Raw genomic sequence first — 54739 nt, 5'->3', positions numbered from 1 at the left:
GCCGCCGTGGGGGGCACCGTGGCGACGCCGGGGTATCCACCGGAGGCCGAGGCCGCGACCGTCGCGGCCAAGGCGCTGCGGATCGCGGCGTCGAAGAAGGGCGCGCCGTACAAGTACGGCGCGCAGGGGCCGAAGCGCTTCGACTGCTCCGGGCTGACGCAGTACGCCTACAAGCGGGCCGGGAAGCGGCTGCCGCGCACCGCGGCCGCGCAGTACAACCGGACCCGCCACATCAAGGCCGGTTCCCGCAAGGGCGGGGACCTGGTGTTCTTCCACTCCGGGAGCGGGGTCTACCACGTCGGCGTGTACGCGGGCGGCGGCCGGATCTGGCACGCTCCCAAGACCGGCACGGTGGTGCGGCTGGAGCGGATCTGGACCAAGAAGGTCTGGTACGGACATGTGCGCTGACCCGCCGTAGGTGTCAGTGACCGTGGGTAGGTTGACGGGGCCGGGCCACACCGCTGTGGACCGGCCCTGTCGACCACCGGAGGCATCGCATGGCGTATCTCAACCCGGTCCGGCACATCACCTTCGACGCCCGTGATCCCTACGCCCTCGCGCGGTTCTGGTCCCGGCTGACCGGCTACCCCCTGGAGGACTCCGAGCCGGACGACGCCGAGGTGCTGATCAGCCCGGGGCAGCCCGGGGTGCCGGGGCTGCTCTTCATCCGGGTCCCGGACTCCAAGACCGTCAAGAACCGCGTGCACCTCGACATCCAGCCCCCGTCGGGCACCCGGGACGCCGAGGTGGAGCGGCTGACCGGGCTCGGCGCGTCCGTGGTGGACGACCGGCGCACGGAGGACGGGCTGGGATGGGTGGTGATGTCCGACATCGAGGGCAATGAGTTCTGCGTGGAGCGCAGCGCCGTCGAGCGCGGCCTGGAGCCGGTATGAGCGAGCCCTTCCACAGCGAGCCTTTCCACGGCGAGCCCTTCCAGGCCGACCGGACCTACGACCAGGTGTATCTCCTCTTCGTCGACACCTCCGGGTATTCGACGATCGTCCGCTCGAACCCCAGGGACCGCGCCGCGCACGCCTTCGATCTGCTGCGCGAGCGGATGCGCGCCCGGATCGGGCAGCTCTCGGCGCAGCGGCGCTGTGCCCGCAGCGACTTATGGAGCTGGCGCGGCGACGGGGGCTTCTTCGCGGTCCACGACGACAGCGAGAGCGTGGCCCGCGATGTCGCGCTGGAGGCGGCCCGCACCTTTCTCACCCTGGATCTGCGCCATCTGCGGGACGAGTTCGCCCAGGCGGGGGTGGACGGGGAGCTGCATGTGCGGATGGCGTTGCACAAGGGGGCGATACGGCACACCGGCGAGGGCCGGACCGGCACCATCCACTCCCCCGACATCAATCTGGCCGCGCATCTGGAGAAGGCGACTCCGGCGGACTGCCTGGCGGTCTCGGAGGATGTGTACCGCACCGCGGGGCCGTATGCGGAGCTGTTCGCCCATGTGGGAAGCCATGAGGGCAAGGACGTCTATCTGATGGCGGGCGACGGCGGTCCGGGCGGGGCGGCCAAGGCGTGGCTCGCGGGCCGGGGGCTTTCGGACGGCTCCCCGGTGCACGCGTATCCGGAGCGGCCGAGCCCCCAGGAGAAGGCGCGGCTGCTGGACGCGGCGGGCGAGGAGGTCCTCGACATGGGGACGGCGCTGCGCACCTCCTCCGGCCGGCTGGTCACCACCGAGCGTCCGGCCCGCTTTCGCGACGCGATCCTCGGGCTGTTGCGCCGGGGCGGCACCTACCGCTGCTATCTGCTGGACCCGTCCTCGGACGCGGCGGCCACGCTCTCCCGCCAGTACCAGGAGGACATGGCGCGGAAGATCAAGGATTCGCTGGAGCGGTTCGGCCGTTTCAAGGAGCGCTATGGAGCGGAGGCGGACGGCCTGCACGTCTATCAGACGGACGAGTTCCCCGGCTTCTCGGCGCTCACCGTCGATATGCACCGGCCGAGCGGGCTGATCCTGTACTCCTCGTACCTGATGGGCACGAGCCGGTACGGGGTGATCGAGCGCGGCGACATGCCGCACTATCTGATCGGCCCGGCCGCCGGGCGGGTCTTCACCCGGATCCGTCGGCTGGCCGAGGCGCGGGCCTCGGAGGGGCAGGCCCAGCGCGTGCTGTGAGCGGGTTCAGCGGACCGGCACGGTCCACGGCAGGGCGATCCAGACGGTCTTGCCGCCGTCGGCGGTCGGGGTGACGAACACCTCGCCGCCCGACTCCGCGGCCAGACAGCGCACGATGACCATGCCGCGCCCGCTGTCCTGCTGGGTGGCCAGCGGCAGCCATCGGGGCCATTGGGGGTGGCTGTCGGTGACCCCGATCTCCAGCCGCTGCTCGCGGTCGAGCCGTAGGTCCACGGTGAAGGTGGGCGACTGGCCCACGGTGTGCTCCACGGCGTTGGTGGCGAGCTCGGAGACGATCAGCCGCACGGTGTCGGCGGCCTCTCCTCCCTGCCCGAGCCCCCATTCGGCGAGCACGTCCGTGACATAGGCGCGTGCCGCGGGAACCGACGCCGGTGCGCTCGGCAGGGTGACGGATGCTTCCTGATGGTCTGCCATGACGGCCTGTCCCTTTCCCGCCGGGGCGCGCCTGCGGACGCGTTGGAAGGTGGAGCTGCGAAGCCGGTGTCGTGGGCTGCCCTGACGGCTCTACGCGTCAGAGTGCCACCGATGGCCGCTGCAACGGGGGCGATCCACCGAGTTATGCATATATCTGTCGCCCAAAGCGGTGAACTCTGCTACGGAAAACCGGATTTGGAAGGCACACTGGGCCACTGGTGCGACACGCGCTGTGGGTGACGCGCCGGCAAGGGAAAAGGCGGGAGGGAGAACTCATGCGGTACGGCCCGGCGGTGCGCCGTCGCAAGCTCGGCGCGGAACTCCGCCGCCAGCGCGATCTGGCCGGACTCACCAGTGGTGAGGTCGCCCTCCGGCTGGGCTGGCATCAGTCGAAGGTGAGCCGGATCGAGACCGGCCGGAGCGGGGCCAAGCCCTCGGATGTGGCGCGGCTGCTGGAGGTCTACGAGGTCGCCGACCCGGAGCTGCGCGCCCTGCTGGAGGCGCTGTGCCGCGGGGGCGCCTCGGATCCGGAGGGGTCACGGCGCGGCTGGTGGTACGCGTACCGCGATCTACTGCCGCCCGCCTACCGGGACTTCATCAGCCTGGAGGCGGAGGCGTCGGACGCGTACACCCTGGAGACCACGGTGGTGCCGGGTCTGCTGCAGACCCCGGACTACGCCCGGGCGGTGACCCTCGCGGCGCTCCCGGATCTGCCGCGGCCCCAGGTGGACTCGCTGGTGGAGGTGCGGATCGCGCGGCAGTCGGTGCTGCACGGCGAGCGGCCGCTGCGGCTGCACGCGGTGCTGGACGAGGCGGCGCTGCGACGCGAGGTGGGCGGACCCGGAGTGATGGCGGCGCAATTGAGCCATCTGGCCAATCTTTGCGCATTGCCTCAGGTGCAGCTGCAGGTGCTGCCATTCTCTATCGGAATGCCCATTGGTATGACAGGTCCTTTCATTATTTTCTCTTTTCCGCACATTAGTGACCTGGATGTAGTAGTTCTCGACCACCTGACGAGTAGCCTCTATCTGGAGCGGAAAGAAGACCTCCGGGCGTACAGCGCCGCGTTCGAAGTACTGCGGACCCGCGCCCTGACACCTGAGGAATCGTTGTCCTTCATCAATAAAATCGGGGGCGGCGCCTGAGGGGGCACCATGTCCAGTATGTCCGCCAAGTCCGTCCACTGGCTGCGCAGCAGCTACAGCGTCGGCATGAACAACTGCGTCGAGACGGCCCTGCTGGGGTCTGACCAGCTCGGCGTGCGCGATTCGAAGAACACGGCGGGCCCCGTCCTGCTGTTCACCCCGTCGACCTGGGTCTCCTTCCTCAAGGGGCTCAAGGACGACGGCCTCGGCTCCGGCACCTCCCGCTCGACCGGAACCGGAAGCTGATCCGTCAGTGAAGTATCTGTTCCACCTGTGAACGGCTGATCCGTTCACCCTCCCGTCAGTGAGCCATCAGGCGGTCGGCGCGGTCTTCACGATCACGTCGACCGCCCTTTCGACCTGCTCTTCCGTCAGATCCCCACGCGCCGTCAGCCGCAGCCGCGAGATGCCGTCGGGGACGGACGGCGGGCGGAAGCACCCCACCAGCAGCCCGGCCGCGCGGCAGTCCGCGGCCCAGCGCACCGCCTGCTCCGGCGAGGGGGCCCGCACCGACACCACCGACGCGTCCGGCCGCACCGCGGTCAGCCCGGCGGCGGTCAGCCGTCCGTACAGCCCCATGGCGACCGTACGGACGCGGGCGGCGCGCTCCGGCTCCCGGCGCAGCAGCCGCAGGCTCGCCAGGGCGGCGCCCACGGCCGCCGGGTTGAGCCCGGTGTCGAAGATGAACGTGCGTGCGGTGTTCACCAGGTGCTCGATCACCCGGGCGGGCCCCAGCACCACCCCGCCCTGGCTGCCCAGCGACTTGGAAAGGGTGGCCGTGACCACCACATCCGGCGCGCCCGCGAGCCCGGCCCCGTGCACCGCGCCACGCCCGCCCTCGCCGAGCACCCCCAGGCCGTGCGCCTCGTCCACCACCAGCGCCGCGCCGTACGCACGGCAGGCCCCGGCGAGGGCGGCCAGCGGGGCGGCGTCGCCGTCGACGGAGAAGACCGAGTCGCTGACGGCGAGAGCGCGCCGGGGCGCCGAGACCGCTCCGGTCCCCTCGGCGGCCTCCTCCCGCGCGTCCTCTTCAGCCGCGCCCAGCGCCTTGCGCACAGCGTCCGGGTCGGCGTGCGGGACGACGGCGACCTCGGCGCGGGAGAGCCGGCAGCCGTCGATGAGCGAGGCGTGATTGCCCGCGTCGGAGACGATCAGGGCGTCCCGGCCGCTCAGCGCGGAGACGGCGGCCAGATTGGCGGCGTAGCCGGAGGAGAACACCAGGGCCGCCTCGAAACCGGAGAAGTCGGCGAGTTCCCGCTCCAGTGTGGTGTGCAACTCGGTCGAGCCGGTGACCAGGCGCGATCCGGTGGACCCCGCACCCCAGCGCTGCGCCGCCGCGGCCGCGGCGGCCGTCACCTCCGGGTGGCGGGCCAGCCCCAGATAGTCGTTGCTCGCCAGATCGAGCAGCGGGGAGTCGGCGGGCCGGGGGCTGAGCCGACGCACCAGCCCGGCCCGGTCGCGCCGCTCCCGCTGCGCGTCGATCCATGCGAACGCGTCGTCCGGGCGGTCCTGGGGCATCGGCTGCCTCGCCTTCCGTGGCCTCGTCAAGGGCACCGACTGTCGGGTCCGGATAGAACGTAGCCCCCTGCATGCCCGGTCATGGTGTGGCAATACCCACACCCCGATCCGCGCGTCTTGTACGGTCCCTCCTTGGCCGGGAGCGGTGGGGTAGGAAAGGATCGTCGCCATGGACCTGCTGAACACGCTGGTGGACAAGGGGTTGCGGCGCGAATCGCCGACCCGCGAAGAAGCGCTCGCCGTCCTGGCGACCTCCGATGACGAGGTGCTCGATGTGGTGGCCGCGGCGGGCAAGGTGCGCCGCGCCTGGTTCGGGCGGCGGGTGAAGCTCAACTATCTGGTGAACCTGAAGTCGGGGCTGTGCCCCGAGGACTGCTCCTACTGCTCGCAGCGGCTGGGCTCGAAGTCCGAGATCCTCAAGTACACCTGGCTCAAGCCGGAGCAGGCGGCCGCCGCGGCGGGCGCCGGAGTCGCGGGCGGCGCCAAGCGGGTGTGCCTGGTGGCCAGCGGACGCGGTCCCACCGACCGCGACGTGGACCGGGTCTCCCAGACCATCGCCGCCATCAAGGAGGAGCACCAGGACGTCGAGATCTGCGCCTGTCTGGGGCTGCTGTCCGACGGCCAGGCGGAGCGGCTGAAGGACGCGGGGGCGAACGCGTACAACCACAACCTCAACACCTCCGAGGCGACCTACGGCGACATCACGACCACCCACACCTACGCCGACCGGGTCTCGACCGTGCAGCAGGCCCAGGCGGCGGGGATGTCCGCCTGCTCCGGGCTGATCGCGGGCATGGGCGAGTCGGACGAGGACCTGGTGGACGTGGTCTTCTCGCTGCGCGACCTGGACCCGGACTCGGTGCCGGTCAACTTCCTCATCCCGATCGAGGGCACCCCGCTGGCCGGGGACTGGAACCTCACCCCGCAGCGCTGTCTGCGGATCCTGGCGATGGTGCGGTTCGTCTGCCCGGACGTGGAGGTGCGGCTCGCGGGCGGCCGCGAGATCCATCTGCGGACGCTGCAGCCGCTGGCCCTGAACCTGGCGAACTCGATCTTCCTCGGCGACTATCTGACCACCGAGGGCCAGGCGGGCAAGGACGATCTGGCGATGATCGCCGACGCGGGCTTCGAGGTGGAGGGCACCGATACGACGACGCTGCCCAAGCACCGCGCGGACGCGCTCGCCGCCGCCGGTTCCGGCTGCGGCGGCCACGGCGGCGAGGGCGGTGGCTGCGGCCCGTGCGGTGACACGGCGCCCGCCGACGCCGTACCCGCCCAGGCGGCGGTCGGCGCCACGGTCTCCACCCCGGCGGCCACGGAGGGGTCCCACGCCGATCTGGTCTCGGTGCGCCGCCGCGGCGCGGGCACGGATCTGCCGCCCAATGCCTGAGCCGCTGACCCCGGCCGAGCTGCGGGCGCTGGACCGCGAGCACGTCTGGCATCCGTACGGCCCGATGCCCGGCCGCCAGGACCCGCTGGTCGTGGAGTCCGCGGCCGGGGTCCGGCTGCGGCTGGCCGAGCCGGTGGAGGGCGTCCGCGAGCTGGTGGACGGCATGTCGTCATGGTGGTCCGCCATCCACGGCTACAACCACCCGGCGCTCAACGACGCCGCGCGGGGTCAGCTGGACCGGATGAGCCATGTGATGTTCGGCGGGCTCACCCATGAGCCCGCCGTCCGGCTGGCCACCCGTCTGGTGGAGATCACGCCGGAGCCGCTGCGCCATGTGTTCCTGGCCGACTCCGGTTCGGTGTCGGTCGAGGTCGCGGTGAAGATGTGCCTGCAGTACTGGCGCTCCCTCGGCCGCCCCGCCAAGCGGCGGCTGCTGACCTGGCGCGGCGGCTACCACGGCGACACCTGGCAGCCGATGGCGGTGTGCGACCCGGACGGCGGAATGCACCGGCTGTGGTCCGGTGTGCTGCCCGAGCAGATCTTCGCGGACGCGCCGCCGCCCGGTTTCGACGCGGACCCCGACCCGGCGTACGAGGCACACGTCCGTGAGCTGGTGGCCCGTCACGCCCATGAACTGGCCGCGGTGATCGTGGAGCCGGTGGTCCAGGGCGCGGGCGGGATGCGCTTCCACTCCCCCGCGCTGCTGCGGGTGCTGCGCGAGGCGTGCGACGAGCACGATGTGCTGCTGGTGTTCGACGAGATCGCCACGGGCTTCGGCCGCTCGGGCACGCTCTTCGCGGCCGAGCACGCGGGGGTGTGCCCCGATGTGATGTGTCTGGGCAAGGCGCTGACCGGGGGTTATCTGACCCTCGCCGCCACGCTGTGCACCCCGCGGGTGGCGGACGGCATCTCGCGCGGCGAGGTGCCGGTGCTCGCGCACGGCCCGACGTTCATGGGCAATCCGCTGGCCACGGCCGTCGCCTGCGCCTCGATCGATCTGCTGCTCTCCTACGACTGGCGGCAGGAGGTCAAGCGGATCGAGACCGGGCTGCGGGACGGGCTCGCGGAGGCGGCCGAGCTGCCGGGCGTCCGGGAGGTGCGGGTGCTCGGCGCGATCGGCGTCGTCCAGCTGGACCGTCCGCTGGACGACGCGGGGATGGCGGCGGCGACGCGGGCCGCGGTACGCGAGGGCGTATGGCTGCGCCCGTTCCGCGATCTGCTGTACACCATGCCGCCGTACATCACGGGCGACCACGATCTGGCCCGGATCTGCACGGCGGTACGGACGGCCGCGGCCGCGGCCGTCTGACCCGCCTGCTCCGCTCGCGGTCGGCCTCCCGCCCACAGGAGGGGCCGGCCGCACACCGGGGCAGACCGGGAGCACGAACGAAAGCGAAAGGCAACGGAAACGAAGATGTCAGTACTGGTCGTCACCGGCACGGGCACCGAAATCGGAAAAACCGTCAGCACGGCGGCCGTCGCCGCCGCGGCGCTCGCACGCGGCCGCTCGGTGGCGGTGCTCAAACCCGCCCAGACCGGTGTCACGGAGGGCGAACCGGGCGACGCCGCGGAGGTGGCCCGGCTCGCCGGTGCGGTGACCCTGCTCGAACTCGCCCGCTACCCCGAGCCGCTGGCCCCCGCCACCGCCGCCCGCCGCGCCGGACGGCCACCGGTGCGCCCGCACGAGGTGGCGGAGGCGGCCGAGAAGCTGGCCGCCGAGCACGATCTGGTGCTGGTCGAGGGCGCGGGCGGGCTGCTCGTACGGTTCGACGAGACGGGGGCGACGCTCGCCGACGCGGCCCGGCTGCTCGGCGCGCCCGTCCTCGTCGTCGCCCACGCGGGCCTCGGCACGCTCAACGCAACCACCCTGACCACCGAGGCGCTGCGCGCCCGCGGGCTGGAGTGCCCCGGCGTCGTCATCGGCAGCTGGCCCGCCGTCGCGGATCTCGCTTCCCGCTGCAATGTGGCCGATCTGCCGGATTCGTCCGGTGCCCCGCTGCTGGGCGCCATCCCCCAGGGCGCCCCGGCCCTTCCGCCGGCCGACTTCCGGGCCCAGGCGCCCGGTTGGCTGGCGCCCCGGCTGGACGGGAGCTGGGACGCGGCGCGGCTGGCCGCGTAGCGACGCCCCCCGCGTGGGCAGAATCCCGGTACCGGTCCATCGTCCGTACCCGGGACAAGGGGGAGCTCCCATGCCCGTATGCCGTCGCACACCCCCGCGTGACGCCGTCCACCACCCGCTCTTCGCCCGCTGCTACGCCAGAATGAGCCCGCTGGCCGACGAGCGGGCGGGGGTCGGTGAGCTGCGCGGCGAGCTGCTGGCCGGGCTGTCCGGCCGGGTCATCGAGATCGGCGCGGGCAACGGGCTGAACTTCCCCCACTACCCCGAAGCCGTCTCCGAGGTGGTCGCCATCGAACCCGAGCGCCATCTGCGGCGGCTGGCCACCCGGGCGGGGCTGCGGGCCGGGGTGCCGGTGGACGTGGTGCCGGGCGTCGCCGAGGCGCTGCCGGTCAAGAGCGAGGCGTTCGACGCGGCGGTGGCCTGTCTGGTGCTGTGCTCGGTGCGCGATGTGCGGCGCGCGCTCGCCGAGCTGCTGCGGGTGCTGCGGCCCGGCGGTGAGCTGCGCTTCCTCGAGCACGGCCGCGCCGAGGGGCGGGTCCTGGCCACGACCCAGCGGGCGCTGGACCGCACGGTGTGGCCGCTGATGTTCGGCGGCTGCCATACGGCGCGTGAGGTGCGATCGGAGATCGCGGCCGCGGGCTTCGAGCCGATGGGCCATCGTCGGCTGCGCATCCCCGAGCGGGGCCCGACGCTGCCGACGTCCCCGTGCGTGCTGGGCGCAGCGCGCCGCCCAATCGCGCCTTCGCGTCCGTAACCGCGGGCGTGCCGGGTACTGCCTTCCCGTCCGTAACCGCGTGCGCGCCCCGCATCGCGTTCGCGCCCCGGCGTCGCCCTCCCGTCCGTCATCGCATTCGTGTACGCCCGCGTCCACGGGCGGGCGCATCGGCGGCCGGGTCCCTACCATCGAGGGCACGACGTTCCGATACGGGGAGGCATCGTGTCCACACCGGCGGCAACGAAGACGGACGGGTTCGCGGAAGGCGGCGCCCATGCGGCGGCCCGCGCCCGGTCCCTGACCAAGGCGTACGGCAGCGGCGAGACGGCCGTGCTCGCGCTGGACGCGGTGGACGTGGAGATCGAACGGGGCAGGTTCACCGCGGTGATGGGCCCGTCCGGATCCGGCAAGTCCACCCTGATGCACTGTCTGGCGGGTCTCGACACGGTCTCGTCGGGCCAGGCATGGCTGGGCGACACCGAGATCACCGGCCTGGGCGACAAGGAGCTGACCCAGCTCCGGCGCGACCGGATCGGCTTCATGTTCCAGTCGTTCAATCTGCTGCCCACGCTCAATGCGGCCGAGAACATCACCCTGCCCATGGACATCGCGGGCCACAAGCCCGATCGGGAGTGGGTGGACCGGGTCATCGACACCCTCGGGCTGCGGGACCGGCTCCGGCACCGGCCCGCCCAGCTGTCCGGCGGACAGCAGCAGCGGGTGGCGTGCGCCCGGGCGCTCGCCTCCCGCCCCGAGCTGATCTTCGCGGACGAGCCCACCGGCAACCTGGACTCACGGTCGGGCCTGGAGGTGCTGCGCTTTCTGCGGGAGGCCGTCGACGAGCTGGGCCAGACGGTCGTCATGGTCACCCACGACCCGAGCGCCGCCGCCCACTCCGATCTGGTGCTCTTCCTCGCCGACGGCCGGATCGTGGACCGGATGGAGCGGCCCACGGCCGAGGCGGTGCTGGAGCGGATGCATATCTTCACCAGGGCCACGTCCGGGGCCGAGCCGGAACCCGACCCGCTGAGCTGAGCCCCGGGCGCCGGCCCCGGCCGGTGCCCGATCAGCCGGACCGGTGAATGAGGGCGAGTGGGGGGGCGAGTGAGGGCGAGTGGGGACGAGCAATCCCGAACGGCGCCGATCTCGGATACGTTCGCCGTATCCGCGCTCAAGGAGGGGTCATGGCAAGGCCGTTCCGCTTCGGAGTCAATCTGCTCACCCTTGAATCGGCCGAGGCATGGCGGGCGAAGTGCCGCCACGCCGAGCAGCTCGGCTATGACGTGCTGCTGACCCCCGACCACCTCGGCAATCCCGCCCCGTTCCCTGCGCTGGCCACCGCCGCCGAGGCGACCGAGCGCCCACGGCTGGGCACCTTCGTGCTCAACGCCGGCTTCTGGAACTCCGCGCTGCTCGCCCGGGAGGTGGCCACCTGCGACGCGCTCACCGACGGCCGGCTGGAGCTCGGCCTGGGCGCCGGCTATGTCAAGGCCGAGCACGACAGCGCCGGGCTGCCCTTCGGTTCACCACGGGAGCGGGTGGACCACCTCGTACATACCGTGGCCGAGCTGGAGCGTCTGCTGACCGATTCCGAGCACCGGCCGCGGCCCGTCCAGTCCCCGCGCCCGCCGCTGCTGCTCGGCGGCAACGGCGACCGGCTCCTGCGGCTGGCCGCGCGCCATGCGGACATCGCGGCCTTCACCGGGGCGGTGCAGGCCCCCGGCAAACCCCAGGGCGCCCTGCAGCTCATCAGCCCCGAGGCACTGGAGGAGCGGGTGGGCGCCTTCCGCCGCTTCGCCGCCGAAGCGGGGCGGGCGGAGGGGGCCGATGAGCCGGGTGAGGCGATCGAACTGAACTACCTCATCCAGATGGCCGGGCCCGGCGCCGACCGGCGCGCCAAGGTGCGTGAGCTGTCCGGGTACGCACCGGACCTCACCGAGGACCAGCTGCTGGAGCACCCGGCGCTGCTGCTGGGCGACGCCAAGGAGATGGCGGAGCAGTTGCGGGCCCACCGCGAGCGGTTCGGCTTCTCGTACTTCACCGTGCTGGAGCACAACATGGAGGCACTCGCTCCGGTGATCGAGGAGCTGCACGGAAGTTGACCGGGCGGAATTCCCGTCGACGCCGCGGCCCGCCCGATGATGGGATGCGGCCATGAACGATCTTCGGATACGGGCCGCGGCCCCCGCCGACCTCGACACCGTGCTCGCCTTCTGGGAGGAGGCGGCGGAGGGCACCAGCATCAGCGACGACCGGGACGGGGTGGCCCGGCTGCTCGCCCGGGACCCGGAGTCGCTGCTGCTGGCCGAGCGGGACGGGGAACTCGCCGGAACCGTGATCGCCGGTTTCGACGGCTGGCGCTGCCATCTGTACCGGCTGGCCGTCCACCCCGGGCACCGCCGCCGGGGTGTGGCGACGGCCCTGCTGGCGGCGGCCGAGGAGCGGTTCACGGCCCTGGGCGGGCGGCGCGGGGACGCGATGGTGCTCAACGAGAACGGGCCGGCCCACCATGCGTGGAGCGCGGCGGGCTATGAGCGCCAGCCGCAGTGGAGCCGCTGGGTCAAGCCGCTGTCCCTCTGACCCGGCGCGGCCGTCCCCGGCACGGCCGCGCGGGGGCTGCGTTCCTCCGGTCCCTGGCGGATCATGGGACGGAGGTGAACCGATGACCGAAGTCCTCCTCCTGGCCGTGGCGCTCCTCCTGGCGGTGACCTGTGGCGCCTTCGTCGCGGCGGAGTTCTCGCTGACCACGGTCGAGCGCAGCGAGCTGGAACGGGCGGCCGAACGCGGGGAGCGCGGTGCGGCCGGTGCGCTGAAGGCCGTGCGCAGCCTCACCTACCAGCTCTCCGGCGCGCAGCTCGGCATCACCGTGACCAATCTGGTCGTCGGCATGCTGGCCGAGCCGTCCGTCGCGGCCCTGCTGGCCGGACCGCTCACCGCGATCGGCGTACCCCAGTCGGCCGTCCGTTCGGCCGCGCTGGTGCTCGGCACCTTTCTGTCGACCGTCGTGCTGATGGTCGTCGGCGAGCTGGTGCCCAAGAACTGGGCCATCTCCCGGCCACTGCCGGTCGCCAAGGCCGTGGCGACCCCGCAGCGCGTCTTCAGCTCCGTCTTCCGCCCGCTGATCAGCCATCTCAACAACACCGCCAACCGCACCGTGCGCCGGATGGGCCTGGAGCCCGCCGAGGAGCTGGCCTCCGCGCGCGGCCCGCAGGAGCTGATCGCCCTCGCCCGCCACTCCGCCAAGGAGGGCGCGCTGGAGAAGGACACCGCCGAACTGTTCGTGCGCACCCTGAACCTCGCCGAGCTCACCGCGCAGAACGTGATGACCCCGAGAGTGCGGGTGGTGGCGCTGGACATACGGGCCACCGCCGAGGACGTCGCCAACGCCACCCGCGCCACCGGGCTGTCCCGCTTCCCCGTCTACCAGAGCAGCCTGGACACGGTGACCGGCCTCGTCCACATCAAGGACGTCCTGGCGGTCCCCGCCGAGGAGCGGCCCCGCCGCCCGGTCTCCGATCTGATGGGCGAGGCGCTGTTCGTCCCGGAGTCGCTGACCGTGGACCGGCTGCTGGACCGGCTCTCGGCGCAGCGCAGCATGGCCGTGGTCATCGACGAGTACGGCGGCACGGCCGGGGTCGTCACGCTGGAGGACATCGTCGAGGAGGTGGTCGGCGAGGTCCGCGACGAGCACGATCCGAAGGAGACCCCCCATCTGATGCCGATGGGCCGGGACGCGGAGGGCCATACGCTGTACGACGCGGACGGCGCGGCCCGCATGGATCAGCTCAAGCGCATCGGGCTGCGGGTGCCGCCGGGCCCGTACGACACCCTGGCCGGGCTGATCGCCACCGAGCTGGGCCGGATCCCCGCCGTCGGCGACACCGTCGAGCTGGAGGGCTGGTCCGTGGAGGTGCGCAAGGTGACGAGCCACCGCGCGGCCCGGGTCCGGCTGCGGGCGCCGCTGCGTGGTGCCGGGAGCGACGGCGACGGCGGCGTGCCCGGTGCCGAGGGGGCGACGGGCCGATGACCGCCCTCCAGCTCCTGATCGGCCTGCTGACGCTGGTCCTCAACGCCTTCTTCGTGGGCGCGGAGTTCGCCCTGATCTCGGTGCGCCGCAGCCAGATCGATCCGCACGCCCAGCAGGGCGACCGGCGGGCGCGGTCCGTGCTGTGGGCCCTGGAGCACCTCTCCGCGCTGCTGGCCGCGGCCCAGCTCGGGATCACGCTGTGCACGCTGGTGCTGGGCGCCGTCGCGGAACCGGCCATCGCGCATCTGCTGGAGCCGTTCTTCCATGTGGTGGGGCTGCCGCTGGGTCTTGTGCACCCGGTCTCGTTCGTGATCGCGCTGAGCGTGGCCACCTATCTGCACATGCTGTTCGGCGAGATGGTGCCGAAGAACGTGGCGCTGGCCGAGCCGGTGCGCACCGTGCTGCTGCTCGGCCCGCCCCTGGTCGCCCTCGCCCGCACCCTGCGCCCGGTGATCTTCGGCGTGAACTCCCTGGCGAACGGGCTGCTGAAGCTGATGCGCGTGGAGCCCAGGGGCGAGGTCGCGGCGACCTTCTCGGACGATGAGCTGGCCCGGATGGTCTCGGACTCCAGCGAGGCCGGGCTGCTGGACGACCGCGCCACCGTGCGGCTGCGGGACGTGCTGGAGCTGGGCCGGCGACGGGTGCGGGATGTCGTGCTGCCCATGGATCAGGTGGTCAAGGCGCAGCTCGGGGTGGCCCCCGAGGAGCTGGAACAACTGGCGGCGCGGACCGGCTTCTCACGGTTCCCGGTGGTCGACGACTCCGGGCGGATCCTGGGCTATCTGCATGTGAAGGACGCGCTGGACGCACGGCCCCGGGATGTGCCGTTCCGCCCCGATCAGCTCCGCCCGATCCCCCGGGTGCGGTCCCATACGCCGCTGGACGACGTGCTCACCGCGATGCGCGACAGCCGCACCCACCTCGCGGCGGTCATCGCCGCGGACGGACGGCTGGAGGGTCTTGTGACCATGGAGGACGTGCTGCGCGAGCTGGTCGCCTGATCACATATGTGGCCGCGCGCCTCATTCCTCGTCGCGTCCGGTCACTCCTCGGTGCGTCTGGACTCATGGGCGATGATGCACTCCTGCCAGTGGGCCAGCGCCTCCTCCCGTCCGCCGCCGCCCTCCTCGGCCACCGCCACCAGCGCATGGGCGGCCATCGCGGCGAGCCGCACCGCGACCCGGCACGCATCGCGCATCTCGAGCGGCTCCAGGAGGGCGGCGGCGCCCTCCCCGTCGTCGGCGAGCGCGGCGGCGACGATGGCCATGGTCGTGCGGTCGCATTCGAAGGCATCCACGTCGACCAGACTGCCCCGCCACGCGGCGCGCGGAACCCCGCGCGGTCCAAGCGGGCCAACCGGAGGGCATCGGCCGGACGGCCGCGCGAGGCTCAGCGGCGGGGGCCGGGGGCGCTGCCTGGGCCGGTACCGGGGCCGGTACCGGGCCGGGTGCCCATCGGGTCGTAGCGGAAGATCACGTACTCGACCCGGCCGATGACCTTGGTACGGTTCGTCCGCCGGTACAGCTCCGGTGGCCGGAAGATGTTGTCGTCGTAGATGTCCGCGCCGGGCTCCACATTCCAGCTGGCGGTCGTCCCGTTCCGCGCTCCGCCCTCGAAGTAGATGTGGGTCATCGCCATGCGGCTCATCATGCTCGCGGTCGGCGGTCAACGCAGCCCGCACACCGGGATAGGATCGCCTGCGCCATGCAGACGAACATCACCTACAGCAGCTTTGTCGCGGTCGGCGACTCCTTCACCGAGGGCATGTCGGACCGGCTCCCCAACGGTACTTACCGAGGCTGGGCGGATCTGCTCGCCGGCCGGCTCGCGGCCCACAGCCCCGGCTTCCAATACGCCAACCTCGCGGTCCGCGGCAAGCTGATCGGGCAGATCGTCGAGGAGCAGACGGGCCCGGCGGCGGCCATGGGCGCCGATCTGGTGACCCTGGTCGGCGGGCTGAACGATGTGCTGCGGCCGAAATGCGATGTGGGCCGGGTGTGCGCCCTGCTGGAGGAGGCCGTCGAGCGGCTGGCGCCCACCTGCAAGCGGCTGGTGCTGATGCGCAGCCCGGGGCGGCGCGGGCCGGTGTTCGCGCGGTTCGAGCCACGGATGGAGCGGCTGTTCTCGGTCATCGACGACCTGGGCGCACGGCATGACGCGACCGTCGTGGACCTCTTCGCCTCCCAGGCCGTCGGGGACCCCCGGATGTGGGACGAGGACCGGCTGCATCTGAACGCCGAGGGGCACCGGCGGGTCGCCGAGGCCATATGGCAGGCGCTGGGCCATGAGCCGGAGGCCGACTGGAACGCGCCGCTGCCGCCCGCGGTGCCCGCCGGCTGGATAGCCCGCCGCACCTCGGACGTGCGGTTCGCCCGCCAGCACCTCGGGCCGTGGATCGGCAGGCGGCTGACCGGCCGCTCCTCGGGCGACGGTCGCGCCCCCAAGCGCGCCGAGCTGCTGCCGTACGAGGACTGATCCTCAGCTCATCCCTAGCTGATCCGTAGCCGATTCGCAGGGCCTGCGCCCGCCCGCGCCCCGGGCCCTTCGGAGGGGTCCCCCGGCCACCGGTCTGGCCTGCGAGGACGGCCAGTAGACTCTGTGCACGTGACTGGTAAGCCGCGCATTCCGAACGTCCTGGCCAACCGCTACGCCTCCGCGGAGCTGGCCGTCCTGTGGTCCCCCGAGTACAAGGTGACGCTGGAGCGGCGGCTGTGGCTCGCCGTGCTGCGCGCCCAGAAGGACCTCGGAATCGAGGTGCCGGACGCCGCCCTCGCCGACTACGAGCGGGTCCTGGAGACCGTCGACCTAGCCTCGATCGCCGAGCGCGAGAAGGTCACCCGCCACGATGTGAAGGCCCGGATCGAGGAGTTCAACGCCCTCGCCGGCCATGAGCACGTCCACAAGGGCATGACCTCCCGCGATCTCACCGAGAACGTGGAGCAGCTCCAGATCCGGCTCTCCCTGGAGCTGGTACGGGACCGTACGGTCGCGGTGCTGGCCCGGCTCGGCAAGCTGGCCGCCGACCACGCCGAGCTGGTGATGGCCGGCCGGTCGCACAATGTGGCGGCGCAGGCCACCACGCTCGGCAAGCGGTTCGCCACCGCGGCGGACGAGCTGCTGGTGGCGTACGGGCGGCTGGAGGACCTGCTGGGCCGCTATCCGCTGCGGGGCGTCAAGGGCCCGGTCGGCACCGCGCAGGACATGCTGGACCTGCTCGGTGGCGACGCGGAGAAGCTGGCCGAGCTGGAGCGGCGGGTCGCCGCCCACCTCGGCTTCGCGCAGGCGTTCACCTCCGTCGGCCAGGTCTATCCGCGCTCGCTGGACTACGACGTCGTCACCGCGCTGGTGCAGCTCGCCGCGGCCCCGTCCTCGCTGGCCAAGACCATCCGGCTGATGGCCGGACACGAGCTGGTGACCGAGGGCTTCAAGCCCGGCCAGGTCGGCTCGTCCGCGATGCCGCACAAGATGAACACCCGCTCCTGCGAGCGCGTCAACGGCCTCGCCGTGATCCTGCGCGGCTACGCCTCGATGACCGGGGAGCTGGCGGGCGACCAGTGGAACGAGGGCGATGTCTCCTGCTCGGTGGTGCGCCGGGTCGCGCTGCCGGACGCGTTCTTCGCCTTCGACGGGCTGCTGGAGACCTTCCTGACCGTGCTCGACGAATTCGGCGCCTTCCCCGCCGTCGTCGCCCGTGAGCTGGACCGCTACCTGCCCTTCCTCGCCACGACCAAGGTGCTGATGGGTGCCGTCCGGGCCGGGGTGGGCCGCGAGGTCGCCCATGAGGCCATCAAGGAGAACGCGGTGGCCGCGGCGCTGGCGATGCGCGAGCAGGGCGCCGAGCGCAATGAGCTGCTCGACTCGCTCGCCGCCGATGAGCGCATCCCGCTGGACCGGGCCGGTCTCGACGCGCTGATGGACGACAAGCTCTCCTTCACGGGCGCGGCCGCGAACCAGGTCGGCGCGGTGGTCGCCCGGATCGAGGAGATCGTCAAGGAGCGCCCGGCGGCCGCCGCCTACACTCCCGGCTCGATCCTCTGACGCCGGCGATGACCCCCGCCGAACTGGAGGCCGCCCGCGACCGCCTCGTCCCCGATGTGGTCGCGGACGGCCTGCGGGTCCTCTTCTGCGGTATCAACCCCGGGCTGATGACGGCCGCCACCGGCCACCATTTCGCCCGCCCCGGCAACCGCTTCTGGCCCACACTGCACGCTTCGGGCTTCACCCCGCGCCGACTCGATCCGTCCGAGCAGGCGGAGCTGGTGCGCTACGGCCTGGGCATCACCAATGTGGTGGCGCGCGCCAGCGCCCGGGCCGATGAGCTGAGCGACGAGGAGTACCGGGAGGGCGGCCGGATCCTGGAGGAGAAGGTGCTCCGGCTGCGGCCACGCTGGCTGGCGGTGGCGGGGGTCACCGCCTACCGCGTCGCGTTCGGCGACAAGAAGGCGAAGATCGGCCCGCAGACGCGCACGATAGGTGACACCCGCATCTGGGCCCTGCCGAACCCCAGCGGGCTCAACGCGCACTGGACACTGACGACGATGGCGGAGGAGTACGGCCGCCTGCGCGCCGCCGCCGAGGCGGACGGCTAGAAGCGGACGGCCAGGCGGAAGCCGGGGCCGAAGGGAGGGGCCGGAGGCAGGGGCGTCATATCGTCCCCTCCTCCCCTATCGCCACCAGGAGCTGGAACGGCAGCTCACGGTCGCCCTGCCCCACGCCCAGCCCGACCCAGCGGCCGTCTACGCGCCAGATGCTCAGCTCTGGCACATAACCGCACAGGGTGTCCAGTGGGGGCGGAACGGGCTCGCCCATCGCCGAGCGCTCCAGGGAGTCGGTGAGATCGAGGACATCGGGAGCGCCCCACCGTAAGGTCAGCACCTGGACCAGCACGCTCAGCTCGGCCTCGAACTCCTCCAGCACTTCCTCGACCCGGGTCAGGTCGGCGTCCCAGAAGTCCTCGCTGACGCGGAGGTCGGCGACATGGAAGCCGGGGCCGCTCTCCACTCGCCCGTCGGCGGCCCGCTGCGCGGGGAAGTCCCGCGCGCGCAGCCGATCGATGGTGGCCACATGGTCCGCCGTACTGGTCATGGTGTCAGTAAACCCTGCGAGTCGGACATCTGGCCGCCCGTCAGATGACCATCTCGGTGGCCGGGCGGTCCGGGTGGGAGGAGGCACTCGCCGCCTCCCCGTCCAGCGGATACGATCCGGCAGATACGCACTGGGAGGGAGGCCGACGTTGGGGCGGCTCACCGGCGGGGATCCGTCTCTGCTGCGACGCATCAACTCCGCCGTGGTACTGCACGCGTTGCGCGCGGCGACCGCGTCCGGCACGGCCACCGAGAGTGGCCCGGACGACGCGGGCGGCTGTGCCGGTAGCGCGAGCCTCACCGATCTCACGCGGGTGACCGGGCTGTCCCGGCCCACCGTCGAGGGCGTGATCGACGGGCTGGCCGACAGCGGTCTGGTGGTCGAGGTGCCCGCCGAGGAGGGCGGCGTCCGCCGCCAGGGCCGCCCCGCGCGCCGCTTCCGCTTCCGGGCCGAGGCCGGGCATCTGCTGGGCATAGAGATAGGGGCACACCGGGTTGCTGCGCTCCTGTCGGACCTCGACGGACACGCGCTCGGCTCGATCGTGCGCGAGGTCTCGGAGAAGGCGTCGGCGGACGAGCGGCTGGAGCGGGTGCGCACCGCCGTGGCGGATCTGCTGCGGCGCGCGGGGGTGGCCCGGTTCTCGCTGCGCGCGGTCGGGGTGGGCAGCCCCGGCATCGTCGAGGCCGACGGCACCGTCCATCTGTGCACCGCGCTCCCCGGCTGGACCGGACTGCCTCTGGGCGAGCGGCTGCGGCGGTCCTTCCGCTGTCCGGTGCTGGTGGAGAACGATGCGAACACGGCGGCGGTGGCCGAGCACTGGAAGGGCGCGGCGGTCGGCTCGGACGATGTGGTCTTCGTGCTGGCCGGGTTGAGCCCGGGGGCCGGGTCGTTGATCGGCGGCCGGCTCCACCGTGGCTTCGGCGGCGCCGCCGGGGAGATCGGGGCGCTGCATCTGCTGGGCCGCGAGGCCGCCCCGGAGGAGGTGCTCTCCACGACCGGGGAACCGCTGAACCCACTGGACGAGGCGCAGGTCGCGCATGTCTTCGCGCTGGCCCGCGACGGCGACGTACGCGCCCGCGCGGCCGTGGACCGCTTCGTCCGCAGGCTGGTGCACGACACGGCGGCCCTGGTGCTGGCGCTGGACCCCGAGGTCGTCGTGGTCGGCGGCTGGGCCGCCGGGCTGGACGGTGTGCTGGCCCCGCTGCGCGATGAGCTGTCCCGGTACTGTCTGCGGGCCCCGGAGGTCACGCTCTCGCTGCTGGGCGAGGCGGCGGTGACCACGGGGGCACTGCGGCTGGCCCTCGACCATGTGGAGCAGGAGCTTTTCGCGGTCGACAGCACGGTGACGACCCGCCGCGCGAGCCGCTGACGCGGGACGCGGGGCGGGCCGGACGTTTCGGGTTTTGGGATGCGTACGCGGCGACGACGCGACGCGGGCCCACGACATGCGCCGAACCCACGACACAGAGCGGGCCCGGATCAGCCCGCCAGAAGCTCCTCGCCCGCCGCGTCACCGAAGGTGAGCCGGCAGGTGTCGGCCCGGTAGGTGGCCACGGCGACGGCCGCGGTGCGGCCCTCGGCCACATAGCGGGTGGTCACGAGGAGGACGGGGGCGCCGGGCAGCCGGTCGAGCTCCTTGGCGTCGTCCGCGCGGGCCGAGCCGAGCTCCACGGTCTGCTCACGGCCCTCCAGCTCCAGCCGGCGCAGCTCGCGCAGCACCGCGCGGGCGCGGGCCAGCCCGCTGGGGGTGTCGATGGCGGCGAGGCCCGGGACGGACACGGCCGGTACGTACAGCAGCTCGGCGGCGAGCGGCTGGCCGTGGGTCATCCGGGTGCGACGCACCCGGTGGACCGGGGTGTCGGGGTCGAGCTCCAGCAGCCGGGCGACCTCGGCGGGCGGCACGACCTCGGTGCTGTCCACGGTCTGCCAGGTGTCCTCACCGGAGGTGTCGGTCCAGCCGTGGGCGTAGTCCCCGACGGCCACGCCGACGCGGGGCGGGGCGACGGTGGTGCCGACGCCGCGGCGACGCTGCAGCCTGCCCTCCAGCTCCAGCTGCTCGAGGGCCTGTCGGAGGGTGGCGCGGGCGACGCCGAAGCGGGCTGCCAGCTCACGCTCGTTGGGCAGGATCTCCCCGACCGCGAACTCCGAGTCGAGTGCGTCGCTGAGCACGGTCTTCAGATGCCAGTACTTGGGCTCAGGCACCGATTCCAGCTGAGTGGTCCCCACGCTGTCCCCCTTGATTCCGACGGCCGACAGTCCTGCGCGCCTTCACAGTTATGCGCGCTTCTTTATTAAAGGTTGTTGCAGTATCAATGCGACCATAAGGCGGCGTGCGAACTTGGTCAAGACCAATCCTTTGACCGGTTATCGTCTGTGACTATCGGAACGAAATGCGTTATGGGGCGGGAGCTGAGCACGCGGATGGGCATGGACCAGGTCACGGTGGTCACCGGGGGCAGTCGCGGTATCGGAGCGGCGGTGGCGGTGCGGCTCGCCCGCGCCGGGCACAGCGTCGCCATCGGCTACGAGAGCGCCCGGGACGCGGCCGAGCGGTGGGCGGCGGCGGTGCGCGCGGAGGGTGTGCGGTCGGTGGTCGTCCAGGCCGACACCAGCGACGCGGAGCAGGTCGAGGCGATGTTCGACCGGGTGCGGGAGGAGCTGGGCCCGATCACCGGTCTGGTCAACAACGCCGGGATCACCGGGCCGTTGGGCCGCTTCACCGAGACCTCACCCGAGGTGATGCGCCGCGTCGTGGACGTCAATGTGACCGGGGCCCTGCTGTGCGCCCGGCGCGCGGCGCGCGAGATGTCCACGCGCCACGGCGGGCAGGGCGGCGCCATCGTCAACATCTCCTCGGGTGCGGCGACGACCGGCAGCCCCGGGGAGTATGTGCACTACGCGGCCAGCAAGGCGGCGGTCGACACGATGACCGTCGGACTGTCGAAGGAGCTGGCGGCGGAGGGGATCCGGGTCAACTCCGTCCAGCCCGGGATGACGCTGACCGACATCCACGCGCGGATGGGCGACCCCGAGCGGCCGTGGCGCAACCCCGGGCGGGTGCCGATGGGGCGGCCGGGCGAGCCGGAGGAGATCGCGGGTGCGGTGGCGTGGCTGCTGTCGCCGGAGGCGTCGTACACGACGGGCGCGGTGCTGCGGGTCGCGGGCGGGCTGTAACCGCGCCGCGGATCGCGCACCGCTCACGGTCGGCGCCGGCGTAGGCACAGGCACCGGTACCGGGACTACCCTCCGGTAACTCTTGCTGACATGCTGTCTCATACGCCGCATGCGTGCCTGCCCGAACGCCGATCGCGAGGAGCCATCCCATGCCCGCGTCCGTCTCCTTTTCCGTCGCCACCCCCGGCGGCCCCCGCACCGCCCGGGTCGTCCACGAACGGCGCGGCGCGGGGCGGCCGTTGGTACTGCTGCACGGCATCGGCCACCACTGGCAGGCGTGGGAGCCGGTGCTGGACATCCTCGCGGTCGACCGCGAGGTGACCGCCGTGGATCTGCCCGGCTTCGGGGCGTCGGACGCGCTGCCGGACGGCATCGCCTATGACCTCGACGGCGTCATACGGGTGCTCGGCGCGCTCTTCGAGACCCTTGGCGTCAAGCGCCCCGACGTGGCCGGGAACTCGCTGGGCGGGCTGTTCGCCCTGGAGCTGGGCCGACTCGGACTCGTACGGTCCGTCACCGCGCTGTCCCCGGCCCAGTTCTGGAACGAGGCCGAGCGCCGCTACGCCTTCGGCGTGCTGTCCGCCATGCGGGCCGGCGCGCGGGCGCTGCCGCCGCCGCTGGTGGCCTGGCTGGCCCGCGGCGCCGCCGGACGGGCCGCGCTGACCGGCGCCATCTACGCCCGGCCCGCGCGGCGTTCACCGGCCGCGGTCGTCGCCGAGACGCGGGCGTTGCGTGAGGCGGTCGGGTTCGACGCCACGCTGGCCGCCGGAAATTCCGAGCTGTTCACGCATGACATCCCCGATGTCCCGGTCACCATCGCCTGGGGCTCGCGCGACCGGGTGCTGCCGCGCCGCCAGGGCGTCCGCGCCAAGCGGGTCATCCCCGGCGCCCGGCTGGTCCGCCTCCCCGGCTGCGGCCACGTGCCCATGAACGACGACCCCGCGCTGGTCGCCCGCGTCATCCTGGACGGCAGCCGCTGACGACCGGCTTTCCGCCCGGCACCCCGGATCTCCCGCTGTTCCCGCGCGCCGCCCGGTGCGCGGCGCCGGTGCGCGGCCCCGTGGGTGTTCCGTACGGGGCCGCGCACCGCGCCGCATACGGCTACTGGCCGACCAGACCCGGCCGCAGGGCCTTGGTGTAGAGCACCTTGCCGCCGTCCTCGCGCAGCCGGACCGTCATCTCGGCGCTGTCGCCGTCGATGTCCACCTCGCCGTAGAACTGGAAGCCCTCGGCGGGCGAGACGTTCGCCACCGTCGGCGCCTTGACGAAGGGCTGCTCGGGGCCGAACGTGCCGTCCAGCTTCACCGAGGGGAAGGCACCCGCGTTCAGCGGACCGGAGACGAACTCCCAGAACGGCGCGAAGTCCTTGAACGCCGCCCGCGAGGGGTCGTAGTGCTGCGCCGAGGTGTAGTGGACGTCCGCCGTCAGCCACACCGTGCCGGTGATCTTCCGGTGCTTGATGTGCCGGAGCAGGTCGGCCATCTGGAGCTCACGGCCGAGCGGGGCGCCCGGGTCGCCCTGCGCGACGGCCTCGAAGTCGGTGTCCCCGTCCGGGACCACCAGGCCCAGCGGCATATCGCAGGCGATGACCTTCCACACCGCGCGCGACCGCGACAGCTCGCGCTTGAGCCACCTGAGCTGCTCGGCGCCGAGGATGCCCTGCGCGTCCTCCGGCTGACGGCCCGGCGAGTTGGGGTCGCGGTACGTGCGGCAGTCCAGCACGAAGACGTCCAGCAGCGGGCCGTGGTGCTGGACCCGGTAGACGCGGCCGCTCGCGTCCGGCCGCAGCGTGCTGATCGGGAAGTACTCGGCGAACGCCTGGCGCGCGCGGGCGGCCAGCACGTCGACGTTCTTCTCGGTGTAGCGGTCGTCGACCAGGATCTCGCCCGGGTACCAGTTGTTGAGCACCTCGTGGTCGTCCCACTGGGTGATGGTCGGCACCTCGGCGTGGAAGCGGCGCAGCGCGGCGTCCAGGAGGTTGTAGCGGAAGTTGCCGCGGTACTCGTCGAGCGTCTCGGCGACCTTGGTCTTCTCCGGGGTGAGGAGATTGCGCCAGGTGGAACCGTCGGGCAGCTTGACGGTCTCGGTCATCGGGCCGTCGGCGTAGATGTTGTCGCCGCTGCACAGGAAGAAGTCCGGCTTGCGGCGGCGCATCTCCTCGAAGATGCGGTAGCCGCCGTGGTCCGGGTTGATGCCCCAGCCCTGCCCCGCCAGATCGCCCGACCAGACGAAACGCACGTCCTTACGGCGCTCGGGAACCGTGCGGAACGTGCCGTGGACCGGCTCACTGGTGCGGCGCGGGTCCTCCGGGTCGGCCAGCAGCACCCGGTAGTGCACCTGGCTCCCGGCGGGCAGGCCGTGCAGTGCGGTGCGGCCGGTGAAGTCGGTGCCGGGGCCGACCAGCGGGCCCCGCCACCGCTTGGCCCGCGTGAAGGACTCGGTCGCGGACGTCTCCACGATCATGCGGGCCGGACGGTCGGAGCGGACCCACACCAGCCCCGAAGACGTTGTCACATCGCCCACCTGAACGCCCCACTGGGCGCTCGGACGCCCCGACAGCGCCTGGGCGGGCGCGCCGGACGCGGCCGACGCCGCCGATGCCACGGCGGGCACCGCGAGCGCCGCCGACGCGGCCGCCGATCCCTGCAGTACCGTGCGCCGTCCGATCCCTCTGCCGGATTCCCGCCCCATGGTGCCCTCCGTTGCTCGTAGAACTGCTGTGCTGTTGTGTTTGTTATCGGTGCAAGATGCCGCTCTTACGAACGCCCAGTGAATAACCGTGCGCCCACACTGGGGAAGTGCCCCGCGCGGTGTCCCGGAGAAGGCACCGTAAGGGCGCCACGTTCCCGCGCTGGGCACCGTAAGGGCACCGCGTTCCGGCGCCGCTCGCCGTAAGGGCACCGCGTTCCGGCGCCGCTCGCCGTAAGGCCGCCGCGTACCGTACGGGCATGGGATCCACCGACGCCCCCGGCCCCGCCTCCCGTCTCACCTATCCGGAGGTGGGCGCCACCCGGCGGTGGCCGCTGCCCGCCGGCTATCGCCATCTGCGGGTGCGGACCCATATCGGCCACGGGCGGGGCACGTTCGAGGCGGCCGGGCGGGCGGTCATGGACTGGCGGATGCACCGGGCGGTGGGGGTGTCGATCCGCGCCACGGATCCGGTCGCCACCCCGGGCCGGCCGGTCGTGGTGGGCCTGGGGGTCGGGCGGCTGCGGCTGCGCGCGCCGTGCGAGGTGGTGTGGACGGTCGCGGAGGAGACGCGGACCGGCTTCGCGTACGGCACGCTGCCCGGCCATCCGGAGCGCGGCGAGGAGTCGTTCCTGGTGGATCTGGAGCCGGATGGCTCGGTGGTGCTGACGGTGACGGCGTTCAGCCGCCCGGACTCGTGGTTCAGCCGGGCCGGCGGGCCGCTGGTGCCGCTCTTCCAGCGGGCGTACGCACGGCGTTGCGGCAGGGTACTGCGCAGGTGGGCGGTAGGGTGACGGAACCTCGGACTTCAACCTTTTGATTTCGGACAAAATAAGCTTCTGTTATCAGATGCGCCCTTAACCCATAGGTCACAGTCCGTTCGTGATCACGCAACACCTTTGCGCGAGGGTGTTTGCATGACATTTCGAGCGACCCCCGAGACCCCTTCCCGGCACCGCCCCCGCTGGCGGCACGAGCTGGTCGCATGGTGGTCACGGCGCCAGGATCACGCGCCGCCGGGCAGCTCACCCTCGCCCGCGGCCGACGCGCACACCGCCCACGCCGCGGGCGCCCCGGAGACCACGGCCCCCGAGGCCACCACGCTGTGGCGGATGCGCACGACCGTAAGAGACGAGCCGGGTACCCTCGCCGCGCTGTGCGCGGCGCTGGCCGGGCACCGGGTCGACATCCTGGCCCTGCAGACCCATCCGCTGACCGACGGCACGGTGGACGAGTTCCTGCTGCGCGCGCCCGAGGCCCTGCCGTCCGCCGAGCTGACCGACGCCGTCGCGGCCGCGGGCGGCAGCGACACCTGGGTCGAGCGGGCCGACGCCCACGACCTGGTGGACGCGCCGACCCGGGCGCTGACCCTGGCCACCCGTACCGCCCTGGACGCCGCCGAACTCCCGCTCGCCCTGCGCCAGTTGTTCGGCCGCTGCACCATCCGCTCGGTTCCCGCCAAGTCCTTCAGCGGCCGCTCCCTGGAGAGCACACCGCCCGCCGAAGGTGTCCTGGAGGAGACCGTGATGCGGCTGCGCGATCCGTCCGGCGGCGCGATCGTCATCGAGCGGCCGTATCTGCCGTTCACCCCGACCGAGTTCGCCCGGGCCCGCGCGCTGGTCGAGCTGGACGCCCGGCTCGGCCCGCGGATCCCGCACGGCGGTGATGTGCTGACGCTGCCCGAGGGCAACGCCATCACCGTGCGCCGCGCCGGCACCGGCGACCTGGCCGCGGCCCGCGAGATGCACGCCCGCTGCTCCCCCGCGACGCTCGGGCTGCGCTACCACGGACCGGTCGGCGACGCCGACCGCTACCTCGCCCATCTGCTGAGCCCGCGCTTCGGCCGCACCCTGGCCGCGTACACCGCCTCCGGGCGGCTGGTCGCCCTCGGCCATCTGCTGTGGGACGGGGACGAGGCCGAGGTCGCGCTGATCGTCGAGGACGAGTGGCAGCGGCGCGGCGTCGGCGGGGAGCTGCTGCGGCGGCTGGTCGCGATGGCCGCCGAGACCGGCTACGAGAGCGTCTACGCCGTCACCCAGTCGGCCAACACCGGCATGGTGACCGCGATGCGCTCCCTCGAACTGCCGCTGGACTACCAGATCGAGCAGGGCACGCTGGTGATCAGCGCCCGCCTGGACCCGGCACCGGCACCGGTCCCCCCGCTGCCGCACTCGCGCTGAGACCGGCCGGGACATCGCTGTAGGCCGCGCGCTCCGCCCGGTGGGCGCCGCGCCCCGCCGGGCCGCCGTCGAGCGCCTGGTCCAGGTCGCGCCACACATCCTCGACGTCCTCGAGCCCGACCGACATCCGCAGCAGCCGGTCGCCGATCCCCGAGGAGTGGCGGTCCCCCTCGGCCACGATCCGGTGGCTGATGGAGGCCGGGTGCTGGATGAGGGTGTCCACGCTGCCCAGGCTGACCGCCGGGGTGATCAGCCGCACCCCGGAGATCACCGCATGCGGATCGCCGCGGGTCTCGAAGGCCACCATCGCCCCGCCGATCCGCGGATAGTGGACGCGGGCCACCCGGGGATCGGCGGCCAGCCGCCGGGCCAGCTCGGCCGCGGTCGCCGAGGCGGCCCGCATCCGTACGGGCAGCGTGGACAGTCCGCGCAGCAGCAGATATCCGGCGAGCGGATGCAGCACCCCGCCGGTGGCGAACCGCACCTGCCGCAGCGCCCGGGCGAACTCCTCGTCGCAGGCCACCACGCCGCCCATCACATCGCCGTGTCCGCCGAGGTACTTGGTGGCGCTGTGCAGGACCGCGCTCGCGCCCCGCTCGGCCGGGCGCTGCAGCACCGGTGTGGCGAAGGTGTTGTCCGCGAGCAGCGGGACCGTGCCGCAGGAGTGGGCGACGGCCCGCAGGTCGACTTCGGCGAGCGTCGGATTGGCCGGGGTCTCCACCATGACGAGGCCGGTGTCGGGGCGTATCGCCTCCGCGATCCCGGCCGGATCCACCCAGGTGACCTCGGTGCCCAGCAGCCCGGCGTCCAGCAGATGGTCGCTGCACCCGTACAGCGGGCGGACCGCGACCACATGCCGCAGCCCCTGGGCCCCGCGCGCCAGCAGACACGCGCTGAGCGCCGCCATGCCGCTGGCGAACGCGACCGCGCTCTCGGTGCCCTCCAGCCGGGCCAGGGCGGTCTCGAAGCGGGCCACGGTGGGATTGTCCAGGCGAGCGTAGACGGGCGGGCCGTCCGGCCGGGCGCCGGTGGCGGCGAACACGTCGATCCTGGCGGCCTCCTGGCGGCTGTCGTACGAGGGGTAGGTCGTCGACAGGTCCAGGGGTACGGCGTGCAGTCCCATGGCCGGAAGGTCCTCGCGCCCGGCGTGGACGGCCTCGGTGGCGAACGCGTGCCGTCCGGCCTCGCCGCGCGGGCCCTGTGTGCCCGGCGCGATCCCCGTGGCCTCCATGGCCCCCGTGGTCCTCATGCTCTCCGTGCTCTCCCTGATGTCCATGGGTGAAGGGTGAACAACCACCGGACTCTCGCGGCTGATGTCCGTGCTACGTTCGGCCGATGGCCGAAACCGTCGCTCTCGATCCGGTGGACCTCCAGATTCTGCGGCTGCTGCAGAACGACGCCCGGACCACCTACCGCGATCTGGCCGCCCAGGTCGGCGTGGCGCCCTCGACCTGTCTGGACCGGGTGGCCCGGCTGCGCCGCTCCGGCGTGATTCTCGGCCATGAACTCCGCCTGGACCCCACCAAGCTGGGGCGCGGGCTCGAAGCCCTGCTCTCGGTCCAGCTACGGCCCCACCGCCGGGAGCTGGTCGGCCCGTTCGTGGAGCGGATCCGGGCGCTGCCCGAGTCCCGGGCGCTGTTCCATCTGGCCGGGCCGGACGACTATCTGGTGCATGTCGCGGTGGCCGACACCGCCGATCTGCAGCGGCTGGTGCTGGACGAGTTCACCTCGCGCCGGGAGGTGGCCCGGGTCGAGACCCGACTGATCTTCCAGCAGTGGAGCTGCGGCCCACTGCTGCCGCCCGCCCGGGACGGCTCAGCAATCTCCTAGCACACCTCTGTTCCCGCTCGTCACACTCCCGTGGTGCTGACGCCGCACCCCGGAACGTACGAGGATGGGCCGCATGTCCGATACCAAGAACGCTCCGCTGCCCCGTCAGGTCGCCGACAGCTATGTCGACGCCCTCATCGAACTCGACCCGATCACCGGCACCTACCTGGGCGTTCCCGAGAGCTCCCGGCGCCTCCCGGACTTCTCCCCCGACGGGGCCGAGGCCGTCGCCGACCTCTCCCGCACCACCCTGGCGCGGCTGGCCGAGGCCGAGGCGCGCCCCGGGGCGGACAGCGACGCCGAGCGCCGCTGCGCCCGGCTGCTGCGGGAGCGGCTGACCGCCGAGCTCGCCGTGCACGACGCCCACGAGGGACTCCGCGCGGTCAGCAACCTGAGCTCCCCGCTGCACTCGGTGCGCGGCATCTTCACCGTGATGCCCAGCGAGACCGAGGAGGACTGGTCGGCCGTCACGGCCCGGCTGCGCGCCGTACCGGCCGCGCTGGAGGGATACCGCGCCTCGCTCGCCGAGGGGCTGCGGCAGAGCCTGCCGGCCGGTCCCCGGCAGGTGGCCACGGTCCTCGATCAGTTGACGGAGTGGATCGGCACGGACGGCGGCTGGTTCGCCGACTTCACCGCCGAGGGCCCCGACGCGCTGCGCGGTGAGCTGGACGAGGCCGCCGCCGAGGCGACGGGCGCGCTGGTCGCGCTGCGTGACTGGCTGCGCGAGACATACGCCCCGGCCATCGAGGGCGCCGCCGATGTGGTGGGGCGCGAGCGCTACCGCCGCTGGGCCCGGATGTGGAACGGCACCGATCTCGACCTGGACGAGGCGTACGCGTACGGCTGGTCGGAATTCCACCGTATCCACGCCGAGATGCGCACCGAGGCCGAGAAGATCCTGCCCGGTGCCAACCCGTGGGAGGCGCTGCGCCACCTCGACACCCACGGTGCGCATATCGAGGGCGTCGAGGAGACGCGGGTGTGGCTGCAGGAGCTGATGGACGAGGCCATCGAGGAGCTGAACGGCACCCACTTCGACCTGGCCGAGCGGGTCAAGCGGGTCGAGTCGATGATCGCCCCGCCGGGCAGCGCGGCGGCGCCGTACTACACCCAGCCGTCGGTGGACTTCTCCCGCCCCGGCCGGACCTGGCTGCCCACGATGGGCGAGACCCGCTTCCCCGTCTACGACCTGGTCTCCACCTGGTACCACGAGGGCGTCCCCGGCCACCATCTGCAGCTCGCCCAGTGGGCGCACGTCTCCGACCGGCTCTCCCGCTACCAGGCCACGGTCGGCATGGTCAGCGCCAACGCCGAGGGCTGGGCGCTGTACGCGGAGCGGCTCATGGACGAGCTGGGCTTCCTGTCGGACCCGGAGCGGCGGCTGGGCTATCTGGACGCGCAGATGATGCGGGCGCTGCGGGTGATCGTCGACATCGGGATGCATCTGGAGCTGGAGATCCCCGCCGATTCGCCCTTCCACCCCGGTGAGCGGTGGACTCCGGAGCTGGCGCGCGAGTTCTTCGGGCTGCACTGTGGCCGTCCGGCGGAGTTCCTCGACAGTGAGCTGGTGCGCTATCTGGGCATGCCGGGCCAGGCCATCGGCTACAAGCTGGGCGAGCGGGCCTGGCTGACGGGGCGGGAGGCGGCCCGTAAGGCGCACGGCGACGCCTTCGACGCCAAGAAGTGGCATATGGCGGCGCTGTCGCAGGGTTCGCTGGGGCTTGACGACCTGGTGGAGGAGCTGTCGGCGCTCTGAGCTTTTGCTGAGCGCCGACGGGCGGGCCCGCAATCCTTACGGGGTGCGGCCCGCCCTCCCGCTGGTGCGCGGACCCGCCCACCCGCTAGAGCGCAGGCCCGCCCACCCGCTAGAGCGCGGCGGCCGTACGGTGGCGTACGGCCGAGCCCTCGCGGCCCTTGACGACCTCCAGCTGGGCGGGGATCCGCCGGCGCAGATCGGCGACATGGCTGACGATGCCGACCGTACGGTCCCGCTCGCGCAGCGAGTCGAGCACGTCCATGACCTCGTCCAGGGTCTGCTCGTCGAGGCTGCCGAACCCCTCGTCGATGAAGAGGGTGTCCAGGCGGACCCCGCCCGCCTCGTCGGTGACCACGTCCGCCAGGCCCAGCGCGAGGGCCAGCGAGGCGGAGAAGGTCTCGCCGCCGGAGAGGGTGGCGGTGTCGCGTTCGCTGCCGGTCCAGGCGTCGATGACATGCAGTCCGAGACCGGATCGGCCGCGTCCGCCGGAGCGGGCGTCGGAGTGCACCAGGGTGTAGCGCCCGGAGGACATGTGGCGCAGCCGGGCGCTCGCCGCCGCCGCGACCTGCTCCAGCCGGGCCGCCAGCACATACGCCTCCAGCCGCATCCTGCGCTCGTTGTCCGTGGAGGTGCCCGCGGCGAGCGAGGCGAGGCGGGCGATCCGGTCGTGCTCCGCGCGCAGCGGGGCGAGCCTGCGGGCGTCGGCGACCGCCTGCGCGGAGAGCGCGTCAAGGTCCTCGCAGCGGGTGCGGGCCGCCGCGTCCACGGCCGAGACCTCGCGCAGCGCGCGGGTGGCCGCGTCGGCCGCCGTCTGCGCCGCCGCCGGGTCGGCGGGCGGCGCCTGCGCGGCGGCGAGCACCCTGGCGTCGGACAGCTCGGCCCCGGCCGCCGCCGACTCCGTCTGCCATGCGTCGAGACGGCGGCGCGCCTCGCGCTGCCGGTCCGGGGGCAGCACGGCCTCGGCGGCCTGCTCCGGGGTCTCGAACCCGGCCCGGTACGCGGCGTCGGCGAGCCGGGCATCCGCCTCCTTCAGCCGGGTCGCGGCCGCGTCGGCAGCCCGCGCCGCCTCGGCGGCGCGGGCCAGCAGCCCCGCCTGCCACTCGAGCCGCGCCGCGCGCTCGGCGACGGTGGCGTCCGCACCGCGCGCCTGCTCCAGCTCCGCCAGCAGCGCGGCCCGCTCCCGGGCCAGGGTTTCGCGGCGCGAGGTGCGGGCGGCCGCCCGCCGCTCGGCCTCCTGCCGCTGCGCCGTACGCCGTGCGTGCTCGCCCTCGGCCCGGTCCAGGGCCTCGCGGGCGGCGTGCCCATCGGCCGCCGCGTCACGGGCCTCGGCGTACGCGGCCCGCAACTCGGCCAGGGCCCGGTCGAGTTCGGCCGCGTCCTCGCCCTCCGCCGTGGCCTCCGCGCCCGCGTGGGCCTCCCGCAGTGCGTTCCGCGTGCGCTCGGCCTCCTCGCGGACCTCCTCGGTGCGCTGGTAGTCCGCCAGCGCGGCCTCCTCCGCCGTACGGTCCACATGCCCGGCTCCGGGCCGCGCCGGGCCCGGGTGCTCGGTCGCCCCGCACACCGCGCAGGGCTCCCCCTCGCGCAGCCTGGCCGCCAGCTCGGCGGCGATGCCACGCAGCCGGGCCTCCTTGAGGTCGAGCCAGTTCTGGCGCGCGGCGGTGGCCCCCTCCCGCGCCCGCAACAGCTCCTCCCGCGCCTGCCGCTCCTGCCCGGCGAGCCGGTCCCGCCGCCGGGCGGCTTCGAGGCGCCGCTCGGCGGGCTCGATCCGTCCGCCGAGCTGCTCGGCCCGGTTGACGGCCTCCTGCGCGGCCTCGACCCGCCGCTGATGCGCCCGGTGGGTCTCCTCCCACCCGGCGAGCCACTCGGCGGCCTCCTCGATCGCCTCGTCGTCGGCACGGGCCTCCCGGTCGAGCGCGGCGATCTCGCCGACCACGGCCCCCGCCCGCGCCTCCCCCCGCCGCGCGGCCCCCAACGCCCCAAGCTCCTCCCGCACCCGCCGCTCAACCCGCCCCAACCACTCGGCATCGGCCTCGCCGAGCACCGCGGACGGACCCGAGCCGTACGGGTCGGCTCGACGGTCCCGCTCGCCATACGGCGCGTCAGACGCACCGGTCGGGTCCGCGGCCGCCCTGCCGCGACCCGCCCAGGGCCCGATCGACCCCGCCGCGCCCGAGTGCGGCGCGCCGTGGCCGCAGGACGTGGGTCCGGATGCCCACGACGACGCACCGCACGCCTCGGTGACGGCGTCTCCGTCGCCGGTAGGCCCCGTCCGTGACACACTGCGCCCCCGCGCACCAGGCCGACCCGAGCCCGCACCCCGCGACGGCACACCCGAAGTGGCCGCCTCGCCAGACGGCGCGGGGACCGTCCCGGGCGTGCCGGTCCGGGAACCGGGCTGCCCATCTCCGGCACGCTCATCTCCCGCCCCATCCTCGGCGGCGGTGACCCGGCCGATGACGCGGGCACCCGACGCGCCCCCACCTGCGGAGGGGATGGCCCCCAGCGCCTGCGGCGGCACGCCCGGCGCTCCCGCCACCACGGGCAGCTCCTGATCCGGCGTGCCCGCGGCGGTGCCGTCGCCTCCTGTGCCGCTCTCCGCGGCGGCCTGCCCTGACCCACCGGGCCCATCGGTCACTGGCCCCGTCCGTGCGAAGGTGCCCTGCGCCAGGCCGGGCGCGTCCAGCCCCGGCTCGCCCGTTCCGGTACGCCCGGCCCTGACCGACTGCGCATCGACGGGACCCGGCGGCTCGGAGGCTCCCGCTTCACCGGACGACATCCGGCCCTGCGCGTCGTATGCCGTGTCCTCGTCGGGAGCCGCCCCGGCCCAGGCACCTTCCGCGCCCCCGTTCGGGGCGGCCTCCTCCGGGGACGCGGCGACCTGCGCGGGCAGGGGCGCCTCGGACGTAGCGGCCGGGCCGGCAGGGGTGCGTTGGTCGGGGATGTCCGGGATCGTCGCGAGGGCCGTCGCCGCCAGGCCGGGTTCGGCGGTAAGGCGGGCGCGGGCCTGGCGTTCGGTGGTTTCAGCGGTGTGGTGGTCGCGGGCAGCGGCGGTGCGCAGGTCGAGCGCGGGGACCACCGCGTCGGCCGCGCGGGCTCGTTCCAGCAGCTCGCGCAGCCGGTCGTGGTCGGGCCGCTGCCGTTCGAGGTCGTCCGCCCGGCGGCGGGCCTCGGCGTGGCGGCGCTGCAGCTCGGCCCGTTCGCGTGTCGCGTCGGCGGCCCGCTGGGCGGCGTCGTGGGCCGCCTCGGCGGCGCGTACGGCAAAGAGCGCGATGTCCCGCCGTTCGCGCGCGCCGGTGCGGGCGACAGCGGCCCATTGCAGGACGGCGTCGGCCAGCCCCGGTTCACCGGGGGTCGGCTCGGGCAGCGGATGCCCGTCGAGCTCCGTGGTGCGGCCCGCCGCCTGCGCCATCCGGTGGGCGAGCGCGAGCAGCCGCTCGTCCCCGGTCGCGACCCGCTTCTCCGCCGACCGCCGCAGCTCCGCCAGCCGTTCCTCGACGGCGGCGAAGCGGCCGGTGTCGAACAGCTTGCCCAGCAGCTTGCCGCGCGCCAGTTCATCCGCGCGCAGAAAGCGGGCGAAGTCGCCCTGCGGCAACAGCACCACCTGGCAGAACTGCTCCCGGCTCATGCCGAGCAGCTGCCCCATCTCCTCGCCGATCTCCTGGTGGGAGCGGCTGAGTGCCTTCCACTGCCCCGGCTCGGATGCCGAAGCGGGCGCCGCTGCCGGGGCGTACTCGCGCAGCAGGGTCTGCGCCTTCTCCCGGGTCATGCCCGTGCCCCGTTTCTTGGGGCGCGGCTGCTCGGGGCGCCGGGTGATCTCCAGGCGCCGCTCCCCGACGGTGAATTCGAGAACGACCTCGGTCGGGGTCAGCGGTTCGGCGTGGTCGCTGCGCAGCGAGAGCCCATTGCCCTGGCGAGCGCCGGGCACCTGGCCGTACAGCGCGTAGCAGACGGCGTCCAGGACGGACGTCTTGCCTGCGCCGGTCGGCCCGTGCAGGAGGAAGAGCCCGGCGGCGGACAGCTCATCGAAGTCGATCTTCTGGGTGGCGCCGAACGGGCCGAAGGCCGTGACGGCGAGCCGGTGCAGCCTCATCGCGCCGCCTCCTCCGCCGTCGCCCCAGCCCCCGCCGTCGCAGTCGCCGCGGCGCCATTCGCCTCGCCGGGCACAACGCCCTCGTGCGCCTCGCTCCGTACGGCCTCCAGCGCGTCGCCGAGCAGCCCGCGCTCCGCCTCGTCCGGGCCCCGGCCGCCCCGCACATGCGCCACGAAGTCCTCGGCGATCTGCCGGTCCGAGCGGCCGCGCAGCCGCTGTGCGTACGAGGCGAGCGGATCCTCGGGGGGCCGCTCGGGGTCGAAGACCAGCGTGAGTACGTGGGGGAAGCGCCGTGCCAGCCGGGCCATCGGCTCATGCGGCCGCACCGCGTCGGTCAGCGTGGCCTCGACCCACGCCTCCTCGTGGCGGTCGAGGTCCGGGTCGGCCAGCAGCTCCTCGATCCGGCCGCGGATCCGGGCCAGCGGGCGCGGCACCGGGCAGTCCACCCGTTCGCACGACGGCGCCTCGCCCGGCGCCCCCAGCTCCACCACCCACATTGACTTGCGGTGCGCCGCCTCGGAGAAGGAGTACGCGAGCGGGGAGCCCGAGTAGCGGATGCGCTCGGTGATGGTCTGGCAGCCGTGGAGATGGCCGAGCGCGGCGTAGTCGACGCCGTCGAAGACCTCGGCGGGTACGGAGGCGACTCCGCCGACCGTGATGTCCCGCTCGCTGTCGCTGACCGCGCCACCGGTGACGAAGGCATGCGCGAGGACAACGGAGCGGGTGCCGGACGGCCGGGTGGCGAGGTCGGCGCGCACCCGGTCCATGGCGGCACCCAGAACCGCCGTATGACCGGCCGCAGAGGCGCCCAACTCCTCGCGCACCAGGCCGGGTTCGAGATACGGCAGACCGTAGAAGGCCACCTCGCCGTGGTCATCGGAGAGGACGACGGGGGTGGCGCATCCGGCGGGGTCGGTGCGCAGGTGGATCCCGGCCCGGTCGATCAGCCCGGCACCGACGCCGAGACGGCGGGCCGAGTCATGGTTGCCGGAGATCATGACCGTGGGCACGCCGAGGTCCGCGAGCCGGTGCAGGGCGTCGTCGAAGAGCTCGACGGCGGCGAGCGGCGGCACGGCCCGGTCGTAGATGTCACCCGCGACGGCCACCGCGTCGATGTGCCGCTCGCGCACGGTGGTGACGAGGTGGTCGATGAACTCCCGCTGCGCGGCAAGGAGGCTGACCCGGTGAAAGGACCGTCCGAGGTGCCAGTCGGAGGTGTGCAGCATTCTCACAAGCGGTCTCCGACCTGCACTTCTGTCCTTCCTCCACCCCAGTGGCCAGCATCACACCCGCGGCGTACGCACGGCGCGGGCACCGACCACGTTAGCCGCGGTCGGTGCCCGGTCTCTCACGGACCTCGTATTTCCCGCCCGTGTCTCGGCCGGCGTCCCGGCCCGTGCCCCGGCGTGTCTAGCCGCGGTAGTCCCTCCACCGCGCTTCCTCGGAGTCCTGGAGTCCCTCAAACGGGCGAGTGTCCAGGTAGTACCACTCCGCGGACGGGCCCGGCTGGGAAGGGCCGTAGAACGCGTCGTACAGCGCACCGGACGACGACCGCTCGTGCGGCTGCGGCGGCGGCCACGACGGGGACACGGGCTGCCGCCGGAGCCCGGACCAGGACTCGGACCGAGACTCGGGCGAGGGCGTGGGCCGCGACTCGGGCGAGGAGTCAGGTGTGGACTCGGGCCGGGGCTTCCGCTTCGGCTTCTGCTTCTGCTTCTGCTTCTGCTTCTGCTTCTGCTTCGCCGCCGGGAGGTCGGGCAGCAGCAGTTCCACGCGTACGGTCTGCGACGCCCGCTTCTGCTCCACGAACTCCTCGATCTGGCTGCGGCACGCATGGTCCAGATGGGTCACCCCCATCAGGTCCAGCCGGATCCGCGGAGTCCCCGCCGACCCCACGGCCTCCAGCGCGTCGATGACCTTGGGCAGCCGCAGGAAGGTGGCGTTGCCGGTCATGACCAGCTTGGCGGTATCGCCCTCCACCCGGTGCTCGACGGAGGTCTGCGACATCCGCAGCGCCGCCAGGACGATCCCGGCCGCGAGCCCGACCAGCACCCCCTCCAGCAGCGCGGTGGCGACGATCACGCCCATGGTGATGGTCATCACGACGAACTCGCCACGGTCCTGGCGCCACATCTTCGGGAACTGTTCGGGTCCGAGCAGCTTCCAGCCGCTGTGCACCAGCACACCCGCCAGCACCGAGATCGGGATCAGGGCGAGGACGCTCGGCAGCAGCAGCGCGAAGCCGAGGAGCCACAGGCCGTGCAGGGTGCGGGAGAGCCTGGTCTTGGCCCCGGCCTGCACATTGGCCGAGCTTCGGGCGACGACGGCGGTCATGGGCAGCGCGCCGAGGATGCCGCAGACGGTGTTGCCCGCGCCCTGGGCGATCAGCTCGCTGTTGTAGCGGGTGCGCGGACCGTCGTGCATCCGGTCCACGGCGGCGGCCGTGAACAGGCTCTCCGCCGAGGCGATGACGGTGAAGGTGAAGACGGCGGTGAGCACTGCGGGATCGGCGAGGCCCGCGAACTGCTCCGGCCCGGGGAACTGGACGGAGGCCAGCAGATCGCCGACCTGAAGGGTCTTCACCTCCACGCCGGGCAGCGCGGCCACCAGAATGCCGATGGCGACGGCGACCAGCGCGGCGGGGATCTTTCTGACCGGCCCCGGCACCTTCTTCCAGACGAAGCTGAGGACGACCGTGGCGATGCCGAGCAGCGCGGCGATCGCCGTCTGTGCGTTGGTGAAGGTGTCGAGGACGTGCGCGGGGAAGCCGAGGATGTTCTCGATGGCCGTGCCGGGGGCCGCGGCATCGGCCAGCGGATAGGACTGGCTGAACATCAGCGGCAGCCCGATTCCGGCGAGCATGCCCTGGACGACGGCGATGGAGATGGCCTGGAACATACGGCCCAGCCGGATCATCCCCAGGCCGATCTGGAGCAGCCCGGACATCAGCACGATCACGCCGAGCATGGCGATGCCATGGGCCTCGACGGTCTCCGCGACGAGTGCGGTGAGCCCCGCGGCGGGGCCGCTGACTTGGAGGGTGCTGCCCCGGGTCATCCCGACCACCAGCCCGCCGACGACACCGGAGATGATGCCGAGTTCGGCCGGGGTGCCGGAGGCGACGGCGACACCGATACACAGGGGCAGGGCCACGAGGAAGACCACCAGCGAGGCGGTGATCTCGGTACCGAGGTCGACGCCCTGACCGGTCCCGCCTGCCTTTCTCTTTCCCCTCCCCTTGAACATGGCCTCGACCCGGGCTGTGCCACCCGCCCCGCCGTCGGCCTCATGGACGCCGGGAGCGTCGGCCTTACGGAAGCCGGGAGCGTCGGCCGTTCCCCTTACAGTTCCACCGGCGGGCCCATATGCGGGCATCGGTTGCGTCGACTGGGCGTCGCGTCCGCCTTCCGGCGGGAACACCTCGTCGATGTCGTAGGACGGCGAGGGATCCGGCTGAATCCGGCCACGGGCATGTCGTCCGCCCGTCATGAGTACGCCCGGAAGTCACCGTCGGTATCGAGTTCCCAGAGCTTGGCGCTGTCCACTTGGTAGAACCAGCCGTGCAGACGCAACCGCCCCGTCTCCAGTCGGCGCCGCGCCGCCGGGTATTCCTCCAGCGCGGCCAGCTGATTCCGGACATTGAGCTGCGCCAATTCCCGCAGGGACGGATCGGCGGAGGCCGTGTCGAGGGCGGACTCCAGCCCCGGCCGGGCGACCGACAGCCAGGCGCCCACACCGGGCAGCCGGGACAGATCCGTCCCCGAGGCCAGCGCGCCCATCGCGCCGCAGTGGGAATGGCCACAGATGACGATGTCGCGAACGCCGAGCACCTCCAGTGCGTACTCGATGGTGGCGGCCTCGCCGGAGACCGGACGCATCCCGTGCGGGGGAACGATGTTGCCCGCGTTGCGCAGCTCGAATATCTCGCCGGGCCGGGCTCCGGTGATCAGTGCGGGGATCACTCGGGAATCCGAGCAGGTAATGAAGAGCGCCTCGGGAAATTGCCCGTCGGCCAGTTTCCGGTATTCGCCGTGGTCGAAATCGGCCCGGCGCCGGAACGAGCGGGCGTGTTCGAGCAGAGCCCTCATCATGCCTCCCTGACGGGTGGTTGGACCAGATGCGAATCACCGTAGGGAGGGCTGTGCCAGGCGAAGGCTAAACGAACACTAGAGCATGACAAGTTCTTCTCCAATATTCGGACCCGCACTCGCAACATTACAAAAACCAGAAATCCATTCCGGCATTGCGGTACACAGGTCCCCATGACCGTACGAGCGCTGCTCATCGAGGATGACGACACGATCGCCGAGCCCCTCGTCGAGGGACTGGGGCGGTATGGACTGATGGTCGGTCATGTCGGCACGGGGGCTGCCGGGCTGGAGGGGCCGTACGGGGACATCGTTCTGCTCGACCTAGGACTGCCGGACATGGACGGCATCGACGTCTGCCGCGGTATCCGGCAGGTGTCGGACGTGCCGATCATCATGCTCACCGCGCGGGGTGAGGAGGCCGACCGTGTCCTGGGGCTGGAGCTGGGCGCGGACGACTACTTGGCGAAACCGTTCAGCATGCGGGAGCTGATCGCCCGGATCCGCGCGGTGACCCGGCGCTCCCAACGGACCGTCACCGCCACCGCGACCTCCACGGCGACCGCCACCGACCAAGCCCTCACCACCACAGCCCCGGCCGCACCCGCACCGGCCGCTCCCACCGCACCGGCCGCCGCACCAGCCCCCACCGCACCGGCCGCCGCCCAACCGTCGCCCTGGGAGCAGGAGCCGCTGGTCGTGGACCGTCGGACCCGTCAGGTGTGGGTGGGCGGCACTCCCGTCACCCTCACCCCCAAGGAGTTCGAGCTGCTGGCCCTGCTCACCGAGGATCCCGGCGCCGTGTACTCGCGTCAGCAGATCCTCGACCGCGTCTGGGACCCCCACTTCCACGGGCCGACCAAGACCCTGGATGTGCATGTAGCCACCCTGCGCCGCAAGCTGGGCGATCCGGCCTGGATCCAGACCCTGCGCGGGGTCGGCTTCCGTCTCGCCGTCCACTCGCGAGCCCCTTCGGGAGCCCCATCGCGAGCCCCGTCGGGGGTGCCGTCGGGGGTTCCGTCGGGGGTTCCGGCGGGGGTTCCGGGAGTACCGGAGGCCGCCCGGCCGTGACCCGACGTCTGCTGCTCGGATATCTGAGCCTCGCCGTTCTGATCCTGCTGAGCCTGGGGATACCGCTCGGCTACGTCTACAGCAGAGCCGAGAGAGAGCAGATCATCTCCTCGGCGGAGGACGAGGCCGAGTCGGTGTCCGCGTTCGCCTCGCTGTCGATCACGGCGGGCCGGGAGCGGCGCGAACTGCCGCACCGGGCACGGCACTGTGCCGAGCGCATTCGCGGCAGGGTGGTCATCGTCGGCGACGACGGCCGGCTCCTGGCGACCTCGCATGCGCTGTCCGCCACGGAGTCGCGAAACCTGACGTCGCGCCCCGAGATCGCCGCCGCGCTGCGCGGCCGGGACGCGATCGACGTCCGGACCTCCACCATCGGCGGCGTTCGCTATCTCTCGGTCGCCGCGCCCGTCGTCCACGGCGACGATCTGCAGGGCGCGGTGCGCCTGACCGTGCCCACCGACGCGGTGGAGTCCCGGGTCCACCGGATCTGGCTGCTGCTGGCCGTGGGCGGACTCGCGGTCCTTACGGCCATCGCCGCCGTGGGGTTGGTGTTCGCCCGCTGGACCAGCCGCCCCATCCTGGAGCTGGAGCGGTTCGCGCACCGTCTGGCCGACGGGCAGTTCACCACGCCGGCCCCCGTGACCTCCGGCCCGCCGGAGGTGCGCAGCCTCGCCGCCACGTTCAACCAGACCGCCGCCCGGCTGGAGCATCTGCTGGTCTCCCAGCGCGCCTTCGCCGCCGAGGCGTCCCACCAGCTCAAGACGCCGCTGGCAGCGCTGCGACTGCGGCTGGACAACCTGGAGGCGGAGATGACCGGACACGCCCGGGACAGTCTCAACGCCGCGATGACCGAGACCGACCGGCTGGCCCGGATGGTCGAGGGGCTGCTGGCGATGGCGCGGATGGAGGAGAGCGCCGTCACTCCCGAACCGGTCGACCTGGACCAGGTGTGCGCCGAGCGCCTGCTCACCTGGACCCCGCTCTTCGAGCAGCACAAGGCCCAGCTCGCGCTGCTCGGCGACCGGGCCGGCCATGCCCTCGCGGTGCCCGGAGCCATGGAGCAGATCCTGGACAATCTGCTCTCCAACGCGCTGCGTGCCACGCCCCTGGGCTCCACCGTCACCATGGTGCTGCGCTGTACGGCCCCCGACCGCCGCCATCTCCCCGCGCGGCCCGCCTGGATCGAGCTGCATGTCATCGACGAGGGTCCCGGCATGACCGCCGATCAGCGCCGCCGCGCCTTCGACCGCTTCTGGCGCGCGCCGGACGCCCCGAAGGGCGGCACCGGTCTGGGACTGTCGCTGGTGCAGCGGCTCGCCCATGTGAGCGGAGGGGAGGCCACCTTGGCCCGGGCGCCCGGTGGCGGCCTCGACGCCGCGATCCGGCTGCGGCCCGCACCCCGCGCGTCCCAGGGCCGCCCGTCCAGAATCGGCCTGCCCCGGAGAGTGCGGAGCGACCGGAGTACACCGGAGGCAGCTCCTTCGTCCGCCCGCTCACCGGTCTAGGGACCAGGCGGCCAACCGGTCCGGGGACCAGGCGACCAACCGGTCCAGGGACCAGGCGGCCAGGCGGTCCAGGCGACCAAGCGGCCCTCAGGTGTCCTGGTACGCCTCGCCGCCGAGCTCCAGTGCGGCGGTACCGGCGGTGGCGTCTGCCAGCCAGTCGCGGAAGGCGTCCACATCGGCCTCGGGCAGGCCCAGTTCGATGGTCACGGCCTCGGCGTAGCGCACCTCCCGGACCGCCCGCCCCGTCGCCCGCAGATCGTTCTCCAGCTTTCCGGCCCGCTGGTGGTCGACGGTGACGGTCACCAGCCGGAACCGCTGCCGGGTGACGGTGCCCAGTGTGTCGAGCGCCTCGCCGACCGCGCCGCCGTAGGCCCGGATCAGACCGCCCGCGCCGAGCTTCACGCCCCCGTAGTAGCGGGTGACGACGGCCACCGCGTACCGGACCTCGCGCCGCAGCAGCATCTGCAGCATCGGCACCCCGGCCGTACCGCCCGGCTCCCCGTCGTCGCTCGCCTTCTGCACGCCGCCCTCCGCGCCGATGACGTAGGCGAAGCAGTTGTGGGTGGCGGTGGGGTGCTCCTTCCTGACGCGCTGGATGACGTCCTGCGCCTCCTGCTCGGTCGCGGCAGGCGCGAGCGTGCAGAGGAAGCGCGATCTGTTGATCTCGATCTCGTGCACGCCCTCGCGCGCGACCGTCCGGTACCGCTCCTGCATCAGGCCAGCTTATGTCCCGGCCCGTGTGCGCTGGTCATGCGTGTGTCCCCCTTGAGCACTCAGGGGTGGACACCGGCGAGGCCGCCCACCCCTACCACCAGGCGGACGCCGCCCGGCCCCGCTGTCTCGCGGGGAGGGCGGCGCACCGCGGGAAGGGGCGGCGGTATCCAGGTCAGCGGCCCAGGGCCTTGGCGAGCTGGTCCTTGGTCATGTTCGAGCGGCCCTCGATGCCGCGCTGCTTGGCCTCGTTGTAGAGCTGGTCGCGCGTCGGGCCCTTGGGACCCGTCCGGCTGCCGGAGCGCTGGCCGCCACGCTGCGGCGCGGACTTCGGGTCCTTGGTCGAGGTCTTACTGGCGGACTTGGACTCGCCCGCGCGGGCGCGCTCCTTGTTCACCGTACGGGCGGCCATTTCCTTCGCCCGGCCGGTGGAGGCACCGCGCTGCTCGGCGCCTTCCTTGATGTGCTCGTACTGCCGTTCACGCTTACGGCTGGATCCTGCGGGCATGGTCTCTTCCTCTCCTTCCGCCCCCTCGGTCGGTCGCGGTCGGCGGTTCATGATTGCCGAGCGCATGAGTCGGGTTCCCCCCACTTCCGCCCCTATAACCAGCATGCGTCTCCTGGGCGTCGGCCGGATGCCGTGCGGTGTGCGCATATGGGGATTGGTCTTTCGGCAGTGTCCGCCGGTCCACGGTTTTCGTAAGGTCACCTCTGCGAGTCGGCTGATCACGCGGGTGGGGGACATGACGACACAGAGAACCGGATTCACCGGCCGCCCGGGGGCCTTCTTGACCTGGCACCTTCCGCTCGCGGCCACCGTCGCCGCCGCCGGGTTGAGCGTGGTCAGTCTGTGGTGGGTGGTGCCCACGGCGCTGTGCGCGTTCATGGCGGGCTGGCGGCCCGGGCGGACGTGGGCCACAGGGGTGGGGCTGATCGGAGTGGTCGCGGGCGCTGTGGTGGCGGTCGCCGCGGTGCCGTCCTGGATCACCTGGGCCGACCGCTTGGTGGCGGTGGTCGCCGGGGCGGTCGTGCTGCCGTGGTTCGTGGGGCGGTTCTGCCGTCAGTACCGGGAGTTGGTCCGGGCGGGGTGGGAGCGGGCCGCGCGGCTGGAGCGCGAGCAGCGGCTGATCGCCGAGCAGGCCCGGCTGCGGGAACGGGCCCGTATCGCCCAGGACATGCACGATGTCCTGGGCCATGAGCTCAGTCTGATCGCCCTCTCGGCCGGGGCCCTCAAGCTGGCGCCCGGGCTGGCGGACGGCCACCGGGAGGCCGCCCGGGACATCAGGGCCAGGGCGGCGGCCGCCGTGGACCGGCTCGGCGAGGTGATCGGCGTCCTGCGCCAGGAGCCGGACGGAGCGCCGCCGGAGCCGGGCGGCGCCGGGCTGACGGAGCTGGTCGAGCGGGCGTCGGCGTCGGGGCTCACGGTCCGGCTGCGGATCGACGGCGAGCCCGGCGAACTGCCGTCGGATGTGGAGCGCGCCGTGCACCGTGTGGTGCAGGAAGCGCTGACCAATGTGGCCAAGCACGCGCCGGGCGCGGAGGCGGCCGTGCGGATCTCGCATACGGCGGAGGAGACCGAGGTCCGGGTGGCGAACGGCCCCGCGCCCACCGTCGTCCCCGTCCGCTCGGGCGGCGAGGGCTTCGGTCTGATCGGCCTGGACGAGCGCGTCGGGCTGGCGGGCGGCACGTTCGGCTACGGCCCCGAGTCGGGCGGTTTCGCGGTCCGCGCCACGTTTCCCCGTACCCTCGCGGCGCGGCGAGCGGCACAGGCCCCGCCCCACGCCCCGGGCGGCGCGGACGTCCCGTACGGCGCGGACGTCCCGCACAGCTCGGGCGGCGCGGACGGCACCGACGCCCCCGACAACGCGGACGGCGCGGTGGCGGATGACCACCGGCGCGCCCGCCGCCGACTCGGCCGCACCCTGGTCGGGGCCCTCATAGTGCCCCTGGTCGCGGGCGCCCTGCTGATCGGGGCGCTGCGGATGTGGGACACGCTGAGGGCCCGGGAGTCGGTGCTGGCCCCGGACGACTACGCCCGGCTGCGCATCGGACAGGACCGCGACCGGATCACGGAGTATCTGCCCGATCGCCAGACCGGCCACCGGCCGACGGCGGCCGAACCGAGGGGAGCGGGCCTTGTCTGCGAGTACTACGCGATGACGGCCGATCCCTTCGACGACCGGTCCGGGGACGTCTACCGGCTGTGCTTCCGGCACGGCACCCTGGTGACCGCCGACGCCTTCACCGGGAAGGGTGTCCGATGATCCGGGTCCTGATCGCCGACGACGAGCCGATGATCCGCGCGGGCATCCGGGCCGTGCTCACCACCGATCCGGACATCACCGTGGTCGCCGAGGCCGGCGACGGCCACCAGGCGGTGGAGCTGGTGCACCGCCACCGGCCCCGGGTGGCGGTGCTGGACATCCGCATGCCCGGCACCGGCGGGATCGAGGCCGCCCGGGAGATCCACCGGACGGCGCCGGCCACCGGCGTCATCATGCTGACCACCTTCGGCGAGGACGACTACATCCTCCAGGCGCTGAGCGGCGGCGCCACGGGCTTCCTCATCAAGTCCGGTGAACCGGAGGAGCTGATCGCGGGGGTGCGCGCGGTGGCCGATGGCGCCGCCTATCTGTCACCGAAGGTCGCGGCCCGCGTCGTGGCGCATCTCGCCTCCGGTGGCGCGGGGGCCCTGGCCGACCGCCGCACCGCCGCCCGCGAGCGGGTCGGCGCCCTGACCGCCCGGGAGCGTGAGGTGCTGGCCCTCCTCGGCGGCGGGCTGTCCAACGGCCAGATCGCCCGTCGGCTCCATGTGGTGGAGGGAACGGTCAAAGCCCATGTGAGCTCGATCCTGTCCCGGCTGGGCGTGGAAAACCGGGCGGCCGCCGCCGTGGTGGCCCATGAGGCCGGAGTCCTTCCCCCACCGGCGTCCGGACAGCGCTGACACCGCCCGAGCAGCCGGAGGGCTCGCCACGATCAGCGTCGCCACCACCACGGCGACGCCCAGGAGCGCACCGGCGGCCACATCGTGCGGATAGTGCACCCCCACCGCCACCCGCAGCAGCGCCGCCGCCCCCGCCAACGGCAGCGCCACGGCGGCGAGACGGGGCCTGAGCACCGTCAGTCCGACGGCGATCCCGGTGGCCAGGGTGGCGTGGTTGCTCGGAAACGACCAGTCCCCCGCCTCGGGACACTCCGCCAACGCCGCGACTCCCCGTACCGCCCGGCACGGCCGCTCCTCGTCCACCACCAGCTTCACCGCCTCGCTGGCCGCGTAGGCGGCCACGGTGCCGATACCGGTGAGGACGACTCCGGCCACGCCGGAGGCGTCCGCGCGCCGGAAGGCCGACCACCCCGTCCACAGCAGCAGCAGCCCCAGCGCCACCAGCGTGCCCGCGGTGGCCACCTCCAGCAGCGACCCCGCCCACGAGGGCGCCCCGGCCACCACATCGGTCACCTCGCGGTACAGCGACACCGAGGCGCCGCCCGTGACCTCCTTCCGATCCGCGTCGCCCAGCCCACCGGGCGACAGCCACATCACCGCTCCCGCCCCGGCGGCGCACAGCGCCACCGCGGCCGGCAACCGACGGCCGAAGCCGTATCGCGTCCTTGATTCCATGGCCAGTGACCGTAGGAACGGCGAAGGCCCGCCACCTCTGGCGAACGGCGAGGACGAGCACCTGACCTTCGTCGGGGTTGACACGTCCGCGGGCCTCGGGGACAGGGCGGTCGCCGAGGCGAGGCCCGTCATGTCACCAGGGCACCACACCCCCGTCGTCGAAGAAGCCGCCGCGCGGCCCGTCGTCCGGCAGAGTGGCGAGCTGGATCGCTATCGCGGCACCCTGCTCGGGCGTCCGCGGCGCGTTGAAGCCGGTGAAGTCGGTCGCGACGTAGCCGGGGCAGGCGGCGTTCACGATGACATTCGTGTCGGCGAGTCGGCGGGCGTACTGCGCCGTGACGCTGTTGAGCATCGACTTCGACGGTGCGTACGCGGCCATGACCGGGCCGGTCTGCAGTGTCAGCGAGCCCATGTTGGTCGACATGTTGACGATGCGCGGCGCGTCCGCGCGACGGAGCAGCGGGAGCATCGCGTTCGTCACCCGGACCACCCCGAATACGTTGGTGTCGAGGACGGTGCGGACGACGTCGAGGTCGAGCGTCGTCGGGTCTTGCGCGCCTCCGTCGGTCCGGCCGGAGATGCCCGCGTTGTTGACGAGCACGTCGAGCCGTCCTGCCGTCTCCTCGATCGTCGCCGCTGCCGCCGCGACGCTGTCATCCGAGGTGACGTCGAGGGCGACCCCCAACGCGTCGATGTCCGCGGCACACAGACGCTCCACGGCCTCCTTGCGCCTGGCATCGTCGCGGGCGCCCACCGCGACCGTGAAGCCGATCGCTCCGAGACCCTGTGCGATGGCGAAGCCAATTCCCTTGTTCGCGCCGGTGACCAGCGCGATCTTCGTGTTGTTCACCCGATCCATGCTCGGCGCATCGCGCACTCGCTGTCCAAGACCGATTGGGCAGGCTGTGATACTCGCCAGGTATCAGGCGGTAGGGTCCGTTCGTGGACGATCTCGAGACCCGTCAGCTCCGCTACTTCGTCGCCGTCGCCGAGGAACTGCACTTCGGACGTGCCGCCGATCGGCTCGGGATCGCGCAACCGCCGCTCTCCCGCGCGATCCGCCAGTTGGAGCAGCGGCTCGGTGTCCGGCTCCTCGACCGGGACCGTCGCGGAGTGGCGCTCACCGACGCCGGCAGGGTGCTGCTCCGCGAGGCCAACGTGGCCCTCGACGCGGTCGCGGCCGCTGCGCGCCGGACGCGGCGTGCCGCGGATCCGAAGCGTCCGCTCGTACTCGTGACGAAGGCCGGGGCCTCCCACGAGCTGCTGCAACGGCTCCTCGACGCGGTGGCGAGCGAACCCGGTGCGGCACCGGTCGACGTCCTCCTGTGTGAGGTCGGTGAGCAGGCAGGGCTCCTGCGCGACGGGCGCGCCGACGTGGCACTGATGCACCGGCCGTTCGACGACCTCGCGGGGTTCGACACCGAGGACCTCTATACCGAAGGCCAAATCGCGCTGCTTCCCGCGGGGCATCCGCTCGCGTCACACGATCAGCTCACGCTGGCGGAGGTCCGCGATGTGCCGGACCTGCCGATCGCTCGATGGCCCCGGCTCGACGGGACCTATCCGGACGGGCCCGGACCGGAGGTGCACACCCAGTCACAGCTCGCTCAGCTCGTGGCGCTCGGCAGGACGCTGCTCGTCATCCCCGCCTCCAGCCGTGCCTGGCAGTGGCCCGATCACGTCGCGGTGCCCGTCGTCGACGCGCCGGACGTCACCACGGTGATCGCCTGGCCACCCAGCAGTCGCTCCCCGGCGGTCGCCTCACTCGTCCGCTCAGCGGCCGGGCTCCGCGGCACCACGCTGCCCGCGTCCGCGGGCTGAGAGCCTCCTACGCCGACCTGCCGCACGCTGCACGATCACCCCGACACCGGGGAATCCCCCGCACGCGGTTTCCGTTGTGCTGCACACAGATCGGTTCTCGCACCCGCAGGAGGCAGGTATGTACGGCGACTCGGCGACGGTCCGCGAGATCCTCACCGAGCTGGGCGACACCTGGGCCGTCGTGGGCCTGTCGACCAACCAGCAGCGTGCCGCCTACGGCGTCGCCGACGTCCTCCAGCGCTTCGGCAAGCGCATCGTGCCCGTGCACCCGAAGGCCGAGACCGTGCACGGCGAGCGGGGGTACGCCTCGCTCGCCGAGATCCCCTTCCCGGTCGACGTGGTCGATGTCTTCGTCAACAGCGAGCTGGCGGGCCCGGTCGCCGACGAGGCCGTGGCCATCGGTGCCAAGGCCGTCTGGTTCCAGCTCGACGTCATCGACGACGCCGCGTACGAGCGCACCCGCGCCGCCGGGCTCGCCATGGTGATGGACCGCTGCCCGGCCATCGAGATCCCCCGGCTGGGCTGAGCGCACCGCCGTACTGTCGATGTATGGAGTTCCGCATTACCGCGGATGAGCAGCGTGTTCTGTTCCTCATCGTTGACCATCTGAACGCCGGCGACGCTCCCACCGCCGACGAGCTGTCGCGTGCCGCTGACGGCGACGTGATGAGGGATGTCGCGTCTCTCCGCGCCAAGGGCTGGATCCTCGTGCGCTACGTCGACGAACACCCGACGGTGATTGGCCTCTCCCCCATGGCGGTGGCCGCCGTCCGGAACCTGCGCTACGGCCGACGCGAGACATGAACATCCCCGCCCGGCGCCACGAGGGAAGCGCACGGACGGGGCCGCTGTTGGGTTGTTGAGCTACTTCCTGTCGTCCGCCGCCTGGCCAGTGCCACGCTTGGGGACGACGAACCCTCGGACGGGCCGCCCAGTGCACTCCCGGAGCGCGCGAAGCGTGGTCACGAGGGTGAGGTACCGCGGGTCAGTCCAGGTCTTTGGCATGTCGAACCTCCTGGGGCGAGAGTACGGCCGTCAGCGGGGCTCGTTTGCCGTTCCGGGCGACGTTCATTACTCCGTGGGGCCGGGGTCCGGCGGCATCGGCATGATGGCGCACTCCTCCGTGTGCTGGCACTTGGCCGCCACCACGACCGGGTCCGAGCCAGGCGGGCCCCACAGCTCGGCGTCGACGTCGAATCCCAGCTCCGCGATTCGGGTCTTCGTGCGCTCCAGGATCGACGCATCGTAGTTCCGCGGGTTGTACCCGGGCGTGTGGTGGACGTACCCGCCCCTGCGAGCGCACAGGCTGGAGTACAGGTACGTGTGCAGGATGAGCGCGTGCCATCCCTCGTCGACGACCCGGGACGGGGCAGGTTCTTCCCGGGAGAGCACGACGCGGCGATCACGAACTTCGTGGCCTCGTCGACGATCCGGCCGGCCATGTCCTCCGCCATGTTCGGGTTGTTGTCCATGATGGTCTTGACCACGCCTGCCCGATCCTCGGCGGACAGCAGAGCTGTACCGTTGCTCATACGCGTGCCTCTTCTCTGTGAGTGGTGCGCTGCCCTCGTCCTGGTCGTCAGCCTCCAAGCACGCGACTGGGGCGAGGTTGTCCATGTGCGGCCCCCACTCCTCCACTCGCCGCACAACGGGCATCGGAGCGGGGGCCACGGCCCGGGACGGAGCCGACCAAAGCAATCCCGGACCGCTTCCTGCCTGCCAGGCGCACCAGCGCACCCAACGGGCAGGGGCTTTATGCGGGAGCCCCGTGAGCACCCCACCTCCAGTTCATGCCGTCGCTCCGTCGTGACGAACCAGCGTCACGCCCGGGCCGACCTGCTCCCCGCTGGCGCGGAGTCGACGCAACGTCGCGTCTCGGGAGCTGGGCGGCACCGAACCCCCGTCGATGGCCACACACGTACCGTCCACGTCGCTGACGAGCTGACGCATCTGGGCGCGGCCCCTCTCGTCGTAGGCGATCCGCTCCCAACTCGCCACGAGGCAGACAGCGTTGAACCCCTGCCCCTCATGCTTCATGGCAGCGACCATGCCAATCCAGAACGGCCGACGCTCGGCCACGGCAGCGTCTCCGCGGTCAACCCATTGGCCAGCGACCCTCCACCCCAGCCGCGCGGCATATTCCCTGCAGAGGGCGATACGGGCATCCAGCCTGTCCGTCTGGCGCGTCGCCTCGCGGTCGTAGATGAATGCGAGGGTGGCTGATTTCGTTGCGTCGCTGTCCATGCACATAATGTCGCCCTCTTGGCGAGACGTTTGAACGTCCTGGGACGGGACAGCCGGGACAGCTTCGCGCTATGGTCCCAAGCGTCCCAAAAGTCCGGGGGAGGAACCTTGAACGAAGCCCTTCGAGATGCTATGGCCGAGGCTGAAGTATCCACCAACCGCCTCGCTCGTATGGTGGGAGTGTCCACCAAAACCGCGGAGCGATGGTTGAAGGACCCCAGTCGGGCTCCACACCCCGATACGAGGTCTGCCGTCGCTAAGGCGTTAGGAGCAGATGAGGGCATGTTGTGGCCAAGGGCAGCCAAGTCGGTTGTCAAGACGGGGGCCAGCCGCGAAATCACCCAAGCCTATCCATACCGCAATGCCTGCCCCACGGCCGTGTGGGGACAGCTGATCGACGCCGCGTCGCACTCCATCACGTTTGCCGGATACACCAACTACTTCGTGTGGCAAGAGCAACCGAGGCTCATTGATCGTCTGGCGGCCAAGGCCGCGGCCGGCTGTAACGTGCGCTTCCTCGTCGGGGACCCGGAATCTGATGTGACGCGACGTCGGGAGGAGATCGAGGGCGTCCCACTCACCGTCAGCACACGGATTCGGATCACGCTTGATGCGCTGTCGAAGCTGAAGCACCTTGACGGCGTCGACGCTCGGTTCAGTGACGAGCACATTGCCTTGTCGGTGTTCAGCTTCGATTCCGAAATGCTGGTGACTCCACACTTGTCGAGTCTCCTCGGCCATGAGTCGCCGATGCTGCACCTGCACCGGATGGGCGACGATGGTCTGTACGACCGGTTCGCCGGCCACGTGTCCGCACTCTGGGAGGGCGGGCGGCCCGTCTGGGAGTAGCGCCGAAACGCAAACAGCCCCCGCCGGACCGTTCCGACGGGGGCTTTTGTCGCGCCGCTCGTCGACGGCCACCGACCTTCCGGCCCCACAACGGATGCGCTTCCCGTAACGCCATATCCCACCATGCTTCCGTGCATACTTAGCCCTCTCGGGCGGCATGGGGAGCCGCTCACATAATCCTTGGGGGGATTTTCCATGCACATACCCCGGTACGCCGTCAGTGCGGCGTCCGCGGCCGTCCTCGGGGCCGTTCTGGTGGGCTGCACGTCGGACGACGGGAACGACTTGTCGAAGCCCGCTCCATCCGCTCCTGCGACGGCCGAGAAGGCGGTCAAGGAGTCTCCGTCTACGTCGGCCACGAAATCCGCGGCCCCGGTGGTCGCCGTCGGCGAAACGGGGACGTTCGGCCTCGGCGAGACGGACGAGTACGGCGAGAACTACAAGGTGACGACCAAGATGCAAGTCACCGTCGTCAGCGCGAAGTACGTGACACCGGCGGAGGTGGACACGAGCAATAAGCCGGAGCAAGGTCAGTACGTGAAGCTGACGCTCACACTGAAGAACGCGGGAAAGGCTCCGGCCGAGATCATGACCTACGGCATGATGAAGTGGGAGGACGATCAAACGGCCGCGCAGGACGCGTCCACGCTCGAAGGCGTCGGCGACGGGCCGGACCTCGATACGACATACAAACCGGGGCAGGCGGTTACCGGATCGCTCGTCCTCGACGTCGCCCGTCGGGGCGGGCAAGTGAGCTACGTCGGCGTTGACGACCCGGATGCCGACGCGGCGTTCGTGGTCAAGCTGCCGAAGTAGGACGTCAGTTGGGCAGGGCGGCTCGGCTCGGCTCGCAAGAGAGCCTTTCCCGTATCGCCCTGCCCAGCCGGGCATCGCAGCTCGGGCGGGTTCAGGCGCCGGGGGCGCCCAGGCCCTCCAGGACCGTTGCGCCCGGCAGGGCGGCCAGCAGCTTGCCCGGCACGATGAGTTTGCCGCGGCGGCTGCCGCTGCCGATGAGCGCGTAGGGGATGTCGGCCACGGCGGAGTCCACCAGGAGCGGCCAGGTGGCGGGCAGGCCGATCGGGGTGATGCCGCCGAACTCCATGCCGCTCTCGCCCGTCGCCGTGTCCATCGGGGCGAACGACGCCTTGCGCGCGCCGAGATGGCGGCGCACCACGCCGTTGACGTCCGCGCGGGTGTGGGCGAGGACCAGAGCGGCGGCCAGGGTAGTCTCACCGCCCCGCTTGCCCGCGACGACCACACAGTTGGCGGACTGCTCCAGCAGCCAGGGGCCGTAGTTCTCGACGAGTACGGCGGTGTCGGCCTTGTCCGGGTCCGTGTCCACGAACAGCACCTGCTCCACCGGCTCCGAGCCACGCCAGTCGCGCAGCGCCGCGGCGACGGGGGCGGTCAGCAGATCCAGGCACTCGACGGCGGGACGGACCTCGTCGAAGGCATCCATCGGCGTACTCATGCCGTCAAACTAGCAGGCCGGGAGAGGGGTGACGGGCCGGGGCCCGCGGCCTCAGCGCGCGGGCGGCACCGACACCGCCATGGTCATCTCCACCGGCGCCGTCCCCTCGTTGCGATAGGTGTGCGGGGTGTTCGCCTCGAACGCCGCGGAGGTGCCGGCCGGGACGGTGTGCGCCTCGCCGCCGAGCACCAGGGTGAGCTCGCCCGCCGTCACATGGATCAGCTCGACCGTGCCGGACGGATGCGGGTCGGAGGCGCTCTCGTCGCCGGGCATCAGCCGCCATCCCCACATCTCCAGCGGACCGCCCGCCTCGGTGCCGACGAGCAGCGCCGTGTAGCTGCCCGCTTCGGTGGACCACATCCGCACCGCCTGCTCGGGCGGGACGAAGGTCACCCGCGGCCCGTGCTCGTAGTCGAGCAGGGTGGTGATGCTCACGCCGAGCGCGTCCGCGAGCTTGACCGTGGTGCCGACGCTCGGATTCGTACGGGCCTGCTCGATCTGGATGATCATGCCCCGACTGACCCCGGCGCGGGCCGCGAGGGTGTCGAGGGTGAAGCCGCGTTCGTTGCGCCACCGCTTGAGGTTGCGGGCGAGCGACTGCGTGAGCTGATCGAGGTCCGTCACGTTCCGGTCCGTCCATCCGTCCAAAATAGTGAATGGCATAGTCGAGTGCAGTGAACTACTGTGGGCTGTACTCCCACGTCCACCACACTGTACGGCGAGGTTTCACCATGTCCGCGCTCTTCGCTCTTGCCACCAGCCTGCTCTGGGGGCTGGCCGACTTCGGCGGAGGGTTGCTCACCCGGCGCACACCCGCGCTCACCGTGGTCGTCGCCTCCCAGATCATCGCGGTGACCGTCCTCGGCGCCATCGTGGTGGCCATCGGCGGATGGTCCGAGGCGGGCCCGCAGCTATGGTTCGCGGCGGCGGCCGGTGTGGTCGGCCCGGCCGCGATGCTGTGCTTCTACCGCGCCCTCGCGCTCGGCCCGATGGGCGTCGTCTCCCCGCTCGGCGCGCTCGGCGGGGTCATCGTGCCGCTCGGCGTCGCGCTGGTGCTCGGCGAGCGGCCCGGGCTGCTGCAGGTCTCGGGGGTCGTGGTGGCGGTCGCGGGCGTGGTCCTGGCGAGCGGTCCGCAGACCGGTGGTGCGCCCGTCCAGCGGCAGACGCTGCTGCTCACCCTGGTCGCCGCACTGGGCTTCGGCTCGGTGATGGCCCTGATCGCCGAGGCGTCGACCACCCTGACCGGGCTCTTCCTCGCGCTGTTCGTCCAGCGGGTGTGCAATGTGGCGGTCGGCGGCACCGCGCTCCTCTTCTCCGTACGGCGCGGAAACCCCGGGCTGCCCGAGGGCGGGATGGGCGTGGTGTGGGCATCGCTGCCCGCGCTCGCCTTCGTGGGTCTCGCCGACGTGGCCGCGAACGGCACGTACAACCTCGCCGCCCACCACGGCCCGGTCACCGTCGCCGCGGTGCTCGCCTCCCTCTACCCCGTGGTGACCGCCCTCGCCGCCCGCGGACTGCTCGGCGAACGGCTGCGCGTGGTCCAGGCCACGGGCGCCGGACTCGCCCTGGTCGGGACGCTGCTGCTGGCCACGGGCTGAGCGGGCCGCGGTCGCGCTTCCGCCCGGCCGTAACACCATCCGCCCCGCCCCGTCATGCATAACCCGACGCGTCCCAGGAACCCCCTGCTCCATGGCGCACATGATCGAGAAGCTGTATGGGGTGCGGGCCGGAGCCCGGGGGGTCGCACAGGCCGCGGTCCGGGCGTGCCGGGGGCCGGGGCGGGAGCGGGACCTGGTCGTGCAGTCACTGAAGGCTGCCGGGGCGGCCACGCTCGCCTGGGCCGTGTCGGGGTGGTGGCTGCGGGATCCGGTGGCGCTGATGGCTCCGTGGGTGGCGGTGGTCCTGGTCCAGGCCACCGTCTACCGTTCGCTGTTCAAGGGGTTGCAGCAACTGGTGGCCATCGCCGTCGGCACGCTCCTGGCGGCGGGGGCCGAAGCCCTGACGGGGAACACCCTGGCCTCGGTGGCCCTGGTCCTGCCGGTCGTGATGCTGCTCAGCAACTGGCCGCGCCTCGGCGACCAGGGCATCTACGGGCCCACCACCGCGCTGTTCACCCTCACCTCGGGCCCCGTGTCCGGCCTCACGGTCTCCCACCGGCTGCTCCAGGCGCTCCTGGGCGCCGCGATCGGCATCGCGGTCAACGCGCTGGTCTTCCCGCCGGTCCATCTGCGGGACATACGGGAGAACCTCAGCGGTCTGGCCCGTGGCGCGGAGGACGCCCTCGCGTGCATGGCCGAGCGCCTGAGCGAGGAGGACTGGTCCGAGGAGACGGCCGCCGACTGGCGGCGGCTGTCGAATCGCCTCCAACAGCGGCAGGAGAGCCTGCGATCGGCCCGGCTGTGGAGCCATGAGAGCCTCCGGCTGAATCCCAGGCTGCCGTGGAAGTGGCGCGGGAAGCTGCCGCCGGTCCCCGCCGAGAGCGAGGACCAGCGATGGGGGTCGATCGTCGCGCAGATCGGCGGGATCACCAACACCATGATCGACATCGCCGACGAGAACCGCGCCATCCCCTCCCCCGACCAGCAGGCGCTCGGCGACTACGGCCGCCTCCTGTGCGACCTGGCGGCCGCGTGCCGGGCGCGCGCGGATCTGATCTGTCTGCCCGCCGCCCCCGACGACGAGGAGACGCACGCCCGTCTCGACGAGGCCCTGGACTCCGTGGAACGGCGCCACGACGCCCTCCACAAGCAGCTCTGCGACGAGCGCGGCATCTCCACCGCCACCACCGCCGTCCTGGGCACCCTGCTGATCCAGGCCCAGAACATCTGGCATGACATCACCCCGGAGACCTGGCCCCGCGCCACCGCCGGGGCATAGCACCCGGCCGTCGGGGTACACCGCTGCAGTCCCCGCGGTGGTGTCGGGGCGGAGTGTGAGGAGTGGTGCCCATGAAGCCGATCGGCCACGCACGGCCGGGATTCCCCTGCTGGGTGAGTCTCGCCGCCCCCAGCCTCCAGGCGGCGCAGGAGTTCTACACCGCGGTGCTCGGGTGGACCTGGCGCCCCACCGGGCTGGGTGAAGAG

General features: G+C 72.4%; 55 protein-coding genes and 2 pseudogenes (2 of these 57 cut by a window edge). 37 read left to right on the top strand and 20 right to left on the bottom strand.

The window, feature by feature from the left end; translation table 11 throughout:
- The 3 genes from J5X86_RS22975 to J5X86_RS22965 form a co-directional block, all read left to right on the top strand.
- Positions 1-408, top strand: the 3' portion of a protein-coding gene (locus J5X86_RS22975) for a C40 family peptidase (protein ID WP_208518633.1). Its footprint begins 66 nt before the window's first position; 408 of the gene's 474 nt are visible here — the last part of the coding sequence; its start codon lies beyond the left edge, outside the window; the stop codon is at positions 406-408.
- A gap of 89 nt (positions 409-497) precedes the next feature.
- Positions 498-893 carry a VOC family protein gene (locus J5X86_RS22970; RefSeq protein WP_208518632.1) on the top strand — a complete coding sequence of 132 codons (396 nt, stop codon included), beginning with the start codon at positions 498-500 and terminating at the stop codon, positions 891-893.
- Positions 890-2125 carry a hypothetical protein gene (locus J5X86_RS22965; protein WP_208518631.1) on the top strand — a complete coding sequence of 412 codons (1236 nt, stop codon included), beginning with the start codon at positions 890-892 and terminating at the stop codon, positions 2123-2125. Before J5X86_RS22970 ends, J5X86_RS22965 begins: the two co-directional genes overlap by 4 nt.
- Positions 2126-2131: 6 nt before the next feature.
- Here J5X86_RS22965 and J5X86_RS22960 read toward each other — a convergent pair whose 3' ends face one another.
- A complete protein-coding gene (locus J5X86_RS22960; protein ID WP_014056702.1) occupies positions 2132-2560 on the bottom strand; it encodes an anti-sigma regulatory factor in 429 nt (142 codons plus the stop codon).
- Between the two features lie 275 nt (positions 2561-2835).
- Here J5X86_RS22960 and J5X86_RS22955 point away from each other — a divergent pair, with 275 nt between their 5' ends.
- Positions 2836-3705, top strand: a complete 870-nt coding sequence (locus J5X86_RS22955) for a helix-turn-helix transcriptional regulator (RefSeq protein ID WP_078639283.1) — start codon at positions 2836-2838, stop codon at positions 3703-3705.
- A 9-nt stretch (positions 3706-3714) separates the two neighbouring features.
- Positions 3715-3951: a DUF397 domain-containing protein gene (locus J5X86_RS22950; RefSeq protein ID WP_208518630.1), complete on the top strand. Its 237-nt coding sequence runs from the start codon at positions 3715-3717 to the stop codon at positions 3949-3951.
- A gap of 66 nt (positions 3952-4017) precedes the next feature.
- On the opposite strand, the gene J5X86_RS22945 is transcribed toward J5X86_RS22950, so the two are convergent.
- Positions 4018-5223: an 8-amino-7-oxononanoate synthase gene (locus J5X86_RS22945; protein WP_208518629.1), complete on the bottom strand. Its 1206-nt coding sequence runs from the start codon at positions 5221-5223 to the stop codon at positions 4018-4020.
- Between the two features lie 169 nt (positions 5224-5392).
- Between J5X86_RS22945 and bioB the strand changes: the two genes are divergently transcribed.
- The 9 genes from bioB (at position 5393) to J5X86_RS22900 (ending at position 14475) form a co-directional block, all read left to right on the top strand.
- A complete protein-coding gene (bioB, locus tag J5X86_RS22940; protein ID WP_208518628.1) occupies positions 5393-6613 on the top strand; it encodes a biotin synthase BioB in 1221 nt (406 codons plus the stop codon).
- The gene (locus tag J5X86_RS22935; RefSeq protein WP_208518627.1) at positions 6606-7922 is read left to right on the top strand and encodes an adenosylmethionine--8-amino-7-oxononanoate transaminase; all 1317 of its coding nucleotides are present in this window, start codon (positions 6606-6608) and stop codon (positions 7920-7922) included. The genes bioB and J5X86_RS22935 overlap by 8 nt, the downstream gene beginning before the upstream one ends.
- A gap of 105 nt (positions 7923-8027) precedes the next feature.
- Positions 8028-8732 carry a dethiobiotin synthase gene (gene bioD, locus J5X86_RS22930; protein ID WP_208518626.1) on the top strand — a complete coding sequence of 235 codons (705 nt, stop codon included), beginning with the start codon at positions 8028-8030 and terminating at the stop codon, positions 8730-8732.
- Positions 8733-8802: 70 nt separating this feature from the next.
- Positions 8803-9486 (top strand): class I SAM-dependent methyltransferase, encoded by a 684-nt coding sequence (locus tag J5X86_RS22925; RefSeq protein WP_208518625.1) that lies wholly within the window; start codon positions 8803-8805, stop codon positions 9484-9486.
- A gap of 183 nt (positions 9487-9669) precedes the next feature.
- Positions 9670-10482 (top strand): ABC transporter ATP-binding protein, encoded by an 813-nt coding sequence (locus J5X86_RS22920; protein WP_208518624.1) that lies wholly within the window; start codon positions 9670-9672, stop codon positions 10480-10482.
- Positions 10483-10631: 149 nt separating this feature from the next.
- Positions 10632-11549 (top strand): LLM class F420-dependent oxidoreductase, encoded by a 918-nt coding sequence (locus J5X86_RS22915; protein ID WP_208518623.1) that lies wholly within the window; start codon positions 10632-10634, stop codon positions 11547-11549.
- 52 nt (positions 11550-11601) lie between these two features.
- A complete protein-coding gene (locus J5X86_RS22910; RefSeq protein ID WP_208518622.1) occupies positions 11602-12027 on the top strand; it encodes a GNAT family N-acetyltransferase in 426 nt (141 codons plus the stop codon).
- 82 nt (positions 12028-12109) lie between these two features.
- The gene (locus J5X86_RS22905; protein WP_208518621.1) at positions 12110-13474 is read left to right on the top strand and encodes a hemolysin family protein; all 1365 of its coding nucleotides are present in this window, start codon (positions 12110-12112) and stop codon (positions 13472-13474) included.
- On the top strand, positions 13471-14475 hold the full coding sequence (locus J5X86_RS22900; protein WP_208518620.1) for a hemolysin family protein: 1005 nt from the start codon (positions 13471-13473) through the stop codon (positions 14473-14475). Before J5X86_RS22905 ends, J5X86_RS22900 begins: the two co-directional genes overlap by 4 nt.
- A gap of 41 nt (positions 14476-14516) precedes the next feature.
- Here the strand turns inward: J5X86_RS22900 and J5X86_RS22895 are convergent, their stop codons facing one another.
- Both J5X86_RS22895 and J5X86_RS22890 read right to left on the bottom strand, forming a co-directional pair.
- The gene (locus tag J5X86_RS22895) at positions 14517-14741 is read right to left on the bottom strand and encodes a hypothetical protein (RefSeq protein WP_014056689.1); all 225 of its coding nucleotides are present in this window, start codon (positions 14739-14741) and stop codon (positions 14517-14519) included.
- Between the two features lie 122 nt (positions 14742-14863).
- Positions 14864-15112 carry a hypothetical protein gene (locus J5X86_RS22890; RefSeq protein ID WP_243981123.1) on the bottom strand — a complete coding sequence of 83 codons (249 nt, stop codon included), beginning with the start codon at positions 15110-15112 and terminating at the stop codon, positions 14864-14866.
- 66 nt (positions 15113-15178) lie between these two features.
- Here J5X86_RS22890 and J5X86_RS22885 point away from each other — a divergent pair, with 66 nt between their 5' ends.
- The 3 genes from J5X86_RS22885 to mug all read left to right on the top strand — a co-directional run bounded on the left by J5X86_RS22885 (position 15179) and on the right by mug (position 18063).
- Entirely contained in the window at positions 15179-15949 is a 771-nt protein-coding gene (locus J5X86_RS22885; protein WP_208518619.1) for an SGNH/GDSL hydrolase family protein, read from the top strand.
- Positions 15950-16078: 129 nt separating this feature from the next.
- Positions 16079-17512 carry an adenylosuccinate lyase gene (gene purB / locus J5X86_RS22880; RefSeq protein ID WP_208518618.1) on the top strand — a complete coding sequence of 478 codons (1434 nt, stop codon included), beginning with the start codon at positions 16079-16081 and terminating at the stop codon, positions 17510-17512.
- Between the two features lie 8 nt (positions 17513-17520).
- Positions 17521-18063: a G/U mismatch-specific DNA glycosylase gene (mug, locus tag J5X86_RS22875; RefSeq protein WP_208518617.1), complete on the top strand. Its 543-nt coding sequence runs from the start codon at positions 17521-17523 to the stop codon at positions 18061-18063.
- 55 nt (positions 18064-18118) lie between these two features.
- Here the strand turns inward: mug and J5X86_RS22870 are convergent, their stop codons facing one another.
- Positions 18119-18559 carry a hypothetical protein gene (locus J5X86_RS22870; protein WP_208518616.1) on the bottom strand — a complete coding sequence of 147 codons (441 nt, stop codon included), beginning with the start codon at positions 18557-18559 and terminating at the stop codon, positions 18119-18121.
- 148 nt (positions 18560-18707) lie between these two features.
- Between J5X86_RS22870 and J5X86_RS22865 the strand changes: the two genes are divergently transcribed.
- Positions 18708-19928 (top strand): ROK family protein, encoded by a 1221-nt coding sequence (locus J5X86_RS22865; RefSeq protein WP_208518615.1) that lies wholly within the window; start codon positions 18708-18710, stop codon positions 19926-19928.
- A gap of 110 nt (positions 19929-20038) precedes the next feature.
- On the opposite strand, the gene J5X86_RS22860 is transcribed toward J5X86_RS22865, so the two are convergent.
- Positions 20039-20785: a GntR family transcriptional regulator gene (locus tag J5X86_RS22860; RefSeq protein WP_208518614.1), complete on the bottom strand. Its 747-nt coding sequence runs from the start codon at positions 20783-20785 to the stop codon at positions 20039-20041.
- Positions 20786-20986: 201 nt separating this feature from the next.
- On the opposite strand from J5X86_RS22860, the gene J5X86_RS22855 reads away from it, so the two are divergent.
- Together J5X86_RS22855 and J5X86_RS22850 are read left to right on the top strand one after the other, a co-directional pair.
- Positions 20987-21733, top strand: coding sequence for an SDR family oxidoreductase (locus J5X86_RS22855; RefSeq protein WP_208518770.1), 747 nt, complete (start codon positions 20987-20989; stop codon positions 21731-21733).
- Between the two features lie 149 nt (positions 21734-21882).
- On the top strand, positions 21883-22713 hold the full coding sequence (locus J5X86_RS22850; protein ID WP_208518613.1) for an alpha/beta fold hydrolase: 831 nt from the start codon (positions 21883-21885) through the stop codon (positions 22711-22713).
- 121 nt (positions 22714-22834) lie between these two features.
- On the opposite strand, the gene J5X86_RS22845 is transcribed toward J5X86_RS22850, so the two are convergent.
- A complete protein-coding gene (locus tag J5X86_RS22845) occupies positions 22835-24424 on the bottom strand; it encodes an alkaline phosphatase (RefSeq protein ID WP_208518612.1) in 1590 nt (529 codons plus the stop codon).
- Positions 24425-24681: 257 nt separating this feature from the next.
- Here J5X86_RS22845 and J5X86_RS22840 point away from each other — a divergent pair, with 257 nt between their 5' ends.
- The gene (locus J5X86_RS22840; RefSeq protein ID WP_119992589.1) at positions 24682-25215 is read left to right on the top strand and encodes a DUF1990 family protein; all 534 of its coding nucleotides are present in this window, start codon (positions 24682-24684) and stop codon (positions 25213-25215) included.
- Between the two features lie 123 nt (positions 25216-25338).
- Complete coding sequence (locus J5X86_RS22835) at positions 25339-26601, top strand: GNAT family N-acetyltransferase (protein ID WP_208518611.1); 1263 nt, start codon at positions 25339-25341, stop codon at positions 26599-26601.
- Here J5X86_RS22835 and J5X86_RS22830 read toward each other — a convergent pair.
- Positions 26543-27832, bottom strand: a complete 1290-nt coding sequence (locus J5X86_RS22830) for a PLP-dependent aspartate aminotransferase family protein (protein ID WP_208518769.1) — start codon at positions 27830-27832, stop codon at positions 26543-26545. The genes J5X86_RS22835 and J5X86_RS22830 overlap by 59 nt on opposite strands.
- A 104-nt stretch (positions 27833-27936) precedes the next feature.
- Between J5X86_RS22830 and J5X86_RS22825 the strand changes: the two genes are divergently transcribed.
- Together J5X86_RS22825 and J5X86_RS22820 are read left to right on the top strand one after the other, a co-directional pair.
- Positions 27937-28431: an Lrp/AsnC family transcriptional regulator gene (locus J5X86_RS22825; protein WP_198272660.1), complete on the top strand. Its 495-nt coding sequence runs from the start codon at positions 27937-27939 to the stop codon at positions 28429-28431.
- A gap of 73 nt (positions 28432-28504) precedes the next feature.
- On the top strand, positions 28505-30187 hold the full coding sequence (locus J5X86_RS22820) for a DUF885 domain-containing protein (protein ID WP_208518610.1): 1683 nt from the start codon (positions 28505-28507) through the stop codon (positions 30185-30187).
- Positions 30188-30296: 109 nt separating this feature from the next.
- On the opposite strand, the gene J5X86_RS22815 is transcribed toward J5X86_RS22820, so the two are convergent.
- The 4 genes from J5X86_RS22815 to J5X86_RS22800 form a co-directional block, all read right to left on the bottom strand.
- A complete protein-coding gene (locus J5X86_RS22815; protein WP_208518609.1) occupies positions 30297-34277 on the bottom strand; it encodes an AAA family ATPase in 3981 nt (1326 codons plus the stop codon).
- The gene (locus J5X86_RS22810) at positions 34274-35509 is read right to left on the bottom strand and encodes an exonuclease SbcCD subunit D (RefSeq protein ID WP_208518608.1); all 1236 of its coding nucleotides are present in this window, start codon (positions 35507-35509) and stop codon (positions 34274-34276) included. Before J5X86_RS22810 ends, J5X86_RS22815 begins: the two co-directional genes overlap by 4 nt.
- A 178-nt stretch (positions 35510-35687) precedes the next feature.
- Positions 35688-37523, bottom strand: coding sequence for a SulP family inorganic anion transporter (locus J5X86_RS22805; protein ID WP_243981171.1), 1836 nt, complete (start codon positions 37521-37523; stop codon positions 35688-35690).
- Positions 37524-37762: 239 nt separating this feature from the next.
- A complete protein-coding gene (locus tag J5X86_RS22800; RefSeq protein WP_208518768.1) occupies positions 37763-38365 on the bottom strand; it encodes a carbonic anhydrase in 603 nt (200 codons plus the stop codon).
- A 174-nt stretch (positions 38366-38539) separates the two neighbouring features.
- On the opposite strand from J5X86_RS22800, the gene J5X86_RS22795 reads away from it, so the two are divergent.
- Together J5X86_RS22795 and J5X86_RS22790 are read left to right on the top strand one after the other, a co-directional pair.
- The gene (locus J5X86_RS22795; RefSeq protein WP_208518606.1) at positions 38540-39436 is read left to right on the top strand and encodes a response regulator transcription factor; all 897 of its coding nucleotides are present in this window, start codon (positions 38540-38542) and stop codon (positions 39434-39436) included.
- Positions 39433-40941, top strand: a complete 1509-nt coding sequence (locus tag J5X86_RS22790) for a sensor histidine kinase (protein WP_208518605.1) — start codon at positions 39433-39435, stop codon at positions 40939-40941. Before J5X86_RS22795 ends, J5X86_RS22790 begins: the two co-directional genes overlap by 4 nt.
- Before the next feature lie 87 nt (positions 40942-41028).
- Here the strand turns inward: J5X86_RS22790 and J5X86_RS22785 are convergent, their stop codons facing one another.
- Positions 41029-41655, bottom strand: coding sequence for a YigZ family protein (locus J5X86_RS22785; RefSeq protein WP_208518604.1), 627 nt, complete (start codon positions 41653-41655; stop codon positions 41029-41031).
- A 172-nt stretch (positions 41656-41827) separates the two neighbouring features.
- Positions 41828-42160, bottom strand: coding sequence for a plasmid stabilization protein (locus J5X86_RS22780; protein WP_208518603.1), 333 nt, complete (start codon positions 42158-42160; stop codon positions 41828-41830).
- Positions 42161-42395: 235 nt separating this feature from the next.
- Between J5X86_RS22780 and J5X86_RS22775 the strand changes: the two genes are divergently transcribed.
- Together J5X86_RS22775 and J5X86_RS22770 are read left to right on the top strand one after the other, a co-directional pair.
- Positions 42396-43916 (top strand): sensor histidine kinase, encoded by a 1521-nt coding sequence (locus J5X86_RS22775; RefSeq protein WP_208518602.1) that lies wholly within the window; start codon positions 42396-42398, stop codon positions 43914-43916.
- Positions 43913-44596 (top strand): response regulator transcription factor, encoded by a 684-nt coding sequence (locus tag J5X86_RS22770; protein ID WP_208518601.1) that lies wholly within the window; start codon positions 43913-43915, stop codon positions 44594-44596. The genes J5X86_RS22775 and J5X86_RS22770 overlap by 4 nt, the downstream gene beginning before the upstream one ends.
- 90 nt (positions 44597-44686) lie before the next feature.
- On the opposite strand, the pseudogene J5X86_RS22765 reads toward J5X86_RS22770, so the two are convergent.
- Together J5X86_RS22765 and J5X86_RS22760 are read right to left on the bottom strand one after the other, a co-directional pair.
- Positions 44687-45190: pseudogene (locus J5X86_RS22765) on the bottom strand (phosphatase PAP2 family protein); the annotation flags it as partial.
- 214 nt (positions 45191-45404) lie between these two features.
- Positions 45405-46130 (bottom strand): SDR family oxidoreductase, encoded by a 726-nt coding sequence (locus J5X86_RS22760; protein ID WP_208518600.1) that lies wholly within the window; start codon positions 46128-46130, stop codon positions 45405-45407.
- Between the two features lie 83 nt (positions 46131-46213).
- Here J5X86_RS22760 and J5X86_RS22755 point away from each other — a divergent pair, with 83 nt between their 5' ends.
- From J5X86_RS22755 to J5X86_RS22745, 3 genes are all read left to right on the top strand, one after another.
- The gene (locus J5X86_RS22755; RefSeq protein ID WP_208518599.1) at positions 46214-47092 is read left to right on the top strand and encodes a LysR family transcriptional regulator; all 879 of its coding nucleotides are present in this window, start codon (positions 46214-46216) and stop codon (positions 47090-47092) included.
- Between the two features lie 118 nt (positions 47093-47210).
- The gene (locus tag J5X86_RS22750; RefSeq protein WP_208518598.1) at positions 47211-47618 is read left to right on the top strand and encodes a CoA-binding protein; all 408 of its coding nucleotides are present in this window, start codon (positions 47211-47213) and stop codon (positions 47616-47618) included.
- Positions 47619-47641: 23 nt separating this feature from the next.
- Positions 47642-47896 carry a hypothetical protein gene (locus J5X86_RS22745; RefSeq protein WP_208518597.1) on the top strand — a complete coding sequence of 85 codons (255 nt, stop codon included), beginning with the start codon at positions 47642-47644 and terminating at the stop codon, positions 47894-47896.
- 267 nt (positions 47897-48163) lie between these two features.
- On the opposite strand, the gene J5X86_RS22740 is transcribed toward J5X86_RS22745, so the two are convergent.
- Both J5X86_RS22740 and J5X86_RS22735 read right to left on the bottom strand, forming a co-directional pair.
- Positions 48164-48484: a hypothetical protein gene (locus tag J5X86_RS22740; RefSeq protein ID WP_243981119.1), complete on the bottom strand. Its 321-nt coding sequence runs from the start codon at positions 48482-48484 to the stop codon at positions 48164-48166.
- A 396-nt stretch (positions 48485-48880) separates the two neighbouring features.
- Entirely contained in the window at positions 48881-49336 is a 456-nt protein-coding gene (locus tag J5X86_RS22735) for a hypothetical protein (RefSeq protein ID WP_208518596.1), read from the bottom strand.
- 132 nt (positions 49337-49468) lie between these two features.
- Between J5X86_RS22735 and J5X86_RS52940 the strand changes: the two are divergent.
- The 3 genes and pseudogenes from J5X86_RS52940 to J5X86_RS22725 form a co-directional block, all read left to right on the top strand.
- Positions 49469-49549, top strand: a pseudogene (locus J5X86_RS52940) (hypothetical protein); the annotation flags it as partial.
- Between the two features lie 69 nt (positions 49550-49618).
- On the top strand, positions 49619-50185 hold the full coding sequence (locus J5X86_RS22730; protein ID WP_243981117.1) for a hypothetical protein: 567 nt from the start codon (positions 49619-49621) through the stop codon (positions 50183-50185).
- Positions 50186-50380: 195 nt separating this feature from the next.
- The gene (locus J5X86_RS22725; RefSeq protein ID WP_208518595.1) at positions 50381-51001 is read left to right on the top strand and encodes a DUF4352 domain-containing protein; all 621 of its coding nucleotides are present in this window, start codon (positions 50381-50383) and stop codon (positions 50999-51001) included.
- A gap of 91 nt (positions 51002-51092) precedes the next feature.
- Here the strand turns inward: J5X86_RS22725 and J5X86_RS22720 are convergent, their stop codons facing one another.
- Complete coding sequence (locus J5X86_RS22720; RefSeq protein ID WP_208518594.1) at positions 51093-51656, bottom strand: YbaK/EbsC family protein; 564 nt, start codon at positions 51654-51656, stop codon at positions 51093-51095.
- A 51-nt stretch (positions 51657-51707) separates the two neighbouring features.
- Entirely contained in the window at positions 51708-52280 is a 573-nt protein-coding gene (locus J5X86_RS22715) for a helix-turn-helix domain-containing protein (protein ID WP_208518593.1), read from the bottom strand.
- A 107-nt stretch (positions 52281-52387) separates the two neighbouring features.
- Between J5X86_RS22715 and J5X86_RS22710 the strand changes: the two genes are divergently transcribed.
- The 3 genes from J5X86_RS22710 to J5X86_RS22700 form a co-directional block, all read left to right on the top strand.
- Entirely contained in the window at positions 52388-53254 is an 867-nt protein-coding gene (locus tag J5X86_RS22710) for an EamA family transporter (RefSeq protein ID WP_208518592.1), read from the top strand.
- A 91-nt stretch (positions 53255-53345) separates the two neighbouring features.
- Positions 53346-54533 carry an aromatic acid exporter family protein gene (locus tag J5X86_RS22705; RefSeq protein ID WP_243981113.1) on the top strand — a complete coding sequence of 396 codons (1188 nt, stop codon included), beginning with the start codon at positions 53346-53348 and terminating at the stop codon, positions 54531-54533.
- A gap of 71 nt (positions 54534-54604) precedes the next feature.
- A protein-coding gene (locus J5X86_RS22700; protein WP_208518591.1) for a VOC family protein crosses the window boundary here: on the top strand, positions 54605-54739 show its 5' end (the start). The gene runs 639 nt beyond the window's last position; the window shows 135 of its 774 coding nt (coding positions 1-135); it begins with the start codon at positions 54605-54607; its stop codon lies off the right edge, out of view.

The organism is Streptomyces sp. NEAU-YJ-81 (genome assembly GCF_017592595.1).
Classification (GTDB): Bacteria; Actinomycetota; Actinomycetes; order Streptomycetales; family Streptomycetaceae; genus Streptomyces; species Streptomyces hygroscopicus_B.
Note: the sequence above shows the minus strand (reverse complement) of the source record. Positions and strands in the feature narration are given on the sequence as shown.

Bases quoted from the DNA above. Each gene is read 5' to 3' on its own strand.
- J5X86_RS22925 (WP_208518625.1), top strand. From the start codon at position 8,803: ATGCCCGTATGCCGTCGCACACCCCCGCGTGACGCCGTCCACCACCCG.
- J5X86_RS22910 (WP_208518622.1), top strand. From the start codon at position 11,602: ATGAACGATCTTCGGATACGGGCCGCGGCCCCCGCCGACCTCGACACC.
- J5X86_RS22835 (WP_208518611.1), top strand. From the start codon at position 25,339: ATGACATTTCGAGCGACCCCCGAGACCCCTTCCCGGCACCGCCCCCGC.
- J5X86_RS22820 (WP_208518610.1), top strand. From the start codon at position 28,505: ATGTCCGATACCAAGAACGCTCCGCTGCCCCGTCAGGTCGCCGACAGC.
- J5X86_RS22840 (WP_119992589.1), top strand. From the start codon at position 24,682: ATGGGATCCACCGACGCCCCCGGCCCCGCCTCCCGTCTCACCTATCCG.
- J5X86_RS22970 (WP_208518632.1), top strand. From the start codon at position 498: ATGGCGTATCTCAACCCGGTCCGGCACATCACCTTCGACGCCCGTGAT.
- J5X86_RS22955 (WP_078639283.1), top strand. From the start codon at position 2,836: ATGCGGTACGGCCCGGCGGTGCGCCGTCGCAAGCTCGGCGCGGAACTC.
- J5X86_RS22945 (WP_208518629.1), bottom strand. From the start codon at position 5,223: ATGCCCCAGGACCGCCCGGACGACGCGTTCGCATGGATCGACGCGCAG.
- J5X86_RS22965 (WP_208518631.1), top strand. From the start codon at position 890: ATGAGCGAGCCCTTCCACAGCGAGCCTTTCCACGGCGAGCCCTTCCAG.
- J5X86_RS22905 (WP_208518621.1), top strand. From the start codon at position 12,110: ATGACCGAAGTCCTCCTCCTGGCCGTGGCGCTCCTCCTGGCGGTGACC.
- J5X86_RS22855 (WP_208518770.1), top strand. From the start codon at position 20,987: ATGGACCAGGTCACGGTGGTCACCGGGGGCAGTCGCGGTATCGGAGCG.
- J5X86_RS22735 (WP_208518596.1), bottom strand. From the start codon at position 49,336: ATGGACAGCGACGCAACGAAATCAGCCACCCTCGCATTCATCTACGAC.
- J5X86_RS22915 (WP_208518623.1), top strand. From the start codon at position 10,632: ATGGCAAGGCCGTTCCGCTTCGGAGTCAATCTGCTCACCCTTGAATCG.
- J5X86_RS22950 (WP_208518630.1), top strand. From the start codon at position 3,715: ATGTCCAGTATGTCCGCCAAGTCCGTCCACTGGCTGCGCAGCAGCTAC.
- J5X86_RS22725 (WP_208518595.1), top strand. From the start codon at position 50,381: ATGCACATACCCCGGTACGCCGTCAGTGCGGCGTCCGCGGCCGTCCTC.
- J5X86_RS22785 (WP_208518604.1), bottom strand. From the start codon at position 41,655: ATGCAGGAGCGGTACCGGACGGTCGCGCGCGAGGGCGTGCACGAGATC.
- J5X86_RS22890 (WP_243981123.1), bottom strand. From the start codon at position 15,112: ATGGCGATGACCCACATCTACTTCGAGGGCGGAGCGCGGAACGGGACG.
- J5X86_RS22750 (WP_208518598.1), top strand. From the start codon at position 47,211: ATGTACGGCGACTCGGCGACGGTCCGCGAGATCCTCACCGAGCTGGGC.
- J5X86_RS22825 (WP_198272660.1), top strand. From the start codon at position 27,937: ATGGCCGAAACCGTCGCTCTCGATCCGGTGGACCTCCAGATTCTGCGG.
- J5X86_RS22800 (WP_208518768.1), bottom strand. From the start codon at position 38,365: ATGAGGGCTCTGCTCGAACACGCCCGCTCGTTCCGGCGCCGGGCCGAT.
- J5X86_RS22815 (WP_208518609.1), bottom strand. From the start codon at position 34,277: ATGAGGCTGCACCGGCTCGCCGTCACGGCCTTCGGCCCGTTCGGCGCC.
- J5X86_RS22775 (WP_208518602.1), top strand. From the start codon at position 42,396: ATGACGACACAGAGAACCGGATTCACCGGCCGCCCGGGGGCCTTCTTG.
- J5X86_RS22720 (WP_208518594.1), bottom strand. From the start codon at position 51,656: ATGAGTACGCCGATGGATGCCTTCGACGAGGTCCGTCCCGCCGTCGAG.
- J5X86_RS22770 (WP_208518601.1), top strand. From the start codon at position 43,913: ATGATCCGGGTCCTGATCGCCGACGACGAGCCGATGATCCGCGCGGGC.
- J5X86_RS22895 (WP_014056689.1), bottom strand. From the start codon at position 14,741: ATGGCCATCGTCGCCGCCGCGCTCGCCGACGACGGGGAGGGCGCCGCC.
- J5X86_RS22935 (WP_208518627.1), top strand. From the start codon at position 6,606: ATGCCTGAGCCGCTGACCCCGGCCGAGCTGCGGGCGCTGGACCGCGAG.
- J5X86_RS22900 (WP_208518620.1), top strand. From the start codon at position 13,471: ATGACCGCCCTCCAGCTCCTGATCGGCCTGCTGACGCTGGTCCTCAAC.
- J5X86_RS22870 (WP_208518616.1), bottom strand. From the start codon at position 18,559: ATGACCAGTACGGCGGACCATGTGGCCACCATCGATCGGCTGCGCGCG.
- J5X86_RS22850 (WP_208518613.1), top strand. From the start codon at position 21,883: ATGCCCGCGTCCGTCTCCTTTTCCGTCGCCACCCCCGGCGGCCCCCGC.
- bioD (WP_208518626.1), top strand. From the start codon at position 8,028: ATGTCAGTACTGGTCGTCACCGGCACGGGCACCGAAATCGGAAAAACC.
- J5X86_RS22845 (WP_208518612.1), bottom strand. From the start codon at position 24,424: ATGGGGCGGGAATCCGGCAGAGGGATCGGACGGCGCACGGTACTGCAG.
- J5X86_RS22745 (WP_208518597.1), top strand. From the start codon at position 47,642: ATGGAGTTCCGCATTACCGCGGATGAGCAGCGTGTTCTGTTCCTCATC.
- J5X86_RS22960 (WP_014056702.1), bottom strand. From the start codon at position 2,560: ATGGCAGACCATCAGGAAGCATCCGTCACCCTGCCGAGCGCACCGGCG.
- J5X86_RS22705 (WP_243981113.1), top strand. From the start codon at position 53,346: ATGGCGCACATGATCGAGAAGCTGTATGGGGTGCGGGCCGGAGCCCGG.
- J5X86_RS22780 (WP_208518603.1), bottom strand. From the start codon at position 42,160: ATGCCCGCAGGATCCAGCCGTAAGCGTGAACGGCAGTACGAGCACATC.
- J5X86_RS22830 (WP_208518769.1), bottom strand. From the start codon at position 27,832: ATGGAGGCCACGGGGATCGCGCCGGGCACACAGGGCCCGCGCGGCGAG.
- bioB (WP_208518628.1), top strand. From the start codon at position 5,393: ATGGACCTGCTGAACACGCTGGTGGACAAGGGGTTGCGGCGCGAATCG.
- mug (WP_208518617.1), top strand. From the start codon at position 17,521: ATGACCCCCGCCGAACTGGAGGCCGCCCGCGACCGCCTCGTCCCCGAT.
- J5X86_RS22795 (WP_208518606.1), top strand. From the start codon at position 38,540: ATGACCGTACGAGCGCTGCTCATCGAGGATGACGACACGATCGCCGAG.
- J5X86_RS22885 (WP_208518619.1), top strand. From the start codon at position 15,179: ATGCAGACGAACATCACCTACAGCAGCTTTGTCGCGGTCGGCGACTCC.
- J5X86_RS22710 (WP_208518592.1), top strand. From the start codon at position 52,388: ATGTCCGCGCTCTTCGCTCTTGCCACCAGCCTGCTCTGGGGGCTGGCC.
- J5X86_RS22760 (WP_208518600.1), bottom strand. From the start codon at position 46,130: ATGGATCGGGTGAACAACACGAAGATCGCGCTGGTCACCGGCGCGAAC.
- J5X86_RS22730 (WP_243981117.1), top strand. From the start codon at position 49,619: ATGTTGTGGCCAAGGGCAGCCAAGTCGGTTGTCAAGACGGGGGCCAGC.
- J5X86_RS22805 (WP_243981171.1), bottom strand. From the start codon at position 37,523: ATGTTCAAGGGGAGGGGAAAGAGAAAGGCAGGCGGGACCGGTCAGGGC.